The organism is Glycomyces rhizosphaerae, assembly GCF_042647865.1.
Classification (GTDB): Bacteria; Actinomycetota; Actinomycetes; order Mycobacteriales; family Micromonosporaceae; genus Glycomyces; species Glycomyces rhizosphaerae.
The window spans coordinates 952182-1009423 of sequence record NZ_JBHRWO010000021.1 but is presented as its reverse complement, the minus strand read 5'-3'; the positions used below and the strand labels follow the sequence as shown (position 1 = coordinate 1009423).

Here is a 57242-nt window from a genome sequence, read left to right as displayed (position 1 = left end):
TGAGATCCTCCATGGCCTCCTGGTAGGCGTCGCTGTACTTCTCGGGCTCGTAGGTGCCGCTCATGCTGTCGATGAGCGTGTCGGCCATTTCCAGCTCCTGCGCCGCCGCCTCGCCTTCGATGCCGCTGATTTCGGGCTTGCGGACTTCATCGGGCCACAGCATCGTGTGGAGGACGAGCACCCCGTCGTGGGGTCGGATGACGGCGAGGCACTCACGCCGGCGCAGCGCGATCTTCACCACGGCGATGCGACCCGAGTTGATCATCGCCTCGCGCAGCAGCACGTACGCCCGCTCCGCGAACTTGCCCGGTTGCGCGTAATAGGACTTGTCGAAGTGAATCGGGTCGATTTCTTCGGCCTTCACGAATTGCAGGACCTCGACCAGTTTCGAAGTACTCACCGGCAGGTCTTCGAAATCGCTCTCCTCGAGGACGACCACCTTGTCGTCCTCGCTCTCCCATCCTTTGACGAGCTCCTCGGGCGGCACAGGCTCGTCCTCGATCTCGCAGACCTTCTGGAGGTGAATTCTGCCCAGGTCGGGGGCGTGGTAATTGTGCAGGGGGACTTCGTGCGAGCTCGTTGCGACCTGCAGTTGGATCGGGATGTTGACCAACCCGAACGCGATCGCGCCGTTCCAGATGGACCGTGCCATGATCCCAGCATGACACTCAGGGTAACCGTATGCGTGCGATTTGTGATGGCTGCTCATATTTCGCATCGGCGCCCGCCACGCCCGCTGGTCCGTGTTTTGCCTGTTCAGAATGCATATACTGCCGCACGCCGTGCTCGCGCGTCGGTTTGTGGGCGCTGCGGGCCGGGTATCTCCCCCGCATGGCACGGGGCGGCAAGCTAGACGAATACCGGGCGAAACGGGATCTGGTGAAGTCCGGCGAGCCTGCGGGCGGACGCAAGCGGGCCGGAGGCGACCGGTTCGTGTTCCAGCGTCACGAGGCGAGGCAGCTGCACTTCGACTTCCGGCTGCAGGTCGAGGGCGTGCTCGTGTCCTGGGCGGTCCCACGGGGGCCCTCGCTCGACCCTACGGTCCGGCGGCTCGCGGTGCGGACCGAGGACCATCCCCTCGACTACGCCGAGTTCGAGGGCCGAATCCCCAAGGGCGAGTACGGCGCCGGCACCATCATCGTCTGGGACACCGGCACCTACCGCAACCTGACCGAGAAACGCGGTCAACCGGTCGCGATGGCCGACGCCGTCGAGCACGGGCACATCGTGGTGTGGCTGGAGGGCGAGAAGATCAGGGGCGCGTTCGCGCTGTCGCGGATGGGCGAGGGCGGTGACTGGCTGCTGGTCAAGAAGGACGACGAGGGTGCCGACCGGCGCCGCAAGCCCGCCAAGACGCAGCTCGCCTCAGTGCTGTCCGGGCGCACGAACAAGGACTTGGCGCAGGCATGAGCGGCTTTCAAGAGGTCATGCTCGCGACGCTCACCGAGCGTCGGTTCTCGAACGCGGACTGGCTGTTCGAACGGAAGCTCGACGGCATGCGCGCACTGTCGACCCGCGACCGCAAGCGGCCGGAACTCTGGTCCCGCAACAGGAACCGCCTCGACGAGCGCTTCCCCGAGCTCATCGAGGCACTCGCCGACCTCGGCGGCCCCCGCTTCACCGCCGACGGCGAGATCGTCGCCTTCGACGGCAAGCAGACCAGCTTCGCCCGCCTCCAGCCGCGCATCCACCCCACCGGCGACTCGCGTATCGCCGGGACCGGCGTCACCGTCCACTACTACCTGTTCGACCTGTTGTCCTACGACGGGCACGACCTGACTCGGCTGCCGTTGCGCGACCGCAAGCGGCTCTTGAGGGCCGCGTTCGAATTCCGCGACCCGCTGCGGTTCACCACGCATCGCAACACCGAGGGCGAGGCGTTCTACGCGGAGGCGTGCGAGCGGGGCTGGGAAGGGTTGATCGCCAAACGCGCCGCTTCACGCTACCGAGGTGGACGGTCGAAGGACTGGCTCAAGTTCAAGTGCGTGCACGACCAGGAGTTCGTGGTGGGCGGCTTCACCGACCCGCAGGGCTCGCGCGAGGGCTTCGGGGCGCTGCTCGTCGGCTACCACGACGGCCACGGCACCCTGCGGTACGCAGGCAAGGTCGGCACGGGATTCAACGACCGGACGCTGCGGGCGCTGCGCGAACGTATGAACGTGCTGGCCCAGGACCAGAGCCCGTTCGCCGACCCGGTCCACGAGCACGGCGCACACTGGATCCGCCCGGAACTGGTGGCGCAGGTGGGCTTCACCGAATGGACCACCGATGGCAGGCTCCGCCACCCGCGATACCAAGGCGAGCGCACCGACAAGCCGGCCGAAGACGTGGTGAGGGAGACGATCTGACATGGCGCCGCCTACGATCCACGTCGAGGAGCACGACATCAAGGTCTCCAATCTCGACAGGATGCTGTTCCCCGCAGACCATTTCAGCAAGGGCGACATGCTCCTCCACTACGGCCGGGTCGCCCCCGCGATGGTCCCGCACCTTGCCGGGCGCCCGCTGACCCTGCGCCGCTACCCGGAAGGAATCAGTTCCGGGGGGTTCTTCCAGAAGGACGCGTCCGACTACTTTCCCGACTGGATCAACACCGTCGAGGTGGCGCACCGACACTCCGACGGGACCGTCCGCTACGTCGTGTGCGAGGACGCCGCGACACTGCTGTACCTGGCGAACCAGGGCACCATCGAGTTCCACATCTGGACCTCGACCGTCGACCAGCTCGACCACCCCGATCGCCTCGTGATGGACCTCGACCCACCCGCCGGGGTCACCGTGGCCACGATCCGCTCGGTCGCGCGCCGAGCGCGAAAGCTCTTCACCGAGCTCGGTCTGACGCCGTTCCTCCAAGCCACAGGCGGACGCGGATACCACGTGGTCGCGCCACTCGACCGCTCCGCCGACTTCAGGTTCGTGCGCGACCTGGCCGGCGACATCGCCGACCACCTTGCCGCGGGCGATCCCGACCTGCTGACGACCGCGCAACGCAAGCAGAAGCGCGGGAACCGGATCTACTTGGATATGAATCGCAACGGTTCCGGGCAGACGTTCGTCGCCCCGTACTCGCTGCGCGCCCGACCCGGCGCCGCGGTCGCAACCCCGCTGGACTGGGCCGAGCTCGGCGAGTCCACCCCGAACGGCTTCACCGCGGCCTCGATCAGCAGACGCCTCGCACAGAAGACCGACCCATGGGCGGACATGGACGAACACGCCGCCGCCCCGGCCACCGCACGAAAGCGACTGGACGCCCTTGACCGCCGGTCTGCGAAGGCAGACTTACCCCGTCCACTCGTCCTCCGCCGCCAGCCAGCGCGCCCCTCCACCAGCAGCGGGAGAGCTTCCTGGTAGAGAGCTGCGTCTCCCGAAGTACCGGGTCGAAACCCTCCCCGGACTCGAACCCACACGCCTCCGACAACCACGATTCCGAGGAAACCAGTCCCCCTAACTCGGTGATGCTCGCCTTCGACAACCGGTAGGTCAGGTTCACGAGATAGGATGATGACTGGGAACACTGCGTTTGATCTGCGGTAACGCAAGGTTTGCGGCGCGTGTTCAAGCGAATGCGGACGCGATATCACCTTGCATTCCCTGACTGAACAGATAGGACTCCATGTGCTGACTCCGAACGTCATCGTCTGGCCCGGCCTCGGCGACATCGTGCCTTCCCGCGCACGGGTCCTGCGGGACGCGTTCCGCGACCACGGGTACACGCTTTCGCTCTTCTGCATCGCGAGCTGCGACGTGGTCGCCGAGATGACCTCCACCGACACCGGCCAGGTCTCGGTAGCGGTCGGGTCGACTGGTGGCACCAGCGGGTTCGCTGCCGTTGACGCCGAAGTCTTTGCGGCGGAAATGGCGGACTTCATCGAACGAGAACGGGCAGTGGGTAGCGCCCGCTCCTGAATATCCGCTGTCCCAGTTAGACGTACACCGGGCTGACTCCTGCGGCCCGGTGCCTGCCTGCCTGCCTGCCTGTCTTCCGGCGGCGAGAGCTTGTGTCACCAAGCTTCGTCGCAGGCAGGCACCGTCAGCCTCGTCCACCCGGCGCGGCTCGGCACCGACCTCGGTGCGTGGGGCCAGATCCTGGCCGACTACGAACCCGGCCTGACCTTCCCCCTGCCCGGAGGCGGGTTCGTCGTTCTCTCGCTCGACCCTGGCATTTCCGTAGGCAACCCCTCTGAGCTGCCGGAGCAGCAGGTCGTCGGGGTCTGCCTGTCCCACATCGAGGACTACCCGGCGTACGAGCGGCAAGAGCGCTCGCATCCGACCGAGATCGACCCGGTGATCGCCTCCGAGGTCCTCACCGGACTTGCCCGCGTCACCCGGATCGCTTGAGGAGGGTTGCCGCAGTGATATTCCAGAGCCGCTCAGATGCAGTGGCGCGCATCGGCTTCAGTCAATGAGACCAGGCGTGCTGCAGGAAGCGATGCGTTCGAACAGTCGGATGTCGCAGCCGTACGATACCGTCGCGCCAAACGATCGTTTGTATGCATCCCTGCGTACCGGACCCGAAGGAAACCCGTGACCGATCCGACCGCCTCCCGGCATTTCGGCATGCCCGTGCCCACTGAGATCGCCGACCACGCTCCCAGCCTGCTCACCTATTGGATGGGCGAGAGCGACGACTTGGTCGAGGCCCATCTCAGCATCAACTACGCGTACTTCGGAGCCGTCGACAAGTCCTTGAGCGGCTTCGTGGTCGTCGACGATGAGGGCGACGACTACACGCTGGTCGACGTGCGCGGCGGCGGGCAGGTGTGGTGGCAGAGCCACGAGACCCGCGACCTGGAGCTGCAGTTCAATTCGTTCGCGGATTGGAAGGCGTTCAAGCGCGAGGTCGAGGAGGCCGACGAGAACGACGGGCGCGACCAATGGGACATTCGAGAGGCTTGGGGCACGCCAAAAGAGGTCGAGCGTGACGGCACGGCACCGACCTCGGCGGAACTGGCGGACCGCTACCAGTGGCTGGTGTGGTTCCTCGCCCAGCCGCTCATCCATGAGGGAAGGCCCACGCAGAAGGCGGAGGATTTCGCGTCCAGCGGCGCCGGGCACTTCATGCAGCTCTGGCCGAACCCCGAAGCCGAGCGTTCGGCCTTCGAAGCGGAACTGCCGCTGACGGCCCGGGACCCGCAACTCGCCGTCTACTGGTTGCTGCACACCGGGATCCTCGCGCAGGACGAGTACCGCGCGCGGTTGCTCGCGGTGCTCGACGAGCGGGAGCAGCCGGAACTCGTGCAGTCGTTCCGGGCCGTCTTCGGGGAGCTGGCATTGGACGGGGACGTGCCGGTCGTGTCCGACTTCCGGGAGCGGCGGGCCCTCGTACAGCAGTATCGTTGCGCCCCTGAGGACGGCGAGCGGGCACGGGCTGCGCTGCGGGCCATGGTGATCGACCCGGAGCATCTCTCGGTGGGGCGCGCCAGCTGGGTCCTTCACGCGCTCGACAATGAGCTCTTGGACGAGGGCGAGGTCATCACGTCACTCGTCGGCGCGCCGGTCACCGCCGGTACGGCGCTCGTCCGGGCCGACATCGACCGGCGCGCCGGGATGGAGTCCAGCGAACATGCCGCCGCCGCAATGCGGATGGCACTTGCGAGCGAGGACGACTGGCCCGCCCGGTTCTGGGGGTTCGACCACACTTTCAAACTCGTCGTGGATGCGGGCCTGCTCGCCGAGGCCGGTGCGCTGGCGCTCGGCAAGGACCCGTACGTGCGCGTCGGCCTCGACATGGTCGCCCGGGCCCATGAACTCGGGGCGGACGACACGGTGCTGAGCACTATCGAGCTGCTGCGTCGGAGGCCCCTGGCGGAGGCTTCATCCGAGGTCCTCAAGGCGCTCAAGGAATCTCCTGAGGAGAGCCGCGAGATTCTTGGAGCCGTCACCGATCCGGAGGTCGCCGAGGTGCTGGCGCAGCGGCTGCTGTGCCGTGCCGACTTCGACAAGCTCGACGCCGCCGCGATCGAGTGGGCCGTCACCGCCACGCTGGCCGGGAGCCATCCGGACAAGGTCGAGCTCGCCGGGCGAGGTCTGGAGCAGCTGCCGCTCGACGCGCTGGAGGGCGTCGTCAAGGTCCTCGGCGATTCGGTGGATGCCGTGGACAGTCCGCTGGTACCGGTCCTGGCGCGGATCCTGGAGCGGCTGCCCGAGCCCGACGCCGGGGACTTCCTCGCGGGGATTCAGACCGACGACGTCAAGAAGGCCGTGTTCCGCATCCTGTTCCCGTTCGCCCGCGAACCCGTGGTGTTCGACGCGTTCATGAGGCTCGCGGCGGAGCCGGCCACCGAATCCACGGTTGAACAGCTCTGGAACAAGCTCTTCAGCCCGTATGAGGAGAGCACCTACCTGTTGCCGCAGCTCAGCGACGAGCAGGCCGAGCGCGCCTCCCGGGCCATGGTCGGGACCATTCTCGAGCACCCCGGCATCCAGGCCCGGAACTCGGCCGGCCATCAGCTCTACCGGTTCCATCACCTCGGCGCGCAGGACTTCCTGCTCGCCGCGCTCGTCGAATACGGGGACCGCTACGCGAACGCCACGCCCGGCGGCCGCGAGCTGAGCCACGGCCAGACCGAGGAGAGCCAGCTTCAGACAGTCGTCGACAACCTGTATTCGGCGGTCGCGAAGCTGAAGACGCCCGAGTCGCGGGCGGCGCTCATCGAACGACTGTGGACCGAGCGGCGTTCCATGTGGCGCATGGGCAACGCGATCTCCGACATCTACTCCCCCAAGGTCCACGTCGAGGTCATGCGGCGGTTGCGTGAGACCCGCGACCACTTGGCGGCCGCCCACTACGCCTACGCACTCGACGACCACGTCGAGAAGCGCCACCCGAAAGTGAAGCTGCTCGCCGAGATCGCCACCTGGCCGCTCCCGGAGGATTCGGAGGTGCGGCGGCAGTTCAAGTACGCGCTCATCGTCGGCATCGAGGCCGCCTTGGCGGCCAAGGAGTTCGAACTCGTCCGCACTGCATATGCGCTCGCCGAGTCGATGGGTGACGAGGCGATCGAACCCGATGCTCTGGTGCGGCACCACAACTGGACGAATCCGCTCTCCGAGAAGGAGACCGAGCGCGCCCTGAAGCAGGTGCTCTCCGGCGAGGCGGACGTCGTCCGGCGGCAGCTCGTCCAGGCGGGTGAAGCCGCCAGGGCCGCAGAGGAACCGCTCGTCAAGATCACCGACGGGGAGCTTGAGGTCCTCGCCGGGTGCGCCGTCGCGCGCAGGCTGCTCGCCGACAAGGCCACGGGTGAGATCTGGTTCCTCGACACCGAAGGCGAGATGCACGCCTTCGACGGATACGGCCCCACCGGGCTGTCGTTCCGCGTCGAGCCGCTCGGGGCGGAGCTGACCCCGGCGTTCCTGACGGGTGTCGCGGAGCGCACCGAGCACGCGGTCCTGTGGGCCAAGGGCGCGCAGGAAGTCGCCGACCTCGCCCGGTACGGCGAGCGGATCGCCTGCCACTGGGGCGTCAACTCCGGCATGCTCGACGGCCGCGGCCTGGTCTTCGACGGACCCGAAGCGGCGGCCGCCGCGTTCGCGCGGCTCAAGGCCACCGCGGAGGCCGCGAAGTACATCGAGCGCGACCCTTGGTACGTGCCGGGCGCGGGCGCGGTCAAGCGCCGCTTCTACAGGCCTGGCGGCGAGGTCACCGAAACGATGGCGTTCGACCCGGCGACGTTCGCCGTCGACGAGTCGAAGGCCCGCGAGCTGGACCAGTGGGAACTCGCCGTCCAGCGCGACGAGGGCTGTGCGCTCGCGGTGATCGAGACGACCACTTGGGACGGTTACAAGGTGCGCGAGGACCTGACCGTCGAGGAGTGGATCAAAGCCAGGATCCGCCAGGACTCGCAGAGCGCGGCGTGGCACGTGCGGGCGCTGGGCGAGATCGCCGAGTACCTGGGATCGCACGGCTTCACCGAGGGAGGGCTGTCGTCCCTGACGGTCGAGATCGGCTCGGGCGCATCCGAAGCCGAGATCGAGGCGTTCGAGGCGAGCCGCGAGCAGCCCGTCCCCGACGAGCTGCGGACCCTTTGGCGCGAGGTCGGCCACGCGAGCTGGTCGGTACAGGGCTCGACCGTGCGGTTCCTCTCCCCCGGCGAGGCGCTCGCGCGGCGCCACGAGGCGCGGGCCGCGGGCGCGGCACTGCTGGCGAAACTGCCGCCGAACCAGGCGGAACCGCTGATCCCGGTCGTCGCCTCCCTCGACGTCCTCACCGTCGACGCCGATGACAGGCCGCACCTGGCGCTGAGCGCCGTGAAGCGCTTCCCTGACGATGACCGCATGTTCGTGCGGCTCGGCGAAGACCTCTCGACCGCCTGGTGGGAGAGGTCGCTGCCGTGGATGCTCGCGGTGGGGCCCCTTGCGGCGTTCGCGGAGGCCGTCATCGCGGTCGCGCCCGAGACGCGGATGCTGTTCGGCGGGCAGGTGCTCGGCCCAGGGCTGTCGGTGCGGCGGTTCGAGGCCGACTCGAAGAGCGGCCGGAAGTTCTGGGAGGTCGTCACCGATCCCGGACTCGACCTCGCCGCGACCCGCTACGGCAGGCTCGGCTCCGACGGGAAGGTCGACACCAAGCGCTGCGGCGACCCGGCCAAGGCCGCGAAGAAGGCCGCGAAGCTCATCGCCGCCAAGGAGAAGCAGGGCTACCGGGAGATCGCGGCGTGATCCCGGTGCACGTTCCGGCCCGGCTCGGGATCGACTTCGGCACCTCGCATACGGTCGCGGTGGTGGGGAGGCCCGACGGCCGGGTCGAGTCGCTCATGTTCGACTCGTCGCCGCTGCTGCTCGGAGGCGACCACTGAGTACACCGCTCACGCCGACACGGTGTGGGCGCTCGACGCGACGCGGGAGGCCCCGGCCGTGCGGCCGGGGCCTCCCGTTCGTTCACCGTCCGCCTCTCGAACCGGCGTGCGCCTAGAATCCAGGAAGGTTTACTTCTGATCGGCGAGGGGCGGCGGCGCAGTGGCAGGCAAAGCACGCAAGAGGACCGGTCAGGAGCGCGAGCGTCTGCTGCAGCGGAACGCCGAGCGCGGCCCGACGACGACCGGCGCGGCGGGCGCGCTGCTGCCGCCGCGCGCGACGAGCACCGGGACGCTGCGCAAGATCCACGAGGAGGCACTGCTCCAGTTCGGTGCCCGCGGGTACCACGCCGTCTCGATCCGCGACCTCGCCGGAGCGGTGGGCATCCATCCGAGCACGGTCTACTCCCATGTGAAGTCGAAGCAGGAGATCCTGTCGGAGTTGATCCGTATCGGACACGAGGAGCAGGCCCAGCGTCTCACTCAGGCCGTCGCGGATGCCGGGGACGACCCGGTCGATCAGATCACCGCGATGGTCGCCGCGCTGGTGCGGCTCCATGCCGACTATCCGCTGCTCATGCGGGTGTCGAACCGGGAGTTGGAAGCGCTGGCGCCCGAGGAGCGCGAGGCGGCGTACGCCTCGCGCGTGAGGGCCGAGGCCGCGGCGGTCGCGATCATCGAACGCGGCCGGAAGCAGGGCCTGTTCGGCGATTTCGAGCCGCTGCTGGGCATGACCGCGCTGGGTTCCATGGGCATCCGGGTCGCCGAGTGGTGGCGGCCGGAGCTGGGGATCGATGTGGACGAGCTGGCCGAGACGTACGCGAAATTCGCCCGAAAGGTCTTGAGCTGAGCCGAACGAGGGCTTGCCGGTCGATCGCTCAGCCGACGACGGGCTTCCGGCGGCCGGTCATCGGGTCGGTCCTGCGAAGACTGCGGCGTGGTCGGTGATCCAGTCCCGGTAGGTGCGGGCCGGGCGGCCCAGGATCTTCGGCACCTCGTCGCTGAGCTCGGGCGTCTGCCCGCCGAACGCCGCATAGCGCGCCACGAAGGACGCCGCCAGCTCCGACGGCAGGCCCATGGCCGCGATTCGATCGACGAACGCGAGCACGGATTCCTCTTCGTACCGCAGGGGTCTGCCGGTGACCTCAGCGATCACCGCGAGCATCTCGGCCTGTGTAAGGGCCTCGGGTCCGGTGAGGACCGGCTTGCGCCCCAGGAGCTCGTCGTCGACGAGGGCCCGCGCGGCGACTTCTGCGACGTCCCGCGGGTCGATGACGGCCTCGGCGAAACCGGCGTACGGCCAGGAGACCGTGTCCCCGAGCCGCAACTGTCCGGCCCACAGCGGGACCGCCATGCTGGCGTAGACCTGCGGTCGCAAGCTGACCCATTCCAGTCCGCTGTCCTCAACGACCGCTTCGCATTCGCGGTTTCGGTCGCCGATGTGCCGCGAGGGCTGGAGCGCGAAGTCCTGCTCCACGTTGTACGCCGCAAGCGCGACCAGCCGGGTCACGCCGCGCTGCTTCGCGAGGTCGGCGAACTCCACGCAGGAGTCGCGGATCGCCGAGGAGTTGAGGAACACCGCCCGCACTCCCGCCAGGTGCGCTGCGATCGACACTGGCCGCGACGGATCTCCCGCCACGACCTCCACCCCTTCGGGGAACCGGGCCCGCGACGGATCCCGGGTGAGGGCCCGCACCGCCATTCCTCTCGCGTGCAGGGCCGCCACCAGGGGACGGCCGATCGTTCCTGTCGCACCGGTAATGAGGATCATGACGCTCCCGCTTGAGTCGCTTGGTCTTTCGCTTGCGGCCAAGCCTCTCGCTTTGGTCCCCTGCGTACATCGCACCTGTGGCGACCCTTCGGCCTACTACCCCAGGCTCAGCGACCGTGCGCTCTCACCTTTGGGGCGTAGTCCCGGTCATCAGGCTTCCAGGCCGTGCCGGATGAGTCGGACCAGGCGGCGCACTCATTCGAAGTCAAGCCAGTGCTCGGGGCCTCGAGCCGCAATGATGTCGTCGTAGCCTGAGCGGTAGTCGGGGTATCGCAGAGTTCCGAGGAGCGATGCGAGCCGCTCGCCCGAGATGATGTGTCCGCTCGGCTGGGTGGGCAGCGCCGGCGGCGCCGGGATCTGCAGTCGCCGCGCGATGTGATCGGCGACCTCGCCGCGTGTGGCCGGGTGGTTGTCCACCGCGTGCAATGTCCGCGGCGGCTTCGGTGCACGCAGCAGTTCGCGCAGCGCGCTCACCAGGTCGGTCTCATGGATTCGGTTGGTGCGCCGTTGCCGGTCCATGGGGATGCCACGCGCAACCTGACGGATCAGATGTTCTCGGCCCGGCCCGTAGATCCCCGCCGGGCGAATGACGACCGCGTCGAGCAGGCGCCGGGCCTCGGACTCACTGTCCAGGAGGGCTTGTGCGCGCGGACTCGCCGGGCTGGGGATGTCGTCCTCGGTGAGCGTCCGGAGGCCCGGATCACCGTCGAACACGCGGGTCGAGGACACCAGGATGACGCGCCGCGGCCGAGCGGGCAGGGCCACCGCGAGTCGACGCAGCGGGTTCACGAGGTCTGGCGATTCGCGTTCGGCAGCGCCCGGTGTCAGGGTGACGACCATGGAGTCGACCGATGGGAGTTCGGCGGTGAAGGGCCGGCGGTAGTCGAGCGCGATGCCCGTGAACGACCGAGGGAGTACGTCGATGTCGCGTCGCACCGCGAACACCCGATGCCCCGCCTCGATGAGCGCTTCACCGAGTCGGATGCCGACCTTCCCGCAGCCGAACAGGAGCACGGAGGAACTGAGGTTCTCCATCACCCGCCCCTCCTCTTCGACATATCTACGATAGCCGCATGTGCGATCGACGCGGCCGTGCCGCGAAGCCGAAGTGCCGGGCGGCGTTGTCGGAGGTCTCGCAGAGCCCAGTTCCCTCTATTCGAACCCGAGACCCCAGCTAGGCACCCTTCTGAACCGCCTCACGGACGCGGGCCCCAGCACAATCAAGCGGATCCTCGAGGGCAGGTTCCCTTCGAGGCAGGCGATCCGGTCCTGTTCTTCACCGCCGGGTACGACTCGGCGGCGCTGTTCCAGCAGACAGGCCCGGCCTTCCCTTCTTCTGTCCTGATGGTTGAACGATCCTTCGCGGAGCGCTCCGGAGGAAGGTGGTCGGGCTTCCTCCGGAACCGCTTGTCAGCGCTGGGTGAGCGAGATGCGGTTGCCGCTGGGATCGGCGACCACGGATCGGCGGGGCGCGTAGTCGGTCTCGAAGGGCGGCTGGATGAGCGCGGCACCTGAGGCGAGCGCGGCCGCGTGCGCGCCGTCCAGGTCGTCGACATAGAGCCCGAACATCGCGGGACCGAACCGGCCGTCCGTGCCCGCCGATGCATCGAGCGTCAGCAGGAAGAACGAGTCGGTCTCCCACGCGCCGAACTGGAACGAGGAGATGGTCTGGTCGTATTCGAGGCCGAAGGCTTCGGTGTAGAACCTGACGGTCGCTTCGAGGTTCCGGGCCGGAATGGTCACCTGTACCACCCGGTCCTCCTTCACTGTTCTCATGTCAGTCCCTTCTTCGTAGTGCCGGCCGATGGTCTCGGCCAGTCGCGCGATGGCATGAGCCCGCTCCAGGAGCCGCTCGCGGTGCGCGTGGAGCACCGCCGCGGCGTCCGGTCCGCTCTGCTCGGCCAGCAGGGTCCGGATCTGGTCGATGGGCAGGTCCACTGACCGCAGGTGGCGGATCAGCGTCGCCTGCGCGGCTTGGTCGAGTCGGTAGCGCCGGTATCCGGTGCCGGGATCGACCCGGGCCGGCGGCAGCAGATCGACCTCGTCGTAGTGGCGCAGCGCCGGTATCGACAGGCCTGTCTTGACGGAGAACTCGCCGATGCTGAGCAGTTCGCGGTGACTCATGCCGACCACGCTATGGGCTCCGGTTACCTGAGGGTCAAGCCTCGGCCAGCACTCTTCTGGCACCTCGCGGCGATCTGGCAGCCGTCGAGGCAGACCGCGGACCAGTCGATCGCACTCAGCGCGTGGACATCGAAGTGCAACAGGTGATGCAGGGGGCCCGGGTCTACCTCTAGCGGCGCGGCATCCTGGCGGTGATCTCGCAACGGAAGGCCGGGTCGGCCAGCATCCCGGCACCACTGAAGCCGGGCACGGTCAGGTACTGACCATCAAGGTTCACGTCCACCAGCCCGGTCCGGGCCGAGGGTCGCAACCGCGCGTCGACGCCGTCGAGCCGGACCATCGCGGTCCTGCGAACATGTCGCGCACCACCTCGGCACCCGCCTCGGCGCCAGAGAGGTACGGGTTCCCTCCAAGCAAGTCAGCGTGGGGTGAGGGCAGCGTTAGAGGTCTAGCGGCCATCCTTCCGGGCCACTGGCGTGAAGCTGTACAACCTCGTCGCCTGCCTTCACCGCGGCACCGATGACAAGCGCTTCCGGTCCGATCTCGATCTCCGCGTCCCCGTGCACCAACGACAAGGTCATCCCGCCGTCGTTGATGGTGGTCGCTTGTTCTTGCGTGAGGGGTTCAGTGTGGAATTCGGCGCCCTGATGGTCCGGGGTGCCGAGGCGGAAAAGCACTCGCCCGTCGATAGGGTGTTCGCCGTCGACGTGGAGCGTGCCGGCGTCAAGGTGTGCGTAGTCGCTGAGCATGGTGCTGATCGTATGGCGCGGTGAGTGGCGGCGATGCGAAATCGCGGACGAGGAACGAACGGGCCGCGGCGGACCACTCCCACCGATCGATCGTGGTGATCTCGTACCGCACGTCGGGGTTCTCCGCCACGTCGATGGTCGGCTCGCAGGGTCTCGATCCGGTCTGACATGCTGTCGCGCTCGTGCTCCAGGATGCCCAGCGTCTCCGGGGTCGCCCCCAGGATGTGGATGATCCCGGGCTGGGTCGTGGTCGGCGCCCGTGCGCACGCCTTCCCGGCCAGGCGCCCTGGCCTCAAAGGCCCCGGGACGACTCGGGACGCGCCTCAATCCTCATGAGCCTCATGGAGATCCGGGCCTTCGACTGGGCGATGTCTACGCCGAGCGGTGTGCGAGTTTTTCCCGGACTTCAGCGGCGCTCGGGTGTTCGAGGTCCGAGAGGATGTCCAGTGCCTCCTGCCAGGCCTCGCGGGCGGAGTCGGGATCTCCGGAGGAGAGGTGGAGGTCGCCCAAGGACGAGAGCGTCTCACCCTCGGCGAGGCGCTCGCCGAGTTCCCGGTTGCGGTGGAGGGTCTGCCGGTAGTAGCAGCCGGCCCGATCGTGGTTGCCGAGTCGGTGGTGGATGAAGCCGAAGCTGTCCCAGATGGCGGCCTCCAGGTGGCGACGGTGACCGCTTTCGAGCTCCTGGCAGGCATTGAGCGCCTGCTCGCAGAAGTCGAGCGCTTCACTGTACTCGCCGAGTTGCGCGTGGTACCAGCCGAGCGAGTTCAGCCCGCGGGCCACGCCGACGCCGCTTCCCGCGGCCTTGAACAGCTTCAGGAACTGCCGGGTGTGGTCGAGCGCCTCAGCATAGTGCCGCTGCTGGTCGGCGAGGACGGCCAAACTGTGGTACGTCGCCGCCTGTCCTGTCAGGTCACCCACTTCGGCGGACAACTCCAACGCCCGCATCAGATGCGAGCGGCTGTCCTCGAACCGGCCGAGCCGGGTATCGCTCCAGGCCAGGCCGCGGTGGTTGTGCGCTTGCGCGACCGGTTCGCCGAGCCGCTCCGCCGCGCCCAGAGCGGCGTGCTGGAGGGCGCTCTGGGCGCGCAGACGGCCCCGCACGGAGAAGAACCCGAAGAGCGCCCAAGCCGCCTGCCAGACCTGGACGTCGAACTCACCGGCTTCCTGATTGAGCGCGGTGGCGGTCATGCCCGGATGCTCCGCTTCGAACCAGGCCAGCGCCGTCTCCCGCTCGGTGAAAGTCTCGGGGACGCTGCCGCGGCACGGTTCAGCGAGCGGAAGGGCGAGCTCGTGCGTGCTCGGCTGCAGCAGGAGGGCCGCCGGATACGCGGTGTGGACGTAATGGTCGAGCAGCCGACGCATCGCGTCTCGGCGCTCGGCCGTGGAGTCGGTGCGGCCCGCCAGCGCCGCGGCATGGTCGCGTAGGAGGTCATGGAAGGAGAAGCGGCCCCGGGCGTCCTCGGTGAGCAGGTTCGCCCGCGTCAGCTCCCTCAGCGCGGTCCGGGTGTCGCCGACGCCCAGTCCGGTGAGGCTGGTCGCCAGGGCAGCGGTGGCATCCGCACCGGGGTTCAGGCCGAGCAGCCGGTAAGCCCGCTGGGCCGTGGCGGTGAGATGGCGGTAGGACCGGTCCATGGCCGCGGCGACCGAAGTGGACGGGTCGGTCGGTCCCACGTTCAAGTGGCCGAGCCGGTCTCCGGCCAGGGTTCGGGCGTAGTCGCCGATCGAGGCCGAGCGCGAGTGGTGGGTGAGGTAGTTGGCCGCCGCGATGTGGATCGCCAGGGGCAGGTGTCCGCAGGCGGCGGCGAAAGCGGCGATCTCCTCTTCCTCGGCGCCCTTGATGGTCAGCCGCCCCAGCAGGTTCCGAAGCAGCGAGGCGGCCTCGGTCGAGGCGAGGGTGTCCAGCGCCAGGTTCGTGATGCCGGAGTGGGTGGCGTGCAGTCCGTCGAGCCGGTTGCGGCTGGTGATGACCACCAGGCAGTCCGCCTCGGTGGGCAGGAGGGGGCGGACCTGGGGCTCGCTGTGGGCGTTGTCGAGCACGATCATCAGGCGCCTGCCCTGCAGCGCCTCTCGGTACTGCGCGGCGATCGCGTCGGGATCGTCGGGCACGGCCTGGGGTTCGACGCCGAGCTGCTCCAGCAGCTTGGTCAGCGCCTGCTCGGGGCTGGTCGGCGGTACGTCGGCGTAGCCGTTCAGATTGAGGTACAGGCACCCGTCGGTGAACCTCGCCCTGACGGCTCGGCTGCGGGCCCAGTGGACGGCGAGCGCGGTCTTGCCGACGCCGCCGATGCCGGTGAGGGCGGAGATGACCACCGCCCGGCCGCGTCGGTGCTCGCGCAGGAGCCGGTCGAGGCGCCGCAGCTCCTCGTTCCGGCCGGTGAAGGCCCGGTCGTCGGCGGGCAGGCCGCGGGCCGGCCAGTCGGCGGCCGGCGGGGCCGCGTTCAGGGAGGTGCCGGTCAGGCGGCGCCGGACCTCGTCGAGCTGCACGCGCTGGCGCAGGCTCAGGCCCAGGCGGGGATTGCTCAGGAGCAGGTCGAACCGGTCGGGCTCGTCCCCGGCCGGGGGTCGCGGGAGGTGCTCGCCCCTGATCCAGTAGTAGATCGTCCCCCGGCTCACATCCTCAGTGGACTCTGCGATCTGCCTGACGGTGCAACCGGAGTCGGCGATGCGGGCACGGAGCCAGCCGCCGAGCTTGGCGGGGGTGTCGAGGTGCGCGAACTCGCCGCGCTCGTCCTCGATGCGACGTCCGGCGAGCCAGGAGCGGACGGTCTCCTCCCCCACGCCAAGGTCGCGGGCGACCTCGGCGACGGACCGGCCGGTGTCCGAGAGGTGGGCGGCCAGCCATGAGGAGAGCCGGGCGACGATGTCGGGGCCGGGCGGGAGTGGACTCGCAGTCACGGAAGTGCCTCCGCTGGGGGTGGGACCGATGCGCCGAGGACCGGTTCAACGTAGTTCAACGGCCTCTTCTCGTCAACGCCCACAGGGGATTCAATGGCGCAGTCCGCCCCGGCCGATGGGCCCTGTGCGGGACGTGGACCATCCAAAGGAGCGGTATGGCAGCGCAGACGGCCCGGTTCCGCGACGTGTTCGCCGTCGGCGAGTTCCGGGTGCTCTGGATCGCCCAGACGCAGTCGCGCATCGGCGACCAGTTCGCCAGGGTGGCGCTGGCGCTGCTGGTGTTCGAGCGGACGTCGTCGGCGGCCCTCACCGCGCTCGTGTACGCCTCGACGTACCTGCCGCCCTTGCTCGTCGCTCCGCTGTTGGCCGGTCTGGCCGACCGGTACCCACGGCGGACGGTGATGTGGACCGTCGAGGTGCTGCGGGCGGTGCTCATCGGGGTCATGGCGATCCCGGCCGTGCCGCTCCCGGTGCTCGCCGTCCTCGTGGTGGCGGTGTCCTGCCCCGACCCCCTGTTCTCGGCCGCCCGCATCGCCACGCTCCCCAGGGTGCTGCCGGACGGCCGCTATCAAGTCGGCATGAGCATCAGCAGCTCCACCGACGGCATCGCGCAGATCGCCGGCTTCGCCCTGGGCGGGGTCATCGTGGCGGCCACCGGCAGTCCGCACCTGGTGCTGGCGCTCGACGCGGTCTCGTTCCTGGTCTCGGCCGCGCTCCTGCGCTGGGGGCTGCGCCCCCATCTTCCCGAGCCCGATTCAGCCGGGAGCTCCTCGCGCGCAAGCGGATTCGCTCTCGCCGGGATCAGGCTGGTGGCGGGGAACCGGAACCTGATGGGCCTGGCCTCGCTGGTCTGGATGTTCGGGTTCTTCGTCGTCCCCGAGGCCATGGCCGCGCCGTACGCCGCTGAGCTCGGCGAAGGCGAGGCCGCCGTCGGCCTGCTCATGGCGGCCGACGTCGTCGGCATGGTGGTCGGCGCGCTGCTGGTGGCCCGGCTCCGAACGGGCCTGCGGCGGCGATTGACGGTGCCGCTCGCGTTCGCCGCTGGACTTCCGTTGGTCGCCACGCTGGTCGCGCCGGGCCTCCCGGGCACGGTCGCCCTGTGGGCGCTGTCCGGTCTGCTGTCGAGCTACCTCGTCCTCGCACAGGTCAGGTTCGTGCAGCTGGTGCCGGACGGGATGCGCGCCCGCGCCGTCGGATTCGCCGCCGCGGGCCTCCAGACCGCCCAGGGCCTGGGAATGGTGATCGCCGGCGGCCTCGCCGAGGCGATGTCACCGTCCGCGGCGATCGCGGTGTGCGGCGCCGCCGGTTCACTCGGCGCGGTCGTGATCGGCCTCGTCTTCGGGCTCGCCACACCGGACGAGCCGCAAGCTCCCGAGCGGTCCCAGGCGCTCGCCGAGGACCGAACGGAACCGAGTCGAGCGTGAGAGAGGAGGAGTCATGACGAACAACAACCACGTCCAGAAGGACAGCACCTGGCGCTAGCACCCGCTCACCGCACAGTGAGGGGCCGATGCACGTTCGGGCTCCGCGCCCCAGGAGCGCGAAGGTCCCCTGCCGATTTCGACAGGGGGCCTTCGCCATACGACGCGGGTCCAGTCCGGACGACGCTCAGTAGAAGAGCTCTCCGGTCCAGGTGTACGACGGGTCGCCAAGCCAGGACGTAGAGCACTCCGATTCGGAGTAGCCGGCACTCTGGCATTCCTGGAGGTACGCCTCTTTCTGGGCCTCGTACTCGGTCGAATCGCCCGAGTCGCCGTCGTCGCCGTAGAGTTCCCCGGTCCAGAGGTATCCGGAGTCGGCGTACCAGGACGTATCGCACTGCGACTCGGTGTAGCCGTCGTATTGACACTCTTCGACGTACACCTCGTACTGACTCGACTCGTCGGATTCGGTGGTCTCATAGTCGGTCGGCTCGCCGGTATACGCCTCGTCGCCGTAGAGATAACCGGTCCATGTGGATGAGCTGTCGTTGCCCCAGGACACCGAGCATGCCGATGCGGAGTAGCCGTCGTCCTGGCATTCCTGCACGTACTCCTCTTGCATGGTCCCGGTGTTGTCTTCTGGGGCTTCGTCGTTTTCGTTTGCCTTGTCCCACAGGAAGATCGCGGCGACGATGGCGACGAAGACCAGCACGGCCACTGCGCCGGCATTCGATTCGGAGCTGCCGGGGGACTTTTCCTGAGGCGTGGTCGGCCGGTTCGGCGGTGGTGCAGAGGGTTGTTTCGGAGGCGGCGAGGATGACCGCTTGGCGTCGGTCGTGACTCGGGGCGGCGAGACCGGCTCGTCGACCGGCGGCTCGGACTTCGCCGCTGACGGCGGCTCGACCCACGTGCGCTGGCTCGGGTCGGTGTTCAGGGTCGGGCCGTTGTCGATGAGGGTGGGGTCCTCGCCTGCGTGGTCGAGGAGGCGCTCCAGTTCGCGGTGTTGTTCGGCCGCGAGGGCGGACACGGCGTCGGGCCAGGGGTTGGAGGTCGGTGGGATCGGCCCGAGGAGTTCCAGGAGCTCGGTCGGTGTGGGGCGGTCGGCCGGATCGAGCGCCAGGCAACGGGAGACGACGGCGCGGACCCGTTCGGGCAAGCCGGACAGGTCGGCCTCGGCACGAACCACGTTGTTCAAGGTGCGCAAGGTGGACGAGGTCGCGAACGGACTGTTTCCGTTGCAGGCCATGACGAGCACCGACCCGAGCGAGAACATGTCCGAGGCGGCGGTGATCGGTTCCGACAAGGCCTGTTCGGGCGACATGAACCCTGGGGTGCCGATGACGGCACCGGTTCGGGTGAGTTCGGAGCTGCCGCCGTCGGCGGCGCGGGCGATGCCGAAGTCGATGACCCGGGGGCCGTCCGCTTCCAGGATGACGTTGCCCGGCTTGAGGTCGCGATGGATCACGTCTGCCTCGTGGATGGAGTCGAGGGCGGAGGCGAGCCCGGCGGCCAGGCGGAGGACCGCGTCTTCAGGGAGGGGGCCGGTGGCCTCGATGGCGACGCCGAGGGTCGGGCCGCGGAGGAATTCGGAGGCGAGCCAGGGGACGGGATCGTCGGGCCCGGCCTTGACCAGTGCCGCGGTGTACTGACCGGAGATCTTGCGGGACTTGCTGACCTCTTCGCGGAACCGGGCCCGGAACTCCTCCTCTTCGGCGAGCCATTCGCGGATCACCTTGACGGCGACCGGTCGGCCGTCCGGCCCGGCGCCGAGCAGGACCCGCCCCATCGCTCCGCGGCCCAGCTCGGCGAAGACCCGGTAGGGACCGATTCGGGTGGGGTCGTTGGGGGACAGCGGCTGCATGGGCATGGGACCTCCGAGCGCGAGGAGTGTGGGTGCGGCAGGTGTTGCGTTGCGATGGGGCAACGCTGACGACCCCAGGGTCCCGCCACCGAATCGGAAAACGTCATGAATTCGTCATGGCGAACTCGAACAGGTTGGTGCGCAAGGTGTCTGACGAGCGACGGAGGTGACGCCCGATGTCTGCACCATTCGTGGAATTCGACGAGGCGGTGGCCCGGGCCGGAGTCACTGCCGCGCTCGTCGAGTCCCGCCCGACTCAGACTGAGCGTGCGGGGCCGGCTACGTCACCGCCCTGGGGCGCGGAAGCGGAGATAGGACAGACCCGAAGTGCTGAGCCACAGGTCAGTCGGGCTCTGCACGACCTGCAGATTCACCTGTTGGCATCGGGCGCAGCGGGCCACGGCGCCGGGGGCGTCGGTGTAGACGTGGAGGCCCGCCACCGGGCCGACCATGCCGCAGCCGGCGCAGCGGGCTTGGGCAGCGGTGATGTCGGGGCGAAAGACCTGCCAGAGCGCTCCGGCGAGCATGTTGCCGTCGACGTGGTCGTTCATCGTGTCCTCCTGGTCAGCCGAAGCGTTCGGTCTTGATCCGGTGCGAGTCGTGGCCGAGGGCGATGAGGATCTTGGCGGCGGTCTCGACGAAACCGGCCGGCCCGCAGACGAAGCACGCGGGCTCGAACTCGGGCGGCCAGCCGTGCGCGGTGATGTCGGCGACGCCGATGCGGCCGGTCCCACGCCGGGTGTTCGTCGGCGCCTCCCGGGTGTAGAGCAGGGTCGTCTCGACCCCGTCGTCACCGCGCGGCGGGCGGGCCAGCTCATCGGCGTAGATGACCTCCGCCGGTGTGCGCACCGAGTACAGCAGCCGGAACGGGACGCGCGAGGCCACGGCGCGACGCCGGCGGATCATCGACTGGAGCGGGACGATGCCCGATCCGCCCGCGATGAGCAGGACCGGTCGCGTGTCGGCCTCCCGCCAGACGAACCAGCCGCCGACCGGTCCTCTGATCTCGGCGTAGGCGCCCTCGGGCAGGTCGTCGCAGAGGTACCCGGAGACCTCGCCGCCGTGTACGCGCTGAATCGTGAACTCGACCCGGCCGTCCTCGGCCGGCGCGGCGAGCGAATAGGAGCGGACGGCCTGGTATCCGTCGTCGGCCGTCAAGCGAATGTCCGCGTGCTGCCCGGCCAGGTGCCCGTCCCACTGCTCAGGTTCGAACACCAGCGTTGTCGCCGAAGCGGTCTCCACCCTGCGCCCGACCAGGCGGGCTTTCTGCCACATCGCGGTCACCAGCCCGACTGGTAGCGCTGTTCGAGCCAGGGATCGCCGTAATCGTGGTAGCCGGCCCGCTCCCAGAACCCCGGATTGTCCTCGTCATGCAGCGTGATCCCCGAAACCCATTTCGCGGACTTCCAGAAGTACAGGTGCGGCAGCAGGAACCGGGCGGGCCCGCCGTGTTCGGCCGCGAGCGGCTCGCCCTCGTACTCGGTGACCACCCACGCCTGGCCGTCGATGATGTCGTCCAGCGGCACGTTGGTCGTGTACCCGTCGAAGGAATGGACGACGGCGAAGTCCGCGGCGGTCTCGACCTCGGCGAGCAGCGTGTCGACGGATACGCCCCGCCAAGTGGTGTCGAGTTTGGACCATCTGGTGACGCAATGGATGTCGACGGTGCGCGTCTCCTGGGCGAGCGCGGCGAACTGGTCCCAGTCCCACGCGTGCCGCTCCCCGGTCTCGGCGACGACGGTGAAGGTCCACTCGGCGATGTCGATCGATGGCGTCGGCCCCGCGCTGAGCACCGGAAAGTCCTCTGTCAGGTACTGCCCCGGCGGCACCCGGTCGCTCTCGATCCTCCGACGACCCTGAAACCCCGGTGTCAGTCCACTCATGCCCGCCTCCCGCGGCCATCATAAGCCCGCGTTGAGCCACCAGGCGTTTCACTCGCCGCATGTCCTCCTCGACTGGAAACCGGATTCGTGGACTCGGCCCAGTGGAGCTCAGAAACCCGCCAGGACCGCCAAGGTGGTGATTTCGGCGAGGATGGCTGCAGCGCCTAGGATGTCTCCGGCCTGGCCTAGTCGGCGGTTCCAGTAGCGAGCGGTCGTGTGAACCACTGCCATCGCGATTGCTATGGCCGCCAGGGTGATCGGCCAGGTTTCGGGAGTGGTTGCGGCTGTTGCCAGAGCCGCGGCAACGGTCACGATCGCCGCAATCGCGAGGGCTCCGCCAGTGGCGGCTTTGGCCGGGCTCTTTGCCAGGGAGTCTCTTCTCGGCCTGGCGGTCCTCAGTAGGCTGACGAGCGCTAGGCGACCCGCGACCGGGGCCAGGGCGATGGCGGGCCAGGTATCCGGGGCCCCTATGAGCGCCGCCAGCAGGGCGAAGCGGAGTATCAGGGTGGTTATCAGTGCGGCCGCGCCTACCGCGCCGATTCTCGGGTCCTTCATGACCTCGCCTACCCGGTCAGGTGGACGGTGACTGGCCAGGCCGTCCGCGGTGTCGGCGACGGCGTCGAGGTGCAGGCCGCCCGTGATCGCGAAGTCGACCGCGAGCACCAGCGCGGCGGCCGCCAGTGGTCCTCCGATATGGAGCCCGAGGAAGGCCGCCGCCGCCCAGGCCGAGCCGATGACCATTCCCGCCAACGGGAACGCCGCCACCGCCGCGCGACCCAGGGGCCATCTTCCGCGGACCGGGAGGACCGTCAGGAAGCCGAGGGCGTCGCGCAGCGGGGCACCGGTCAGGGCTCGGAGCGCCTTCATCACGTGCCGAGTTCGTCCAAACCCGCCACTTCACGCAGGACCGCGGCGGCGCTGCGGATGATCGGGACGGCCAAGAGCGCGCCCGTGCCTTCCCCGAGGCGCAGCTCCAGGTCGAGGATCGGTTCGAGGCCAAGGTGAGCCAGGCCCGCCGACGCCCCGGGCTCCACCGACCGGTGGCCCGCGATCAGGTGTCCGAGGACGTCGGGGCACAGCGCGGCCGCCGCGAGGGCGGCGGCCACCGTGTTGACCCCGTCCAGCAGGACCGGGACGCGCCGGGCCGCGGCGGCGAGCGCGACTCCGGCGAGTGCGGCGTGTTCGAGGCCGCCGATGGAGGCCAGGGTCCGCAGCGGGTCCCGGTCCTCGCCGTGCCGGGCCAGCGCGTCGGCGACCACGGTCTTCTTCAGGTCTAGCGTGCGGTCGTCGATGCCCGTGCCGCGGCCCGTCACCAGCTCAGGGCTCTGTCCGGTGAACGCCGCGATGAGGGCCGCCGACGGGGTCGTGTTCGCGATGCCCATGTCCCCCAGGGCGATCAGGTCCGCTCCGGTGTCGATCATGTGGTCGGCGAGGGACGCTCCGGCCAGGATCGCGGCAGTGCATTCGTCCACGGTCATCGCCGGTTCGATCCGCAGGTCGCGGGTGCCGTTCATGATGGCGGCCGAGCGGATCACCGGGTGGTCGGCCGGCGGCTTGGCGATCCCGGCGTCGAGCACTGCGACGCGGATGCCGCAGGCGGCGGCGATGGCGTTCGCGCTGGCGCGACCGGCGCAGAAGCTCTCGACCATGAGCGTCGTGATCTCCTGCGGCCACGGGCTCACCCCTTGGGCGTGGACGCCGTGGTCGCCGGCGGCGATGATGAGGCCGGGGTTGTCGACGGCGGGCGGCGGGCAGACCCGGGCGATGGCGGCCAGCTGGGCGGCGAGGGTTTCGAGGCGGCCCAGGCTCCCTTGGGGTTTGGCGAGGCCGTGGTGGCGCTGGACGGCCATGAGGGCGAATCGGTCTTCGATGGGTTCAACGGCTTCGACGAGGGTGGCGAGGTCGTTCATGTCGCGCCTTTCACGTTGCGGATGATCGCTGCTCGGAGTCGTTCTGTGGTGGGTTCGTCCCGAACGGCGATGCGGAGGTGGTGGGGATCGAGTCCAGGGAAGGTGTCGCCGCGGCGCAGGGCCAGGCCGTCGGCGAGCAGCCTTTCGCGCAGGTCGGGCAGCTCGGTGCGGATGAGCACGAAGTTGGCCGACGCGGGCCAGGTTCGCAGGCCGGGGATGTCGGCCAGGGCGGCCAGGAGCGCTTCGCGTTCGCGGGCGACGCGGCGGGCGCGTTCGAGGCGTTCGTTCTCGGCCGCGACGCAGGCTTCGATCGCCTCGAGGGCAAGGGAACTGACCGGCCAGGGTTGGCGGGCGGCGTCGAGGCGGGCGACGGTGGTCGCATCGGTCAGGAGATAGCCGACTCGCAGACCCGCGATGCCCCAGAGCTTGGTCAGGCTGCGGACGACCACGAGGCCGGGCAGGTCGGCTCGGGCGGCCAGGTCGCCGCCGTCCGGGAGAAAGTCCGCGAAGGCCTCGTCGATGACGGTGATTCTGCCTGGGCGGCAGAGCTGTTCGATCACGGCCACGGGATCGAGCGCGCCGGTGGGGTTGTCGGGGCGGGTGATGAGGACGAAGTCGGCCTCGTCCGGGACGTCGGCCGGGTCGAGTCGCCAGTGCTCGGGTTCGCGGAAGACTCGATGGACGTGGACGCCGGCCGCGCGCAGGGCCGCTTCGCCTTCGGTGAAGGTCGGGTGCACGATGGCGGCGAGGCGGGGCTTCAGGACCTGGGCGAGCAGCCAGAACGCCTCGGCCGCGCCGTTGAGCAGAAGGCATTCGGCGGCGTCGCGGCCGTGCCGGGCCGCTGCGGCTTCGCGGGCGGCGCGCTGGTCGGGGTAGGCGGCGAGGTCGGCGGCGGCCCGGGTCAGGCGGTCGGCCAGCCATGTCGGGGGTCCTTCGAGGACGTTGACCGCCAGGTCGATCGCGCCTGCGGGGACCTGTGTGTCGCCGTGGTCGCGCAGCCAGGGTTCGCCTGCCGCTGGGATCTCATGGCGCCCTTCGGAAGCGGAGCCGAGGCCTTCTTCCTGGACGCAGGGTTCGTCGATGAGAGGGATCGCGGGAACCGGTCCGTCCGGGGTCGGCAGCGGGATCGCGCGGCCCGCGACGACGAGTTCGCATTGACCGGCGTGCGAGCTGAGGGTCTGCACCACTTCGCCGTGCAGGTCCAGCCAGCGCCGAGTCGAGGCGTGCGGCGGGATCAGGCCGAGGTTGCTCTGGCCGGCGGCGACGATCACCGGGGCCGGGCGGGCCGCAGCGAGGTCGCGCCAGACTCGGGCGTCGGCCAGGACCCGGTCCCAGGCGGCACGTCCGGCTTCACCGAGTCCGGCCACCTCGTCCTCGGTCCACAGCCCCGTCCGGCCCATCTGCTCGGTGACCCAGCCGTCGAGGTCGTCAACCAGGACGCAGTGTTCCGGGGGCAGTTCCCTTAGCGTCGTGGGGAGGTCGGTGGTCTCGAGCGTCTGCCAGTCGGCGGGGCGGCGGCTGCGGTGGCGGCGGACCCGCTCGGTCATCTCGGGGTCGTCGGCCTTGCCGGTCGCGACGTAGGCGACGGGGCCGCCGCTCGCGGCGGCAAGTTGCTCGGCGCGGGCGCTCTTGCCCGAGCGGGTGCCGCCGAGGACGAGGTGGAGGGTCATTGAGCGCGCTCCGCGTGGTGCTGATTGTGGTGGTCGTGGGTGTGGTCGCCGTGGTGGTGGGCGTGGGTGCCCGGGTCGTCCGGGTGGTAGTGGAGCGTCTGGGGTGCGCCGACGCGGTGTTCGAAGCCCGGCAGGGCGACCCGGTACTGGCAGGTGTCGCAGTTGACGCGGACCTGCCCGGACTCGGTTTCGTCCGCGCGGGCCAGCAGGGCTTCGGCGACGGCCCGGTCGGGGCCGAGGTAGGGCGCGTCGATGACGGCGACGTCGGGGTTGGCGGCGGCCCATTCGTGGGTCTGCTCACGGATGCGCCGCTCCAGGACGCCGGTGAACAGGAAGTACGGCAGCAGTGCGATCCGCTTGGCGCCCAAGGCGCGGCAGCGTTCGAGCGACTCGGGCACCGAGGGCTGGGCGAGGCTGACGAAGCCGGCCTCGACGATCGGCCAGGGGCGGCCCTCCCAGAGCAGGCGGGCGGCCTTGAACAGGTCGCCGTTGGCGTCGGGGTCGGAGGTGCCGCGTCCGATGAGGATGACGGCGGTCTCCTCGCGTTCGGATTCGGGGACGGCCTCGCGCAGACGCCGATCGGTCAGCTCCAGGATCTCGGGCCGGATGCCCAGCGGCGCGCCGTAAGTGAAGGTGACGTGCGGGTGCCGGTCGCGCTCGGCGGCGATGGCGGCCGGGACGTCGCCCTTGGCGTGGCCCGCACCGAGCAGGACCAGGGGCTGGATGGTCATGCGGTCGACCCCGTCGGCGACGGCCGCCGCGACGGCCTCGCTGATGGGCGGCGGGCACAGCTCCAGAAAGGACAGGTCGGCGCGGAGGTTCGGGCGCAGGGCGCGGACCTCCTCCAGCAGCTCGAACGACTCGGCCTGGCCGGCCGGGTCGGTGGTGCCGTGGGCGACGATCATCAACTGGTGGCTCATGGGCGCTCCTCAAGGTAGGTAGGTGTGGAAGGTTGAGGGGCGATCACCGGCGGGCTCGAACCCGATCCCAGGGAGGCGGTGTAGAGCAGGGCGTTCACGGCCGCGGCGGCCACGGCCGAACCGCCGAGTTCGGAGCGGTTCGAGACCGCCGGCAGTCCGGAGTCGCGCAGGTGCGACTTGGACTCGACAGCGCCGACGAAGCCCACCGGCAGGCCGACGACGAGCGCCGGGTCGGGGGCGCGGGCGATGACCGCCTCGAGCGCGGTGGGCGCGTTGCCGACCACCCAGATCGTGCCGGGACCGAAACGCTCGCAGGCGGACTCGATCGCGGCGGCGCTGCGGGTGGTGCCGGACGCGCGGGCGCGCTCGGCCACGCCGTCCCAGGTCAGCGGCACCTCGACCGCGACGCTGGTGATCCCGGCGGCGACCATGCGGCTGTCGGCGACGATCGGGGCGCCGTCGCGCAAGGCAGTCCAGGCACGTTCGAGCGCGGCCTCGTCGAGCACCAGGTCCTCGGCGTAGCGAATGTCCGCCGCGGAGTGGATGACGCGCTCGGTCACGGCCCGACTCAACGGCTTCAAGTGTGAGAGGTCCACTCGGGAGGCGAGGATGCGCATGCTCTCGGCCTCGATCGGGTGCACGCGGTCGCGTCCCATGCGCCTCACCGGATCACCTCCGCGAGCGGCCGGATCGCCTCGGCCGGACACACCTCGGCGCACTCGCCGCAGCCGGTGCAGCGGTCGGCGAGCACCAGCAGCGGGGTCCGGCCACCTGGTGTGGGACGCAGGCAGCGCTCGGGGCAGGTGCGCAGGCACGCCCCGCAGGCGGTGCACGCGGTCGTCACGACGAAGGGCCCGTCCATCACGCGACCTCGCTCTTGTAGCCGCGGGGCGTGACCATGCGGCCGGCCGCCATGCGGGTCCGGCTGGTGCCCACCAGGACCAGGGTGGTCATCTGGACCGCCGCGACGTCCAGGTCGCCGAGGGTCGTCACGGTGACCGACTGGCCGGGCCGCTCCGCGTCGCGGACGATGCCCACCGGGGTCTGCGGGTCGCGGTGGCGCAGCAGGATCTCGCGGGCCCGGGCCAGCTGCCAGTCGCGGCCGGCGCTGCGCGGGTTGTAGAAGGCGATCGCCAGGTCGGCGCGCGCGGCGGCCTCGACCCGCTCCTCGATCAGCTCCCACGGGGTCATCAAGTCCGACAGGGAGATCGAGCAGTGGTCGTGGCCGAAGGGGGCGCCGAGGATCGCGCTGGCGGCGAGCGCGGCGGTCACGCCGGGCACGACGACCACGTCGATGTCGGACCCCGCGTGTTCAATGGTCGGGGAGGCCATCGCGTACACGCCGACATCGCCCGAGCCGACCAAGGCGACGGCGCGCCCCTCTCGGGCGAGTTCGACGGCGCGTACGGCGCGTTCGACCTCCTGGCCGAGACCGAAGGTTTCGAGGACGGCGCCGCGGGTGGTCCAGCGGGCGGCCTGGTCGACGTAGGGGCCGTAGCCGATGACGACCTCGGCGGCGGCGAGTTCCGCGGCGGCGCGCGGCGCGGTGAGGTCGGGGGCCCCGGGCCCGAGCGAGACGAGGGCCAGTCGTCCTCGGGCGGGCCTGCGGGCGACGGCGACGGTGGCCATGGGGCTGCGGCGCTTGGCGACCACGAGTTCCCCGCCGAGGTGGAGGGCGGCGGCTTCGGCCACGGAGGGGGTGCCGACGGCGGCCAGAACGACCTCGGACGGGTTCGGAACCTCGATGGCGGCGAGCGTTTCAGAAGGAAGGTGCACGACGGGCCAGCCGCGGGCGGCGACGGCCTCGTTGATCCCGTCCTCATCGGCCTTGAGGTCGACCGTGGCGGCGGTGTGGACGGCGAGTGGGGAGAGCCCGGCGTCGGCGAGGGCCTGATCGATGAGGTCGCCGACCTCGGCGGCGGTGACGCCGCGGGAGGAGCCGATGCCGATGACGAGCGAGGGAGGCCGATAGAAGACGGTGGGGACCTGAACGGCCGCAATACGGTCGCTGACGCGCAGGAGCGGCGCGGTCGGATCGGAGGTGACCGGGGCCGGGACGGGTCCGAGCGGCCAGGGAAGGTCGCGCTCGACCCGGACGGGGCCACCGGCCAGGACGTGGCCGCCGACGGCGGCGAGGTCGCCCTCGGCCCGGACGCCGAAGCGCTCGCCGAGCGATCCGAGACTGGGCAGCCCTGCGGCCTCTGAAGCGGTCGTGACGACCGGAGTCGCGTTGAGGTGGGCGGCGACGCGGTCGGCCAGGGCGTTCGCACCGCCTTCGTGGCCGCCGCAGAGGCTGACGGCGAAACGGCCGGCGTCGTCGACGCAGACGACGGCGGGGTCGGTTCGCTTGTCGGACAAGTGCGGGGCGATGAGCCTGACCGCCGCGCCGGTGGCCATGACGAGGACGAGCGCCTCGGCTTCGCCCCAGACCTCGGCGAGAAGGTCACGTGGGCGTCCGGTGCGGTGCTCGCCGCCGAGGTGGGCGGCGAGGTCGGCGCCGAGGCGGCGGCCGGTCTCGGTGGCCGCGAGCACGACTGTTCGAGTTCGGGTGGTCGGCCCGGCTGCGGGCACCGCTTTCGAGGCGTGCGCCTTGGGCGCCTTCGCCGCGGGCGCGGCCTCCGACTCGATCGCGGGCGGTGCGCTCTCACGCGCTTCTCGCGGTGGGGTCACGGGTGTACTCCTTGGACGAGCAGGACGGGATTGCGCGGGGCGAGGCGGTGGCCGCCGCCGAGGGGCACGAGGTCGGCGACTTCGATGAGCTGGCCGCTCGCGGCCCAACCGGCTGCTCCGAGCCGGTTCATGACCGGCCCGACGCGTTCGATCGTGGCCAGCGCGATGACGATCCGGTCGCGGCAGCGGGCCGTCGCGACGTCGATGATCGTTTCGAGGTCGGCCCCTCCCCCGCCGATGAACACGGCGTCGGGGTCGGGCAGCGACGCGAGCGCGGCCGGGGCGCGGCCGTGCACGACTCCGAGCCGGACATCGTGGGCCGCGGCGTTGGCGCGGGTCCGTTCCACTTGGGCCGCATCGTCGTCGATGGCGATGACTCCCGCAGCGAGGGTGGCGGCTTCGACGGCGACGCTTCCGGATCCGCAGCCGATGTCCCAGAGCAGGCGTCCGGGTCCCGGACCGAGCGCGGCGAGTGCGGCGGCGCGCACGGCGGGCTTGGTGATCTGCCCGTCGCGGTGCTCGAAGTCCTCGACCGGACGGCCCCAGCGGGTGGCGGTTCGGCTGTGGGCCAGGAGTGTCGGTCCGGCGGTGTCGGCGTGGTCGAGGATCAGCATGACGTTCGGGTCGGCGAATTCGCGGCCCGCGGCTTCGGCGACATCACAGTGGACGATGGTCTCGTCTTCGTGGCCGAGTCGGGCGGCGACGACGACCATTCTTGGGCCGCAGCCGGAGTCGAGGAGCGCTTGGGCGAAGGCGGTGGGGGTGCTCTCGGTGTCGGTCAGGATCGCGACCTTGGCTCCGGCGAGGGCCGTGGCGAGGGCGGGACGCGGGTCGCGGCCGTGGGCCGAGACGACGTGGGCGTCCTCCCAGGTCATGCCGATTCTGGCGAAGGCTCCGGCGACCGAGGAGGCGGCCGGGTGCACTTCGAGCGGCCGGTCGAGTTCGGCGAGGCGGCGGAGGATGCCGAACCAGCCGGGGTCGCCCGAGGCGAGGACGGCGACCGGGCCGGGAACGGCGGCGATGCGCTCGAGTACCGCGTCGAGATCGCCGGCGATCGGGATGGTCGGCACGGTGCCGGGTGCGTGGGCGGCGAGGTGCCGCTTGCCGCCCGCGACGGCTTGGGCTTCTTGGGGAATCGGGCGGGCCAGGCGGCCGTCGGGGCCGACGCCGATCAGGATCACCGGGGCGGTCATGGCCGCCTCCACAGGTCCGGATCGGTTCCGGTCGCGGCGAGGCGTTCAGGGGCCCGGGTGCTCCAGGCGACGGGGTTCAGGTCGTCGAAATCGACCATGACCGCGTCGACTTCGAGTTCGCCGCCGCAATGCCGAGCCCAGACGGCCAGGTTGACGGAGACATCGTCGCAGAGGGTGTCCCCGGCAGCCGCCAACAGGCCATCCTGCGACCACAGTTCGTAGGCGTGGCGACCGGTGTTGGCCTTGCCGACCGCTGCCACCAGGGAGGCGTCGCCGCCCGCCCGCGCCGTCACCTCGGCCAGGTAGCCGGTGTCCACTCGCGACTTGGTGTAGTGGGTCATCATGACCCCGGCGCCGAGCTTGGCCAGCTTGCCGGCCATGCCGACGAAGACGAGGCGTCGCAGACCGGCCTCGACGCAGCGTTCGACGGCGGCACCGGTGAAGTCGCCGACCTCGGTGAAGCAGACCTCGTCCAGGCCCGGCATGAGGCCGATCGCGGCCCGCTCGGTCCGACCGCCCGTGGTGAGCACGCAGGTGTCCAGGTTCGAGGCGGCCATGACGTCGACCGCTTGGAGCACCGAGGCCCGCCATGCGGCAGTCGAGAAGGGACGGACGATGCCCGTGGTGCCGAGTATCGAGATGCCGCCGAGGATGCCCAAGCGCGCGTTGGTGGTCCGCTTGGCCATCCGCTCGCCCTCCGGCACCGAGACCACCACGTCGACGCCGCGGTCGCGATACGGGTCGCAGACCTCCTCGACGGTGATGCGGATCATCTGCCTGGGCGTGCCGTTGATCGCCGGCCCGCCGACCTCCAGGCCCAGGCCGGGCCGGGTCACGACACCGACGCCGTCGCCGCCGTAGAGGTGGACGCCGGGCTCATCGCTCCAGGCGACCGTGGCGGTCAGATGCGCGCCGTTGGTGACGTCCGGATCGTCCCCGGCATCCTTGACCACTACCGCCTCGGCGGCGTCGCCGAACGTCTCGCAGCGGTCCACCGCGAACTCGACGCGGCGGCCGACCGGCAGCCACACGTCCACTGTGCTACTGCGTTTCCCGGTGGCGAGCAGCAGGATCGCGGCCTTGGCCGCGGCGGTCGCGCACGCGCCCGTGGTGAAGCCGGTGCGCAAGGCCTTGCCGTCGCGGACCTTCGCGGTGCGTGGCAAGTCGGGTTCGACCAGGTCCCGCGGCGCGGACGGGGGCGGGGAGGCGCGGTCGACGTGTACCGGCCCGGCCTTGGCGCGCTTGGGAAGCCGGGACGGGAAGGAACGCTCGGGGCCTTCGCTCACGCCGTCCTCGCTGGACGGTGGGTATGGGCGAAGCCCGGCGAGTACAGGTGGCTGCGGGTGCCCTGGGCGCCGAGCGCGGGGCCGACGAGAACCAGGGTGTGCATGGTGACCTTCATGGCCCGGATCGTCGCGGCCAGTTCGTCGAGCCGGCAGGTCTCGATGCGCTCCTCCGGCCAGGTCACGCGGTAGCCGACCACACACGGCGTCTCGGGCGCGTACCCGCCGGCCAGCAGTTCGGCCTGGAGCCGCTTGGGCCGCGACGCCGACAGGAACAGCGCGAGCGTGGTCCCGTGGCGGGCGAACGAGGCCAGGTCCTCCCCTTCGGGCATGGGCGTGCGGGTGGCCATGCGGGTCATCACGACCGATTGGGCCACTTCGGGAATGGTGAGCTCGCGCGCGACCGCGGCTGCGGTCGCGGCCACCGAGGTCACCCCCGGGACCACCTCGATGTCCGCGTCCAGCGCGCCGACGGCCTCCAACTGCTCCTGCATCGCACCGTAGATGGACGGGTCGCCCGAATGCAGGCGGACCACGGTCAGGCCCTCGGTCGCGGCTCTGCGGTAGACGTCGAGCACGTCTTCGAGCGTCATCGTCTTCGAGTCCAGGACCTCGGCGCCGGGGCGCACGTAGTCGAGGACGTCCTCGTGGACCAGGCTGGAGGCCCACACGACGATGTTCGCCTCGCCGATGACCTTCGCGGCCCGCACGGTCAGCAGGTCGGCCGCGCCGGGGCCGGCGCCCACGAACCAGATCTTCGCGCCGCTCACGTTCGCTCCTGTCGTTCGGGGGTGACGATGACGGTCGAGAGGTAAGGGGCGGGATCGTGCGGCACCTCGGAGCGGACGTCCTCATCGGCATGGCCCAGGTGGGCGCCGAACACGGCGCGGTCCAGCGCCCCGGCCTCCTCCAGCACGGCCCTGATCTCCGGGAGCCTCCTGCCGCCCTTGTAGAGGACGACCGTGCCGCCGCCTGCGACGGCCTCGCGGATGCGACCGGTCCCGGCGGTCATCGGCATGAGCTGGAGCGGCTCGTCGTGCTCGCACAGCACCGTGCCGGTGCGCGAGGCCAGGTCCTGCATGGCCGTGATGCCCGGGATCGTCCGCACGGCGGCGTCGGGGACGAGGCGGCGGACCTCGCGGGCCAGATAGGCGAAGGTGGAGTAGACGTTCGGGTCGCCGATGGTCGCGAACGCGGCGGTGCCTCCGGCGGCGACCACGTCGGCCACCTTGTCGGCCGCCCTGGCCCAGGCGATGTCCCGGTGGTCCTTGTCGAGTTCGAACACCAGGCGGTGGATCGGCTTGTCATGCGGCACATGGTGGGCGACCACGCGCTCGGCGTAGCCGGGCTCGTCCGGGGACGAGGAGGCCGCGACCGGCACGAAGATGCGGTCGGCTCGCAGCAGGCCGTCGCGGCCCTTGACGGTGATGAGGTCGGGGTCGCCGGGTCCGGTGCCGATGCCGATGAGAGTGCCGCTCATGCCAGTTCCTCCTCGCGGTGCGCGTATGACAGTAGAAACCGTGCCATCTCCGGCGCCGCGGCCCAGGCCGTATGGAGATAACTGGCATGGACGCCGCCGCTGTTGAAACCCTCCAGCCCGTGGTCCCCGAGGTCCCAGGCCGGGCGGCTCCCCGCGCGCGGCCGCACGACGGTGCGATGGAACTCGTGGCCGCGCACCTCGAACTCCTCCGGCCCGAGCGGCCCTGACGAGGCGGCACGGGCGGTGCGGTACCCGAGGGCCAGATGATCGGTGAACTCGGCGTCAGCGGGCACCAGGCCGACCATCTTCTCGCCGTCGAGGCTGCGGCACAGGTACAGCAGGCCGCCGCACTCGGCCACGATCGGACCGCCTGACGCCGACAGCGCGCGCAGATCGTCGGCGAGACCGGTGTTGGCGGCCAGTTCCGACGCGTAGGCCTCGGGGAAACCGCCGCCGAGATAGGCCGCGACGGTCCCTTCGGGCAGGGTCTCGTCGTGCAGCGGATCGAAATCGGCGACCTCGGCCCCGGCCGCTTCGAGCAGTTCGCGGTGTTCGGTGTAGACGAAGGTGAAGGCCGGGCCGCCCGCGACGGCGACGACGGGGCGAGTCACGTCGGCAACGCCGGCGGGAGGCCGCCAGCGTTCGGCGTCGAGCGCGGGTGCGCTGCGGGCGAGGCGCAGCACCGCCTCAAGGTCGATGCCCTCATTCACCTTGTGCCCGAGCGTGTCCACGAGTTCGAGGGCTTCGGTTCGTCGTTCGGCCGCCGGAACGAGCCCCAGGTGCCGCGAAGGCGTCGCGACGCGTTCGCTGCGCCGCAGCACCCCGACCACCGGGATTCCCGACGGTGCCAGCGCCTCCCGCAGCATGGCCTCGTGCCGGTCGGACGCCACCTTGTTGAGCACCACACCGGCGATGCGGATCGACGGGTCGAAGCCGGCGAAGCCGTGGACCTCGGCGGCGACCGAACGCGACTGCGAGGCGGCGTCGACGACCAGCAGCACGGGAGCGTCGAGCAGCCTCGCGATGTGAGCGGTGGAGGCCTCGTCGGTTCCGGCCCGGCCGTCGAACAGGCCCATGACACCCTCGATCACGGCCACGTCCGCGCCCGCCGCGCCGTGCGCGAACAGGGGCGCGATCAGGTCGGGTCCGTGCATGAATGAGTCCAGGTTGCGCGGGGGCCGGCCGCTGGCCAGCGCGTGGTAGCCGGGGTCGATGAAGTCGGGGCCGACCTTGTGTCCGGAGACGCGCAGGCCCAGGCCGCGCAGGGCGGCCATGAGACCGGTGGCCACAGTGGTCTTGCCGGAGCCCGAACGGGTCCCGGCGACCACGAGGCGCGGCACGGTCACCATTCGATGCCCTTCTGGCCGCGCCAGCCCTGGTCGAGCGGGTGCTTGACCTTGGTCATCTCGGTGACGAGATCAGCGGCCTCGACGAGTTCGGCGGGAGCGTCGCGGCCGGTGATCATGACGTACTGCCAGCCGGTGCGGTTACGAAGGACCTCAACGACTTCGGCGGTGTCGACCCAGCCCCACTTCATGGGGTAGGTGAACTCGTCGAGGAGGTAGAAGCGGTAGCGTTCCTCGGCCAGGCAGCGCTTGACCTCTTCCCAGCCTTCGCGGGCGAGGTCGGCGGATTCGGCGGGGTCGCGGCTGGTCCAGGACCAGCCGTCGCCCATCTTGAACCAGTCGATGCCGCCGAGTTTCTCGGCGGCGGCCTGCTCGCCGACGCGCCACTTGCCGGACTTGACGAACTGGAAGACCGCGATGGGCCAGTCCTGGCTCCACGCGCGCATCATCATCCCGAACGCGGCGGTGGACTTCCCCTTGCCGGTGCCGGTGTGCACCATCAGGAGCGGGGTCTCGCGCTTGCGCCGCCGCGGCTGGGTGTCGGCGGTGGCGTCGGCGGTGGCGCCGTCGTATTGGCTGCGTTCGTCGGTCATCGTTTCCTTCTCAGCGTCCGGTGGCGAGGCGGATGGTGCGGGCGAGTTCGCCGGAGGCGAACCGTTCGAGTTCGACGCAGGGCGCGGCGAGGTGGCGGGCCAGTTCGGCGGCCAGGCCGGTGCGGACGAACCCGGATTCGGTGTCGACGACGAGGGCCGGGACGTCCTTGGCCGCCAGGTGGGCGGCGGCCTGTCGGGACTCGGCGACGGCGTCGGCGGTGGCGTTGGCTCGCCCGTCGGTGACGGCGACCAGGAGCGGGCGGCGGTCGGGGTCGCGGCGGGCGTGGCGTTCGATGACGTCGCACGCGTGGAGGAGCCCGGCGGCGAGCGGGGTGCGACCGCCGGTCGGGAGCACGGCCAGGCGGCGATCGGCGAGCTCGACGCCGGCGGTCGGCGGCAGCACGGTCTCGGCGTCCTTGCCGCGGAAGGTCACGAGGGAGACCAGGTCGCGTCGTTGGTAGGCGTCGAACAGGAGGGCGCGGACGGCGCCCTTGACGGCGCCCATGCGGCGGCGCGCGCCCATCGAGCCGGAGGCGTCGACGCACAGGACGATGAGGTGGCCCTGCTTGCCGGAGCGTTCGTAGTGGCGGAGGTCGGAGCGGCGGATCGTCGTCGCGCCGATCGCCGACGAGGGTCCTCTGACGCCGAACCGGACCCGATCGCGCGGTGTCGCCTCGGTCCCGGCCGCCCTCGCGCCCGGCGACATTGCGCGGCGGCCGGTCGCAGCCGCGATAAGGGTTGCCGAAACCGCCAAGTCGGCGGCGCGCGCGGTCTCACCCGACAGCAGCGGGCGGGTCCTCACCGCCGCGCCCCGGCGCGAGCGCCCTCGGCTGCGGCGCCCCGAGGCCCCGAACCGCCGCTGCGGGGCGGCCAGCAACGTCGGGGCGGCTGCGGTCTCGGCTGCGGCTTCAACCCGGCCGGACGGCGCCGGCGACCGATCGTCGGCTGGTGTCGACGGCGCCTCCCCGGCAGGCGGCCGTTCGGCGTCGTCGGACCGGGCCGGTCCGTCAGATGCCGGCGGTTGCTGTTCCGGACCGTGCGGCGGCTCAGCGGATCGGTCTCCCGGGCCGGACCCGTTCGGATCGCCATCGCCGTCATCGGGGCCCTCGTCCGGTCCGTCATCCGGGTCGTCCTGGGGCGGTTCAGGTTCGTCGTCGCCGAGGAGGCGGTCGAGTTCGTCCTCGTCGATGCCCGGGTCGTCGAACGGGCCGCGGCGCCGCCGGTGCGGCAGCGCCAGCAGGCAGGCCGCGCGCACGTCGGCGCGGGTGACCTCGGTGCGGCCGTCCCAGGCCGCCAGCGCGGCGGCGGTCCGGGCGGTGACGATGTCGGCGCGCATGCCGTCGACTCCGAAGGCCGCGCAGACCTCGGCGATCTTCAGCAGCCAGAAGTCGGCGAGCGCTACCTTCTCGAGCAGGTCGCGGGCGGCGACCAGCCGTTCGGCGAGGCGCTTCCCGTCTGCCGCGAAGCGGTCGGCGAAGGGCTCGGGGGCGGCGTCGTAGGCGAGGCGGCGGCGCACCACCTCGGCGCGCTGGTGGGCATCGAGCGGGGCGGTGACCTCGACGGTGAGGCCGAAGCGGTCGAGCAGCTGGGGTCGCAGTTCGCCCTCTTCGGGGTTCATGGTGCCCACCAGTTGGAAGCGGGCCGGGTGGCGGGCCGAGACGCCTTCGCGCTCAACGTGGTTGACGCCCATGGCGGCGGCGTCGAGGAGCGCGTCCACGAGGTGGTCGTCCAGCAGATTGACCTCGTCCACATAGAGCAGTCCGCGGTGGGCGCGGGCGAGCAGGCCGGGTTGGAAGCTGCGGACGCCGTCGCTCAGGGCCCGTTCGAGGTCGATCGATCCGATGAGCCGGTCCTCGGAGGCGCCGACCGGGAGTTCGACCAGCGGGGTCGGCCGGTGATGGACGGGCGCGTCCTCGCAGGTCGGGCACAGGTCGGCGGGCCGGTCCGGCGGGCAGTTGTAGGCGCAGCCGGCGCGGGTGGCGATGTCGGGCAGCAGGGCGGCGAGGCCGCGCACGGCGGTCGACTTGGCCGACCCCTTGGAGCCGCGGACGAGGACGCCGCCGATGCGGGGGTCGACCGCGCCGAGCAGCAGCGCGGTGGTCAGCTGCTCGGAGCCGACGAGGGCGGTGAACGGGTACGTCATTCGGGGTCTCCTCCGCGGTCCTCAACGGCGCCTTCGGCTTCCAGGTGGGCTTCGCGCAGCTGGCCGAGCAGGTCCGGATCGGGTTCGGCCCACAGTCCCCGCTGGGCGGCTTCGAGGAGCCGTTCGGTGATCCCGTGCAGGGCCCAGGGGTTGGACTCGGAGACCCATTCGCGGACCTCGTCGTCGAGGACGTAGGACTGGGCGACCTTGGCGTACTGCCAGTCCTTGACGACGTTCGCGGTGGCGTCGTAGCCGAACATGTAGTCCACTGTGGCCGCGAGTTCGAAGGCGCCCTTGTAGCCGTGGCGCTGCATGCTGGCGATCCAGCGCGGGTTGACCACGCGGGAGCGGAAGACGCGGTCGACCTCCTGGTCGAGGGTGCGGGCGACCGGGCGGGAGGGGTCGGAGGAGTCGCCGATGAAGGCCTCGGGGGCGGCCCCGGTGAGGTGGCGGATCGCGGCGATCATGCCGCCGTGCTCCTGGAAGTAGTCGTCGGAGTCGAGGATGTCGTGCTCGCGGGTGTCGGTGTTCTTGACTGCGACCTGGACGCGCTTGAGATTGGCGTGCAGGTCGGCGTGGGCCTCGACCCCGTCGAGGCCGCGGCCGTAGGCGTGGCCGGACCAGACGGTGAAGACCTCGGCGAGGTCGGCGGTGTCGCGCCAGTTGCGGGCGTCGATGAGCGGCAGCAGGCCGGCCCCGTATGCGCCCGGCTTGGCGCCGAAGACGCGCGCGGTCGAGCGCCGCCGGGCCGCGGCCTCGGGGACGCCTTCGGCCTGCAGCCGCATCTGATCGGCGAGGGCGTGGGCGCGCACGAAGTTCTGGTCGAGTGGTTCCTCCAGGGCCGCGACGGTCTCGACGGCGCGGTCGACGAGGGCGACGAGGTGCGGGAAGGCGTCGCGGAAGAACCCGGAGATGCGGACGGTGACGTCGATGCGGGGTCGGCCGAGGTCGGCGAGGTCGATGACCTCGAGGTCGACCACGCGGCGGGTCTCCTCGTGCCAGACCGGGCGGACGCCGAGCAGGGACAGGATCTCGGCGATGTCGTCGCCGTGGGTGCGCATGTTCGCGGTGCCCCACACGACGATGCCGACGGTCTCGGGCAGGACCCCGCGCCGCTCCTCATGGGTCGCGAGGAGGGCGTCGGCGAGCTTGACGCCGACTTCCCAGGACAGGCGGCTGGGCAGGCTCTTGGGGTCGACCGAGTAGAAGTTCTTGCCGGTCGGGAGCACGTCGAGGCGTCCGCGGGTGGGCGAGCCGGAGGGCCCGGCGGGCAGGTACTCGCCGTCCAGGGCCTCCAGGAGCCGGTCGATTTCGGCCGCTGAGGCGCGCACGCGTGGCACGACCTCGGTGCAGGCGAAGCGGAGGACGTCGGCCACGGACGGGGCGGGGCGGCCGAGTCGCTTCTCGACGATCCGATCGGCGGTCTCGGGGGCCCAGTCGGTCGCGGCCAGGTCCTCGACCATGGCGCCGGTGAGGTGGTCGATCCGGTCGAGCACGTCGCCTCGGGTCGCTGCAGGGCCTGGGGCCAGGCGGCTGAGATCGGCCGTGTCGGCTTCGACGCGGGCGCCACCGCCCTGGGTCAGCTCGGCCTCGTCGAAGCCGAACTCGGCGGCGACGGTGGAGCGAAGGCCGGGCGTGTCGCCTTGGGGCAGGCGCAGAATGGCCCTGACCAGGCCTCGCAGCTGCTCGCCCTCCGGTGGCGCGCCGAGGATGTGGAGCCCGTCGCGGATCTGGAGGTCCTTGATCTCGCACAGGTGGCCGTCGACGTGGGTGATGAGGTCGCCGAAGTCCTCCTCGCCGGGCATGGCCTCGACGTCGAGTTCGCGGGCGATCTCGGCTTCGACCAGCAGCTGCCAGATCTGGTCGCGGATCGCCGGGAGCTTGGTCGGGTCGAGCAGTTCGAGTTCGGCGTGCTCGTCGAGCAGCTGCTCCAGTTGCGTGAGCTCGTCGTAGGTCTCGGCGCGCATCATCGGCGGGACGAGGTGGTCGACGATGACGGCGTGGGCGCGGCGCTTGGCCTGGGTGCCCTCGCCGGGATCGTTGACGACGAACGGGTAGAACAGCGGCACGTCGGTCAGGGCCGCGTCGGTGGCGCAGGAGGCGGAGAGTCCGACACCCTTGCCGGGCAGCCATTCGAGGGTGCCGTGCTTGCCGACGTGGACGATCGCGTCCGAGCCGAAGGCGCGGGTCAGCCACCAGTAGGCGCCCAGGTATTGATGGGTCGGCGGCAGGTCGGGGCTGTGGTAGATCGCCACGGGGTCGTCGCCGAAGCCGCGCGGGGGCTGGATCGCGAGGACCACGTTGCCCATGCGGAGCGTGGCGGTCACGAGGTTGCGGCCGTCGGGGGTGAGCAGCACCTCGCCGGGCGGCGGACCCCATTGGGCCTCAACGGATTCGCGCAGGTCGTCGGGGAGGCGCTTGAACCAGGCCGCGTAGTCCTCGACGGGGAGCTTGGCGTCGGCGGCGGCCAGCTGGGCGTCGGTGAGCAGGTCGGCGTCGAAGCCGCCCCGGTCGATCAGGGCGTGGATGAGCGCGTCGGAGTCCTCCAGCAGGTGGGGGTCGACGTCGCCGAGGTCGTAGCCGGTCGCCTTCATGCGCCGCAGCAGCGCCGCGCACGAGGCTGGAGTGTCGAGGCCGACGCCGTTGCCGATGCGGCTGTGCTTGGTCGGGTAGTTCGACAGGACCAGCGCGACCCGCTTGTCCGAGCGGGGAACCCGGCGCAGGCGGGCGTGGCCGATCGCGATGCCGGCGACCCGTTCGGTGCGTTCGGGGTCGGCGGTGTAGCGGACGACCGGGCCGCCGATGCGGTCGTCGTCCTCGGTGAGTTCCTTGAAGGAGAAGGGAACGCCGATGATGCGGCCGTCGAACTCGGGCAGCGCGATCTGCATCGCCGTGTCCATTGGGGACAGACCGGCGATGCTGTCGGCCCAGGTCTCGCGGGAGCCGGTGGAGGCGAGGGCTTGGATGACCGGGACGCCGAGGCGTTGCAGTGCTTCGGCCTTCCAGGTGGGGGTGTCGGCGGCGGTGGCGCCGCCCATGGCGAGGACGGTCACGACCAGCGCGTCGGGCCGGACCCCGGCCTCGTCCATCATGGACAGCAGGCCGACGTTGCCGTCCGCGTCGGGGCGCAGCGAATAGCAGTGCAGGCCGATCGCCTGGGCCCCTTGGCCTTCGATGGCGTCGATGAGGGCGTCCACGAAGCCGGTGTTGCCGCTAATCAGGTGCGAGCGGTAGAAGACCACGCCGATGAGCGGTCGTTCGGGATCGACGGCGGCGAGCGGGTCGGTGTGGCGCGGATGGTAGGCGCCGTGGTCGGGCAGCTCCAGGGGCGGCTCGAAGCCGAGGCCGGTGAGCAGCAGCGTGTCCGAGAGGAACCGCAGGAGCTGCTCGGTGTTGTCGACGCCGCCGAGTCGCAGGTACTCGAAGGCCTGGGCGAGCGCGGCGGTCGGGGCCGTCGACAAAGCCGTGAGCTCGGCGTCCGGCGAGCCTTCCCCGGAGAGGGCCAGCAGCGGGATCCCGGCGGCGACGCATCGCTCGCGCAGCTCGTCGAAGAGGTCGGGGAAGGCCGCGCGGCCGCCCAGGAGCCGGGCGACGACGACCTCGACGTCGGCCAGCGCCGCGTCGAGCCAGTCCTCGTCGCCTCCCGCTCGGGCGGGATTGAGCGCGCGGAGCTTCGGGGCGTCTTCGGGGAGGCGGTCGACCGCGCCCGCCGCCGCGAGGATCTCGGTGTCGGCGGTGGTCAGGAACAGGATGGTGCTCAACGGTTCTCCCCAGTCCAGGCGCGCGGCGCGGGTGCGCCGCCCGGCGGTGCGACCGGCAGGTCGGCGGGTGGGCCGTCGGCCAGCAGCGTTTCGAGCGCGTTCACGTCGAGGTGGTCGGCGATCAGGTCGCCGAGTCGGTCAAGGCGCTGTTCCCGGACGGCGGCGAAGGGCCCGTCCCCGGGTTTCCAGTCGAGCCCCGCGGCGTCGGCCACGGTGGACAGGAAGGCGCGGCGGGCCTCGTCGTGTTCGAGGACGCCGTGCCAGCTGGTGCCCCACACCGGGCCGACCGCGCAGCCTTCGTCGGCGCCGTCGGCTTCGCGCAGCCAGGCCTTGCCGCCGTCCACTGTAGGCCTGCCGTGGCGGATGGAGTAGCCGCCGGCGGGCATGTCGCCGAGGCCTGGGGCGGAACCGCTGTGGATCTTGAGGGTCTTGTCCTCATGGAAGACGGTGGCGACCGGGAGCAGGCCGAGGCCGGTCGCGTTCCCTTCGCGGCTTTCGATGCCGTCGATTATGGTGCGGCCGAGCATCTGGTAGCCGCCGCACACGCCGAGGATCGGGCCGCCCACGGCGGCGCGGTCCGAGATCGCCTGGGCCAGGCCGGTTTCGCGCAGCCAGGCGAGGTCGCCGACGGTGTTCTTGGTGCCGGGCAGGATCACGAGGTCGGCGCGGCGTACGTCGGCGGTCGAGGTGGTGAACCGGACGTCGACCCCGGGTTCGGCGGCGAGGGCGTCGACGTCGGTGAAGTTGGAGATTCTCGGCAGCCGCACCACTGACACCTCCAGACTGTCGGACCCCAGCGGTGCGATGGACGGCAGGGGCCGGTCGAGGGCGAGGGAGTCCTCGGCGTCGAAGTCGAGTCCGTTCAGGTGCGGAAGGACACCGAGGCACGGACGGCCCGTGAGCTGGCGCAGCTGCTCCAGACCCGGCTCGAGGACGGCCGGGTCGCCGCGGAAGCGGTTGATGACGAAGCCCGCCACGAGAGCCTGGTCGTCCGGCTCCAGCAGGGCCAGGGTTCCGTAGAGAGAAGCGAGCGCGCCGCCCCGGTCGATGTCCGCGATGAGCACGACCGGCATGTTCGCGGCACGGGCGAGACCCATGTTGGCCAGGTCGTGCGGGCGCAGGTTGATCTCGGCCGCGCTGCCGGCGCCTTCGCAGACGACCGCGTCGAAGCGTCCCTTGAGACCGTTGAGGGCGTCGAGGACGGCCGGGAGCAGGGCGGTGCGGCGCCGGTGGTAGTCGCGGGCGCCCGCGTCGAAGGCGGGGCGGCCCATGACGACGACCTGGCTGCGGTGGTCGCCGGTGGGCTTGATGAGGATCGGGTTCATGGCGGTCTCGGGCGGGATGCCGCAGGCGGCCGCCTGGGCGGCCTGGGCGCGGCCGATCTCGCCGCCGTCGATCGTGACGGCCGCATTGAGGGCCATGTTCTGGGCCTTGAACGGGGCGACCGAGACGCCCTGGCGCTTAAGGAAGCGGCAGACGCCCGCGGTCAGGACGCTCTTGCCGACATCGGAGGCGGTGCCCGCCAACAGGATCGCGCCGCTCATGAACACCTCCGAGAGACAGTGCCGGGGGCGGCAGTGGTGCGCCCCTTCGCGCGGCGAGTGGCAGCGGCGATCGCGGTGTGCCGCGTCGAACGTCGCCCGCCCACGGCGGGTCGTCGCCACGCGATGCATGCCGCGCCGATGGCCGCCGCTGCGGAGACGGCCGCCGCGAGGCGGTTCGCACGGCGCAGGTCGGCGACCGTGGGGGCCGGGCCGTCGCCCATCGCGGGCCGGGTGTCGGTGTGGCCGGGGTAGCGGTTCTGGCCGCCGCCGAGGGTGCAGCCAAGAGCGCCGGCGAAGGCGGCCTCGACCTGGCCGGCATTGGGGCTCGGGTGCGCGTCGCCGTCGCGCCACCAGATCCGCGCGGCCTCGCGCGGGGAACCGCCGACGATCGGGGCGAGGGCGACCGCCAGCGCGGCCGCCAAGCGGGCGGGGATCCAGTTGGCGGCGTCGTCGAACCTGGCTGCGGCCCAGCCGAAGCGACGGTAGCGAGGCGACTTGTGGCCAATCATCGCGTCGAGGGTGTTGGCGGCGCGGTAGCCGGCGAGTCCGGCGGGCCCGGCCAGCGCGCCCCACCACAGCGGCGCGACGACGGCGTCGGACGTGTTCTCGGCGACCGATTCAAGGGCGGCGCGCACGAGTTCGGCCTCGTCCAGGCCCGAGGGGTCGCGGCCGCACAGTGCGGGCAGGCGGCGGCGGGCGTCGTCGAGGTCGCCGCGTTCGACGGCGGCGGCGATCCCGGCGGCCTCGCGGCGCAGCGATCGGCCGCCGATGACGGCCCAGGTCAGCGCGGCGGTCAAGGCGGCCCGGGCCCAAGGTCGTGCGGTGGCGCGGTCGGCGCCCGCTGCGAGGGCGGCGGTCCCGGCGACGAGAGCTCCGGTGTGGAGGGCTCCGGCCGGGCGGGAGTCGCGCCAGGTGCGCTGTTCGGCTTTGTCGGCGAGCTGCCCGAATCCGGCCACGGGGTGGCCGCGTTTCGGGTCGCCGAAGACGAGGTCTGCGGCGTACCCGGCGAGTATGCCGATCGCCCAGGCGCTCATCGCGGTCCTCCGGCTGCGGCGTTGAGGCGGCGGACGGTCCACACACCGCTGCGGCAGTGCAGGACGGTGACCGAGCAGGGCGCGACGTCGAGTCGCCAGAACGCCGCGTCGGGCGCGTCGAGGACGTTCGCAATGGCGGCCTTGATCGGGCCGCCGCTGGTGAACACCACCCGGTGCTCCCCCGCTTCCCCGATCGACGCCATCGCCTCCCGGACGCGCTTTCGCAGACCGCCCAGGTTCTCGCCGCCGGGCGGTGGCGACGCAGGGTCATCCAGCCAGGCTTGCAGGCGTTCAGGGTCGCGTTCGCCGATCTCGGTCAGGGTCGCGCCGGCCCAGGCGCCGAAGTCGAGTTCGGACCAGCGCGGGTCGGTCCCGTGAGCTTCGAACCCGGCCAGGTCGGCGGTGCGGCGGCACCGCGCGACCGGAGCGCTGAGCGCCTCGACAGCCGGCAGTCTGCCGTGCAGGGTCGCCGCCTCGGCCTCGCCTGCCGTGTCGAGCGGCTCGTCGAGCGGGAAGGCGTGGCGGCGCGTCGCCGCAGTCGGGGCATGGCGCACCAGCGTCAGCCGGACCACTTCGCTCACGCCGTCGCCTTCCGTGCGGCGCGGTGCCACAGCCAGGCGAAGCCGACGGCCAGTCCGAGCCACAGGATCGTCTGCGTCCCAATGGAGGCCAAGCGGAAGTCCCACAGCAGATCCGCTGGCACCTCGACCGAGTCGCCGTTGGCGGGCAGGGCGAAGAACAGCGCCGTGTAGAGCACGACCGCCGCCGCGCCGACCGCAAGCTGTCGCGGCACGTCGTCCATGCCGCGGGCCCGCAGCTTGCGCGAAGCCAGGGTCAGCAGCAGCGCCAGGCCGATCGAAACGGCCAGCGCGCCTAGGAACCACGCGGTCCGGGCGTTGACCGTGGCCGGGTCGCCGACGCCTGGCGGGTTGGGCGGGTACTTCAGGGCCGGGAACAGGCCGACGGCGGCCCAGGCGGCGAGGCCGAAGCCCAGGCCTGCGCGCCATCGGTCGCGGGAGCCCTTGGCGAGCAGGGCGAAGGCGAGCCCGAACAGGCCGCCGTAGGCGGCGCCGACCAGGGCGGTGCCGACCGGCAGCAGCGCCTGCTGCACTGGGCGGTCGACGGTGAACTCGTCGTCATGCTGATGGGCCGCGTCGGCCGATTCGTGGGCAGCGGCGTTCGCCTGCTCTTCGAGTGCGATGGCCTCCCCGAGGGGGACCTCGCCGACGAGCAGTGCGAACACTCCGGCCACGAGACCGGCCAGCAGCCCCGCCGCGAGTCCACGGCGAAGACTGTCGGTCAGCATCAGTGGCAGGGGAATCCGAGCAGGTGCCGGGCGTCGTGGAAGGCCTCGTGGAGGACCGGGAGGCCCCCGGTCAGCGTGCCCTGTTCGAACGCGACCAGGACCACCGTGGCGGTAAGGGCGAACGCCAGCAGGGCGATGCGGCCCCGTCTCAGCGCCGTTTCGGGCATAGCGGTAGTAATGGCAGTCATGTCTCGACCTCCGCGGGGATCCGCGTCCCCTCAGTCGTGACGGAAGGCTCCAGTGTTCTGGCTCCTCGGATCAACGCCGTCCGCCCGGCCTTCCCGGGTCCGAAGACCCAGTGGCCGCACTCCGTCCGGCCAGAGCCTTCGGCTCTGGGGCGGGCGACTCCCCGAATACAGTGGCGGGACCGCCGCAGAATCACACTGCGTTCCTGATTGCCTCCGTCGAATGGAATCCGAACGTACCGCACGCCTCAGGCGGTGTCCACCCCCAACCGCCACGTGAGAATCCGCCCACTGGCGATGGTGGGGTCCGCTGGGCCTCCTAGAGCGGATCTCTGGTCCAGTCAGTTTGACGCCGTGCAGTGCACTCCTCTCCGGCGAAAGCGATGACGGACAGGTGATGCCCGCAGCGCCGGTGCGCTGCGAGCCCCCGGGGCCGAGAAATCCTGGAGGCCCGCCTGATGCCCTATGTGGCCGAAGGCCCGTCGCTCGCGCAGCTCGTCCGCGTCGCGTCGGCGCGTGGGCGCGGGGACCCTGAGGGATCGTTCGCGCCTTTACATTGGCAATCTGAAGACCCCGATGTTGAAGGAGCGACTCGTGAGCAGCACCGCCACGCCGACCGACCGCCGGTTCAAGACCGCGAGCGCGGCACTGTGGATCGCGGCCGTCGCGCTCGCCGTCGCGGCGGTCGGCAAAATCGCTCTCTACGGGCAGTTCACGCGGTCGGCCGCCGACGCCTGTGACGCCGCCGTCGACTTGGAACCGATAGGCGGCTGGCAGGACTCGTCCTTCCCGTGCGAGCAGTTCGCGCCGATGATCTGGTTCCTGCCGTACTGGCTCACCATCGCGGTCTACGCGGTGTTCACAGTGCTTTTCGTGGTGGCTGCCGTCAAGGCCGCCAAGGCGAGTCCGGGGGTGCGGCGCGTGCTGGTGTTCAGCCGCAGTTGCAATTGCAGGTCTCGCAGCCACTGCCACATCCAGTGCAGCAGTCCCCACAGCCCCGATCACATCCTGTGCAGCAGACGTCGCAGTCTTTACAGCACCTGTCGCAGGTCTGGGAGCAGCAGTCGTCGCACGAGCAGTCGCAATTGCAGTCGCCGTCGCAGCGGCAGCAGTCGCGGAGGCAGCCCTCACGGTTCTGGCCGCTCCAGGAGTCCACGTATTGCTTGGCGCAGCAGATCTGGCAGGTGCAGCACACGACCATGAAACCGCACAGACCGCCCCAGAAGCCCCGGCCGGGCGTCCAACCCTTCTTGGGCGGCTGATGACCGGAGTATTCCTGTCCGGGGGGCAGGTTCTGGGGGCCGTACGGCCGCCCCGGCTCGGCGCCGGGCTGCTGATGCGAGGTGGACGCGCACACCGAACCGAAGGTCTTGGCGACCGCATGGCCGGCGTAGCGGTCCAGAAGCAGGCGGACCATGGTCGTGTCGACCAGAGAGGCGGCCTCCAAGGCCGTCTTCATATCAGTGAGCAGGCGTCGGGCAGTGCGGTGTGCTTGTTCGCGGCTGGTGCCGGTCGCGCGCAGGGGGTTCCAGGCGCCGCGTTGCGCGTCCACTTCGTAGTCCTCGGCGGCGTCGAGCAGGTGGGCGAGAGCGCCGAAGGCCTTTCCAGCCGCGCGAAAGGGATCGGCGTTGCCGGGCTGTTGGGCCAGGACCGCGGCGTGGGCGAAGAGCTCGCCGGTGGCCTCGGCGGTGGGCGCCGTGACCGCCTCCAAGGGGGTGCCGCGGACAACCTGATCCTCGACGGTCTGCTGGCGTTCGATCGCGGCGGCGATGCGGTCGACCGGCAGTCCGATCGAGCCGCCGATCAAGGTTGCCTTCGCCCGATAGCGGTCGGCGGTGCGGGCGGCCAGGCCTGCCACCCCGGGACGGGCGACCATGCCGTCACCGTCGGCGATGTGGTCGCTGAGCTTCGCCGAGGCCAGCAGCAGGGAGGCGGTTGCGGCCAGGCGAGGGCCGTCCCCGGTGGGGATGCGCTGGCGGCGCATCCCGCGCAGCGCGCACGGGCCCGCGGTGCGGCTGTCAGCGCCCGCCGTGTCTTGGGCCTCGACGAGCACCGACAGGGCGAGCGCGTCGTAGTTGGTGGTCAGGCGTGCTGCCTGTCCGGCGTCGTCGCGAAGTTCAAGGCACAGGCCGCAGAAGTGGCCCATCCAGCGGGGCAGGAGCGCTTCGGGTGTGCGGGCGGGACAAGGGGCGAGCATGCCGAACAACATGGTCTCCAAGGGGCTGGGGACGGCTGACCGGTATCCTAGTGGCCCAGCGCAACAGGGGTTTTGTGAAGTTCCTAGACTTGCTTCTAACCCGCTTGGTATGCACTGCAGGGGTTTCGGGACTAAAGCCTGTCCCGCTCAAGGTTTGGGAACGTCTGCTCCCGCTGCTGGTTGCCCTGAGATGGGCGTAGGGGCGGCGGCGTTCCCGCTGTTATGATCCCGTCGCGCCTGGCAGGAGTGGGTGCGGTGGGACGCCTGGATCTACACCATTACTACGAACGTGACCTGGGCCCGTTCCAGAACCTGTCCGACCTGCCGCAGCCCCAGCCCCAGCCCCAGCCCCAGCCCCAGCCCCAGCCCCAGCCCCAGCCCCAGCCCCAGCCCCAGCCCCAGCCCCAGCCCCAGCCGAAATCCCAGCACATCAACTGAGCCCGTTTCAAGCTGAGTGGTGTTCGTAGTTGTTGAGGACCTGGACGGCCTTGGCGATCTGGATGACCTGGTGTGGGTCACAGCGGACCTGGTCGAGGATTGACCAGGTTTTGAGCTGGGCGAACATGCGCTCGCCGGGTCCGCGGAGCCGGGCGTGGAGGCGGTTGTGGGCATCCTGCCATTCGGGCTTGTCGCGGCCTTTGATCGGCGTTGCCACCTCATGGCCGAGCCCTTCGTAGCCTTTGTCGCCCAGCGAGAACAGGCCCTGCTCGGCTAGCAGGCGCGGAATCTGCCAGATCCGGGCGGCGGCCGTGTCGTGGATCGAGCCGCGGATCGCCCCGGAGACCCACAGCAGGTTCCCGTTTGCGTCGGCGATGGCCTGCAAGGCCGCCACGCGGTTCAGGGTCAAGGTGGACAGCGGTAGCGCGGCAGGGTAGAACAACATGAGAGTTCCTGGTGGAGAGGACGGTCGAGGTAGCAATCGCCGTTCTAGCAGGAGCTCCTCCGTTGCGGAAACGCAGGACATGCCGGGATTTTGAGGCCTTCGTGATCGATAAGCTTGATGCGGCGGGAGCGCCGCCCCCTAGGACTTCTTGGCTGCGGGCGGTGTTCTCCAGAGCGGTGCTGCGGAACCTCGGGAAATGGACACTTGTCGAGTTCGCCATTGTGCCTCTGCCTTTGACAGTATTGGGTCTCTGGCCAGTTGATGGTGAGGTCGATTCGCGCAGCTTCCGGCTTCTCGCCTACGTCGCCGGTATGGGTTTCATCTATGCACTCGGGATCATTGTTATACCCAGTGCGGTCGTAGCCGTTTTGTGCTTCAGGAGCAGTTATCCGGGGATAATGCATTTCGTCCCTTATTTCGCGACGATCGCATGGTCGCTTCCGGTAATGCTGACCGTTGGAATCCTATTTGGGACGCTCCTGGTTCCTCAAGTGGTGGCAACGGTAGTGATTCATGCGCTGATGGCTCGCCACTATAAGAGGAACATTGATGATCAAATGACATTATTGGTCCTTTTCGGGCAGTGCGCCAAGTGCTTTTGACGGGGAGGAGGCTCCTGAGGCCAGGTCCTGCCAGGTCAATCCGACATCTGTTGCCCCACAATAGGACTCAAGTAGATTGAAGCAGGCTCACTAAACACGCCAAAAATCAAGGCTAAGGGCTGTCCCGGAAGTGCTCTTGGTGGGAGGTGAAGGATCAGCGAGTCGCTGAGCGTGCGGTTGGATGGGCAGGTTCAGGCGTCGGTGTGTGACCGTGCATTCTTGTCTGCCAAGACGACGGCGCAGACGTTCCACGTCATGCCTATGAGGAAGGCGACGAGCGGGACGCCTTCCAGGTACCCGAAACCGCAGAGCCCCAGTGAGCCGAGTGCGGCCACCGGCGCTAGAGCGTACAGAGCGACGGTTCGCAGGTGGAGGGCACGAGCCAGCACCGCGCCGATGATCATTGCAGTCACAGGGGCTACGAGCAATCCGACGAGCGCGGGCTCGTATCCCTCCCAGATGCTCTCGGGCTTGGAAGAGGATCCGGACGCGTTCCAGAAGGGCAGGAACACCAGGGCGATAGTCAGCGCTTGTGCTACCCAGATCCCGAGCGCGGCGCCGAACGCTGCCTTGCCGGTCCGTGTAGGGCGTTGTTCGTCTTCTGCCACAACAGAACACTACCGCGGTCAGCCGATGCCAACCGGCTCGCAGCGAGCTGCGACGGGTGTCCAGGCCTTGGTGGCGCGCGTGGGATCATGCCTGCGTGGTGGGTGTGATCAGCGCGGCGGACGAGACGATGGTGCACCTGTTCAGTGGGTTGAGTCCGCGCCTGTTCGCCAAGCTCGTCCGACAGTTTCGCCGTGTGGTCGCTGTCCGGCGCGCTGTCCGTCGGTGAGTTGCTCCTCCACGAGCTGTCGGTGCGGCCCATCGTCTACGCGGCCCTGAGCCTGACCGTGATCAGGATGGCGTCCGTGGCGATCGCGATGACCGGTACTCGCCTCCGGCCGTCGACGCTGGCGTTCATGGGCTGATTCGGCCCGCGAGGGCTCGCCTCGGTCGTCTTCATTCTGCTCGCGCTGGTAGATCTCGCGGACGGCGGCGGCAGGCTGCTCCTGGAGACCGCGACCTGGACCATCCTGCTCTCCGTGTCGCTGCACGGCCTCAGGGCGACACCGGTGGCCGCCAGGTACGGAGCGGCGCACGCCAAGGTGGGCGACGTTCCGGAGCAGGGGCCGAGCGCCGAGCCGCGAAATCGGATCTCGGTTAGCCAGACCCGCACATGACGGCCCGGCGCGGGTTCCAATGGACGGAAGCACCTGTGTCGAGGAGGACGGGCGATGACCGGAACGGACCGCAGATTCGTGTTCGCGTTTAACGAGGGCGACAAGGACCAGAGGGAACTGCTGGGAGGCAAGGGTGCCGGCCTCGCCGAGATGACCAATCTCGGCCTGCCCGTGCCGCCGGGATTCACCGTCTCGACCGAGGCGTGCCGCTACTACCTGTCCCAAGGCGAGCTGCCGCCGTCGCTGGCAGCGGAGATCGACGCGCACCTGAAACGGCTGGAGGCCGAGCGCGGCAAGCGCCTCGGCGCGGCCGAGGACCCGATGCTCGTCTCGGTGCGGTCGGGCGCGAAGTTCTCCATGCCCGGGATGATGGAGACCGTCCTCGACATCGGCCTCAACGACGCGTCGGTGGTCGGGCTCGCGAAGGCGACCGGCAGCGAGCGGTTCGCCTGGGACTCCTACCGGCGGCTGATCCAGATGTTCGGATCCACGGTGCTCGGTATCGACGCCGCCCGGTTCGGCGCCGTGCTGGATGACGCCGAGCGGGCGAACGGCGCGGCGGGCGACCTCGACCTGGATACGGACGCGCTCCGCGGTGTCGTCAAGGCGTACAAGGGGATCGTGCGCGACACGACCGGCCGCGACTTCCCACAGGAACCCCGCGAACAGCTCGACATGGCGGTCCGGGCCGTCTTCCGGTCTTGGAACACCGAGCGCGCCCGCATCTACCGCCGCCAGGAACGCATCCCCCACGACCTGGGCACCGCCGTCAACGTGATGGCGATGGTCTACGGCAACCTCGGCCCCGACTCGGGCACCGGCGTCGCGTTCACCCGCGACCCCGCCACCGGCGCGCCCGGCGTCTACGGGGACTACCTCTCCGAGGCCCAAGGCGAGGACGTCGTCGCCGGCATCCGGAGCCCCGTCCCACTCGAAGACCTCGAACAGCTCGACCCCGCCTCCTTCACGGAGCTCAGGCGCATCATGGCCATGCTGGAGGGCCATTACCGGGACCTGTGCGACATTGAGTTCACGATCGAACGCGGGAAGCTGTGGATGCTCCAGACCCGGGTCGGCAAGCGCACCGCCGCAGCCGCCTTCCGTATGGCGATCCAGTTCCTCGACGACGGTCTCATCGACGTCGGCGAGGCCCTGGCCCGGGTGACCGGCGACCAACTCGCGCAGCTGATGTTCCCGCAGTTCGATCCCGGTTTCGAAGCCAAGCCGATCGCCACGGGCGTGCCGGCCTCGCCGGGCGCGGCCGTCGGCACCGCCGTCTTCGACTCCGCCACCGCCGCGCAGACCGGAGGGAAGGTGATCCTGGTGCGGCGCGAGACCAGCCCGGACGACCTCCCCGGCATCATCGCCGCCGAAGGCATCCTCACCAGCCGCGGCGGCAAGACCTCGCACGCCGCGGTCGTCGCCCGCGGGATGGGCAAGACCTGCGTGGTCGGCGCGGACGACCTGGAGATCGACACCGATCAGCGGCGGCTCACCACCGCCGACGGTGTCGTGGTGCGCGAAGGCGACACGATCTCCATCGACGGGACCAGCGGCTGCGTCTACGCGGGAACGATCGACGTCGTGCCCTCTCCGGTCGTCGAGTACTTCGAAGGCCGCCTCGACGTCGACGAGCACCGCCGCGACCCCGTGGTCCAGGCGGTCTCCCGCATGATGATCTACGCCGACGAGCATCGGCGCCTCGGCGTCCACGCCAACGCCGACACGGCGGATGACGCGAAACGGGCCCGCCGGTTCGGGGCGGACGGCATCGGCCTGTGCCGCACCGAGCACATGTTCCTCGGAGAACGCCGCCACCACGTTGAAGCGCTCATCCTCGCCGAGACCGCGGCGGAGCGGGACAAGGTGCTCGCCGAGCTCCTGCCGATGCAGCTCGGCGACTTCGTCGGCATCTTCACCGAGATGGACGGCCTGCCGGTCACAATCCGGCTCATCGACCCGCCGCTCCACGAGTTCCTGCCCGACCTCACCGAACTGTCGGTGAAGGTTGCGCTGGCAGAAGCCCGCGGCGAGGTCGATGAGGGCGACGTCCGGCTGCTTCGGGCGGTCAAGCGCCTGCACGAGCAGAACCCGATGCTGGGACTGCGCGGAGTACGGCTCGGCCTCGTCGTACCGGGTCTGGTGGCCATGCAGGTGCGCGCGATCGCCGAGGCTGCCGCGGCGCGGATCCGGGCCGGCGACGACCCGCGCCCGGAGATCATGGTGCCGCTCATAGGCGGCACCGAGGAGTTCGAACTGATGCGCGAAGAGATCGAACGCGTCCTCCACGACGTCGCGGAGGCGACCGGGATCGAGGTCCGCGCCAAGATCGGCACGATGATCGAACTGCCGAGGGCCGCGCTCACCGCCGGGCGCATCTCCCGGCACGCCGAGTTCTTCTCGTTCGGCACCAACGACCTGACTCAGACCACCTGGGGCTTCTCGCGCGACGACGTCGAAGGCTCGTTCTTCCCGGCATACCTCGAGAAGGGCATCTTCGTGACCTCGCCGTTCGAATCCCTCGACGAGGAGGGCGTCGGGCGACTGGTGTCGATCGCGGTCGAGGAGGGCCGCGCCGCTCGCGAGAACCTCCTGATCGGGGTGTGCGGTGAACACGGCGGCGACCCGTCATCGGTCCACTTCTTCGACCGGATCGGGCTCGACTACGTGTCGTGCTCCCCGTTCCGGGTCCCGATCGCGAGGCTCGAGGCCGGCCGGGCCGCGGTCCTGACGACGTCGGACGACGGCGACTCGCGCTGACCGGCCCGACCGTTGCCCGCGGCGCGAGCCGCGGGGCTCCAGCCGCGTCATTGCAGGTAGCACCAGCGACTCAAGAGGCTCCTCAGAGAGCCCCTGGGTGAGTTCCGTTGCGCGGCAATGAAGAAGCTCCTGGTACAACGACAGTCGCCAAACACATTGGCTCCCAGGAGCTTCCATGCTGCTGTACCAGGTGGCCCTGCCGTTGTCGAGCTCGGTCCACGACACCAAAGCGGCCCGGATCTGGCAACTGCCGTGGCTACTTCGCGAGCACGGCCTGTTCGCTCTGGGCGACAAGGCCTACCAGGGCCTGGATCACGAACTGGTGGTCACGCCCTACAAGGGCCGGAACAAACCGGAGCACCAGAAGGACTACAACCGCCTCCTCGCCCGCCTTCGCGGGGCCCGGCGAGCGCGTCTTCGCGGAACCAAGAACGTGGCGGGCGCTGCGAAAACAGCGCTGCGACCCCGACCGAGCCGCCCAGATCGTGCGAGCGGTCGCTGCGCTGAGCCACCAAGAGCACCAATCAGGTCGAGAAAGACTCCCCCACCCGGCTCAGTGCTCCCGAAGACATCAGCCAGGAAGGCAGAAGGTGATCGGCCACCTCCCGCTGCGTGAGTAGACCGCGCTCGAGCCGGATCACGTCTCGAACGAGTCGTGAAAGGGTTCGCTTTCAGATCGTGTAAGAGCCCGGGCGCCGCAGCGCCCGGGCTCTCATTTCAGGGGTGGTCAGGACTCGACGAGTGCGTCGAGCGCGTCGGCGAGCGCGTCGGCGGCGGTGTCCACCTCCTCCTGGGTGGCGCCCTTGTCGTCGGAGACGGTTCGGGCGTTGTCGCGGGCGGTGGTGAATACGGCCCAGGAGTCGGCCGTCCAGTCGGCCGGGTTCAGCGCCTCGGTCTCTGACAGGTAGAGGTCGAGGCCGGTCTTGTCGATTGCGTGTACCAGGAACTGGATTTCGGCGAAGTTGGTGAAGCCGTCGGCCCCGCTGACGCGCAGCGCCTCGTACCGCACCGCCTCGGCCAGGTTCACCGTGTTCCAGCCCGCAACGGCGGTGCCGGTGCTGGCGAAGGTCGTCCAGGTCGCGCCGCCGTCGTTGGAACCCTGGAGGTCAACGTTGTCGGCGCGGACGGTCAGCCCCGAACGCGGGTAGTACTTGACGGCCTCGACCGTGAAGGCGGTGCCGTCGGTCGGGATGACCGAGACCCAGCCGTCCTTCGTCTTGGTGTCGGTGAACGTGCTGGTGTTCCCGTCGAACATGGCCCAGCCGTTGGCGGCCGCGTCCCGCTTGCCGTCCCAGGACACCGAACTGGCCGTCACCCAAGACGGGTCGAGGGTCGCGGCGATCCGGGTCGCCGACGGTTCGAGCAGGTCCCAGGCGTCCAGGAGCCGCAGCGCGAGCACCGTCTCGTCCGCACCGTCCTCGGCCGCGGCGGCTTTGACGGCCTCAAGCTCACGGGTGAACAGGATCGCCGAAGCACGCGAGTAAGCGGTCAGGTCGACCGCCTCGGCGCGGTCGATGACCGGGTCGAGGTCGAGGTGAAGGTCGCCGAAGATGCGCAACTCGGCGATGTCGATGTAGGTGCTGTTGCTGACGCGCAGGTAGCGGTAGTTTCCGGTGTCGGTCGCATCCAGGTTCTGCCACGACATGGTCTTGAACGGCTGCTCGGCGATGGTCGTCCAGTGATCAAGGTCGTCAGAGCCCTGGAAGACCAGATCGGGCATGCGGACCATGCCGTTGTTGTTCTGCGCGGCAAGGTAGTCGATCCGGTCCAGAGCGACGCTCGAGCCGGCCCCGAAGTCCCAGATCAGGTGGAACTGCCCGTCCACTGCGGGCACACTGCTCTGTGTGGAGGCGCTGCCGTCCAGCATGAGCGAGGCCTGAGCGGACTTCGCCGTATCGGCCTCACCGGAGGCCCCTACGACCTGGAAATGGGCGAAGTCGATCAGGTTCGACTCATCGGCCCCGTAGACGTGAGTGCCGTCGGTGGTTCCGTGGATCGTCTCGGCAATCTGGCCCTTCGTGGTGGTGTGATCGATCGCGATGTCGAGCGGTCCTCCGCCATCGAGCGCGCCGAGCGCTCCGGTCGCAGTCCATGACAGGCCGTCTTCACTGGTCGCCGGCAGCGTCTGGCCGCCCACGGTCACTTCGACGTCCGAGATCGCGGTGGGGCTGGAGAAGGCGACCGTGACGTCGTCGCCCTCGGTGACGCGGCTCGCGAGCGCGTCCGGGGAGGACACCGACACGGTGTCGATGTCGCCCTTGACCTCGGAGCGGACGCCGTCGATGCGGAAACGCTGGAAGCACCACAGGCCCGGATAGGCCGGGTCGGTCGCGATGCCAGGGTTGTCGACCTGGAGCTTCAGGTAGCGGTATTGCTCTCCCTGGTGCTCCTCGACGACGCCGATGGTGTCCCACTCGTTGGTGTTCTCGGTGTCGCGCTCGGTCAGGAGGTCCCAGGTGATGCCGTCCTTCGAGCCGTACACATTGGTGCCCTCCATCCGGTTCCCGAACGTGAAGTTGGCCAGAAAACCGAAGGAGTCGGCGGCGACCCGGTACTGGGGTCCGAAGTCGAGCACGAACGAGGCCACGAGCAGGTTCGGAATGCCTCCGTCGCTGCCCTCGCTGGCAAGGAGGTTCACCGCTGCGGGCGAGATCACGGTCGGAGTGACCACACCGTCGCTGAAGTCGAGCGTGCCGTCCTCCAAGTGCGGGTTGAGCAGCCGCAGCGCCTTGACTGCGGCGAGCAGCTCGGTGAGCGCCGCCTCGAACGCTTCCTGGGGGGCGTCCTTGGGCACGTTCTTGGCCTCGCGGAGCGCCGCGAGGAACGGCTCGTGCGTGACCGTCGTGTACACCGCGAAGCTCTGAGTGCCGTCCGCGAGGACCGCTTCGATGGTCTTCTCGCGGTTCTTGGAGGCCACCAGTTCGAAGGTGCGGGCGGCCACGGTCTGGCCGTCGTCGGCGATGACCTGGACCTCGTAGCGGCCGGTCTGGCCGTCATCGGGTTTCCAGTTCAGTTCGCCGGTCGCGGCGTCGAGCGATGCTCCTTCGGGCAGCCCGGCGGCACTGTAGGCGACGTTCCCGCCGGTGTCGACGGCGGAGAGGTCGATTGACTTCTCGTTCCGCTCGGTGAAATAGAACCGGTCGTCGGCCTGCTCGAACTGCGGTGCGGTCAGGTCCTTCGCTCCGGTGAGGATCACGCTGTGCAGGTCGACGGTGGTGCCATCGGCGCCCTTGAGGCGATAGAACTGGACGTTCTGACCGCCGGCCGGGTAGGCCGCGTAACGCCATTCGCCGCCCGTGTCCGGCAGCTCCATCGATGGCACGATCGGGTCGAAGTCGTACTCGTCCGGGTTGATCCCCGAGGGGTCCTCCTTCTGGAGGACTTCGAGACTCGCGGGCCCGTCACTGCGGTACTTCAGACCCAGCAAGGTCTGCCCGCCCCACATCACGCGGCTGATGACGCTGGTCGTGCCGGTCTCGGAGAGCGAGGCGCGCGCGAACGTGGCGCCGTCCTCGGTCACCATCTCGGTGCCGTCGTCGAGCAGCAGTCCGGCCTTCTCGAAGGTCAGCGCCGCGTTCTCGGGCAGCGGCTTCGGGGCGGTCCCGGCCAGCTCCTCAGGGAACGCGACCCAGTACTCGGGGTTCTTGTCGCCGGCGGCCCAGAAGTTCGCGACGCCGGTCCCGGAATAGAAGTAGGGGCCGTCCATACGGGACGAGAGCTCGGCAACCCACGGGGCCTCAGACTCCACATCCACGCCGCGCTCGTACTGGTACTCGTAGTACAGCTCGTTGACGGGGTTGAACATGCGGCCCCGGTAAGCCTCGGAGACGCTGCCGTTCCAGCCCTCGCCGCGCTCGTCCACCCAGGGGATCCGCGATCCCAGCATGAACCCGAAGAACTGGTTCGCGCCGTCGAGGAGGCGCTGGTCCAGGAAGTCATAGGCGCTCACCGCATCCGAAGCGGTCGAGACGGTCCCGGCGTCGGGGTCGACTTCGGTGCCTTGAACTTCGAGCATGCGGGCCAGGCCGGCGAAGTTGTCGATGTTGCACTCGCCGTGAGCCTGGTCCCGGCCCATCTCCCTGACCTGCACGAAGTCGTACCCGTAGGGGTTCGCCGGGTCGTCGGCCTCGATGTAGGGCATCTGCGGCGCCATCGCGCCGTTGTCGTAGCCGTCGTAGGTCGAGTTCACGGTCGTCCACTCGACGCCCTTGGCGTAGCCCTCGGCATCGTCGGCGTAGATCGCCGTCGCGATGCGACCGAACAGGCCGAAGTTGTGCTGGTTCATCCACTTCCGGTTGGAGAAGTTGAAGACTTCGACGATCGGGTTCGCATAGTTGTTCAGCAGGTTCGCATCGTCCTGGTCGCTCCACACCACGTCGTACCCGTTGTAGGTCCCGGGGGTGTCGTCGGCCAGCGGTTCGGTCGCACGGATGATCTCGGCGGCCATCAAGTGCTGATACAGCGGATGCCCGGTGTGGATGTGCGCGTCAGGGAAGTACGCGTACCCGTCCGGGTTCATGTCGGCCCACGCGCGCAGCGACTGCACCGCGTTGCGCCGGTACACCTCGTTGCCGGTCATGACCCACATCAGCGACTGGGTCAGCGAACCGAAGGAGTCGTTGCGCTGGCGGGTGCGCATGCCGCCATGCACATAGGTGTCGGTGAGCGCCTGATCCGGCGCGGCGGCCGACTTCGAGTTCGAGGCCCGGTACCCGGTGCCGGCAAAACCGGTGTCCGCCATGGCCTCGAAGTAGGAGGCCCACGGTTCCTGACCGGAGCGGACCATCTCCTGCGCGGTGCGCAGGTCGTCGGCCGACAGGCCCACGCCGGGGTGGACGAACCCGGCGTCGGAGACGGTCTCGTTGATCACCACGACGTTGCCGGTGATGAGGTCCTCGTAGTTCGCGGCCTGGGCGACCTGGGGAGGCGCGGCGAGCATCGCCACACCTGTGGCGACCACTGCGATCAGCGCCCCAAGGCGTCTCGGTCGCGGTATCGCGACACTGTCTTTCAAGGGAAGTTCCTTTCGGTGAAGGGCGGGCGGTC

Annotated in this window: 48 protein-coding genes and 1 riboswitch (1 of these 49 only partly in view); of the genes, 12 read left to right on the top strand and 36 right to left on the bottom strand. The window is 70.1% G+C overall.

The genetic code is table 11. The annotated features are described in order from the left end of the window. On the bottom strand, positions 1-709 hold the 5' portion of the coding sequence (ku, locus tag ACFO8M_RS24880) for a non-homologous end joining protein Ku (RefSeq protein ID WP_387980521.1). 230 nt of this gene lie to the left of the window's left edge; only the first 709 of its 939 coding nucleotides appear in the window; its start codon is at positions 707-709; its stop codon lies beyond the left edge, outside the window. Positions 710-831: 122 nt separating this feature from the next. Between ku and ACFO8M_RS24875 the strand changes: the two genes are divergently transcribed. The 8 genes from ACFO8M_RS24875 (at position 832) to ACFO8M_RS24840 (ending at position 9639) form a co-directional block, all read left to right on the top strand. Beyond that, complete coding sequence (locus ACFO8M_RS24875; protein ID WP_387980519.1) at positions 832-1410, top strand: DNA polymerase ligase N-terminal domain-containing protein; 579 nt, start codon at positions 832-834, stop codon at positions 1408-1410. Continuing rightward, positions 1407-2348 carry a non-homologous end-joining DNA ligase gene (gene ligD / locus ACFO8M_RS24870; RefSeq protein ID WP_387980518.1) on the top strand — a complete coding sequence of 314 codons (942 nt, stop codon included), beginning with the start codon at positions 1407-1409 and terminating at the stop codon, positions 2346-2348. Before ACFO8M_RS24875 ends, ligD (ACFO8M_RS24870) begins: the two co-directional genes overlap by 4 nt. Position 2349: 1 nt before the next feature. Further along, complete coding sequence (gene ligD, locus ACFO8M_RS24865) at positions 2350-3351, top strand: non-homologous end-joining DNA ligase (protein WP_387980516.1); 1002 nt, start codon at positions 2350-2352, stop codon at positions 3349-3351. Positions 3352-3615: 264 nt separating this feature from the next. After that, positions 3616-3906 (top strand): hypothetical protein, encoded by a 291-nt coding sequence (locus tag ACFO8M_RS24860; protein WP_387980514.1) that lies wholly within the window; start codon positions 3616-3618, stop codon positions 3904-3906. 90 nt (positions 3907-3996) lie between these two features. Continuing rightward, positions 3997-4338: a hypothetical protein gene (locus tag ACFO8M_RS24855; RefSeq protein ID WP_387980512.1), complete on the top strand. Its 342-nt coding sequence runs from the start codon at positions 3997-3999 to the stop codon at positions 4336-4338. A 186-nt stretch (positions 4339-4524) separates the two neighbouring features. Continuing rightward, positions 4525-8655: a WGR domain-containing protein gene (locus ACFO8M_RS24850; RefSeq protein WP_387980511.1), complete on the top strand. Its 4131-nt coding sequence runs from the start codon at positions 4525-4527 to the stop codon at positions 8653-8655. After that, positions 8652-8792, top strand: coding sequence for a hypothetical protein (locus ACFO8M_RS24845; RefSeq protein ID WP_387980510.1), 141 nt, complete (start codon positions 8652-8654; stop codon positions 8790-8792). Before ACFO8M_RS24850 ends, ACFO8M_RS24845 begins: the two co-directional genes overlap by 4 nt. Positions 8793-8952: 160 nt before the next feature. Then, positions 8953-9639: a TetR/AcrR family transcriptional regulator gene (locus ACFO8M_RS24840; protein WP_387980508.1), complete on the top strand. Its 687-nt coding sequence runs from the start codon at positions 8953-8955 to the stop codon at positions 9637-9639. 57 nt (positions 9640-9696) lie between these two features. On the opposite strand, the gene ACFO8M_RS24835 is transcribed toward ACFO8M_RS24840, so the two are convergent. From ACFO8M_RS24835 to ACFO8M_RS24810, 6 genes are all read right to left on the bottom strand, one after another. Continuing rightward, complete coding sequence (locus ACFO8M_RS24835) at positions 9697-10560, bottom strand: NAD(P)H-binding protein (RefSeq protein ID WP_387980506.1); 864 nt, start codon at positions 10558-10560, stop codon at positions 9697-9699. A 195-nt stretch (positions 10561-10755) separates the two neighbouring features. Continuing rightward, positions 10756-11595 carry a sugar nucleotide-binding protein gene (locus tag ACFO8M_RS24830; protein WP_387980504.1) on the bottom strand — a complete coding sequence of 280 codons (840 nt, stop codon included), beginning with the start codon at positions 11593-11595 and terminating at the stop codon, positions 10756-10758. Positions 11596-11970: 375 nt separating this feature from the next. After that, positions 11971-12684: a MerR family transcriptional regulator gene (locus ACFO8M_RS24825; protein ID WP_387980502.1), complete on the bottom strand. Its 714-nt coding sequence runs from the start codon at positions 12682-12684 to the stop codon at positions 11971-11973. Between the two features lie 169 nt (positions 12685-12853). Further along, positions 12854-13024 (bottom strand): hypothetical protein, encoded by a 171-nt coding sequence (locus ACFO8M_RS24820; protein WP_387980500.1) that lies wholly within the window; start codon positions 13022-13024, stop codon positions 12854-12856. A gap of 100 nt (positions 13025-13124) precedes the next feature. Continuing rightward, positions 13125-13433, bottom strand: a complete 309-nt coding sequence (locus ACFO8M_RS24815) for a hypothetical protein (protein ID WP_387980499.1) — start codon at positions 13431-13433, stop codon at positions 13125-13127. 372 nt (positions 13434-13805) lie between these two features. Next, positions 13806-16328 carry a tetratricopeptide repeat protein gene (locus ACFO8M_RS24810; protein WP_387980497.1) on the bottom strand — a complete coding sequence of 841 codons (2523 nt, stop codon included), beginning with the start codon at positions 16326-16328 and terminating at the stop codon, positions 13806-13808. Between the two features lie 155 nt (positions 16329-16483). Here ACFO8M_RS24810 and ACFO8M_RS24805 point away from each other — a divergent pair, with 155 nt between their 5' ends. Next, positions 16484-17752 carry an MFS transporter gene (locus tag ACFO8M_RS24805; RefSeq protein WP_387980495.1) on the top strand — a complete coding sequence of 423 codons (1269 nt, stop codon included), beginning with the start codon at positions 16484-16486 and terminating at the stop codon, positions 17750-17752. Between the two features lie 184 nt (positions 17753-17936). On the opposite strand, the gene ACFO8M_RS24800 is transcribed toward ACFO8M_RS24805, so the two are convergent. The 27 genes from ACFO8M_RS24800 to ACFO8M_RS24670 form a co-directional block, all read right to left on the bottom strand. Then, positions 17937-19616, bottom strand: a complete 1680-nt coding sequence (locus ACFO8M_RS24800) for a serine/threonine-protein kinase (RefSeq protein WP_387980493.1) — start codon at positions 19614-19616, stop codon at positions 17937-17939. A 278-nt stretch (positions 19617-19894) separates the two neighbouring features. Next, on the bottom strand, positions 19895-20161 hold the full coding sequence (locus tag ACFO8M_RS24795; RefSeq protein ID WP_387980491.1) for a DUF6510 family protein: 267 nt from the start codon (positions 20159-20161) through the stop codon (positions 19895-19897). 13 nt (positions 20162-20174) lie between these two features. Then, a complete protein-coding gene (locus ACFO8M_RS24790; RefSeq protein ID WP_387980809.1) occupies positions 20175-20924 on the bottom strand; it encodes a ferredoxin reductase in 750 nt (249 codons plus the stop codon). Then, positions 20891-21493: a sulfite oxidase-like oxidoreductase gene (locus tag ACFO8M_RS24785; RefSeq protein ID WP_387980489.1), complete on the bottom strand. Its 603-nt coding sequence runs from the start codon at positions 21491-21493 to the stop codon at positions 20891-20893. The genes ACFO8M_RS24790 and ACFO8M_RS24785 overlap by 34 nt, the downstream gene beginning before the upstream one ends. Positions 21494-21601: 108 nt before the next feature. Further along, the gene (gene cobS, locus ACFO8M_RS24780; protein WP_387980808.1) at positions 21602-22360 is read right to left on the bottom strand and encodes an adenosylcobinamide-GDP ribazoletransferase; all 759 of its coding nucleotides are present in this window, start codon (positions 22358-22360) and stop codon (positions 21602-21604) included. After that, positions 22360-23403, bottom strand: a complete 1044-nt coding sequence (gene cobT, locus ACFO8M_RS24775) for a nicotinate-nucleotide--dimethylbenzimidazole phosphoribosyltransferase (RefSeq protein ID WP_387980487.1) — start codon at positions 23401-23403, stop codon at positions 22360-22362. Before cobT ends, cobS begins: the two co-directional genes overlap by 1 nt. Further along, positions 23400-25073: an Rv2231c family pyridoxal phosphate-dependent protein CobC gene (gene cobC / locus ACFO8M_RS24770; RefSeq protein WP_387980485.1), complete on the bottom strand. Its 1674-nt coding sequence runs from the start codon at positions 25071-25073 to the stop codon at positions 23400-23402. Before cobC ends, cobT begins: the two co-directional genes overlap by 4 nt. Beyond that, positions 25070-25993, bottom strand: a complete 924-nt coding sequence (locus ACFO8M_RS24765) for a sirohydrochlorin chelatase (protein WP_387980483.1) — start codon at positions 25991-25993, stop codon at positions 25070-25072. The genes cobC and ACFO8M_RS24765 overlap by 4 nt, the downstream gene beginning before the upstream one ends. Beyond that, entirely contained in the window at positions 25990-26649 is a 660-nt protein-coding gene (locus ACFO8M_RS24760; RefSeq protein WP_387980481.1) for a precorrin-8X methylmutase, read from the bottom strand. Before ACFO8M_RS24760 ends, ACFO8M_RS24765 begins: the two co-directional genes overlap by 4 nt. Before the next feature lie 5 nt (positions 26650-26654). Continuing rightward, positions 26655-26855 (bottom strand): 4Fe-4S dicluster domain-containing protein, encoded by a 201-nt coding sequence (locus ACFO8M_RS24755; protein ID WP_387980479.1) that lies wholly within the window; start codon positions 26853-26855, stop codon positions 26655-26657. After that, complete coding sequence (cobJ, locus tag ACFO8M_RS24750) at positions 26855-28663, bottom strand: precorrin-3B C(17)-methyltransferase (RefSeq protein ID WP_387980477.1); 1809 nt, start codon at positions 28661-28663, stop codon at positions 26855-26857. Before cobJ ends, ACFO8M_RS24755 begins: the two co-directional genes overlap by 1 nt. After that, a complete protein-coding gene (gene cbiE / locus ACFO8M_RS24745) occupies positions 28660-29856 on the bottom strand; it encodes a precorrin-6y C5,15-methyltransferase (decarboxylating) subunit CbiE (RefSeq protein ID WP_387980475.1) in 1197 nt (398 codons plus the stop codon). The genes cobJ and cbiE overlap by 4 nt, the downstream gene beginning before the upstream one ends. Next, entirely contained in the window at positions 29853-31034 is a 1182-nt protein-coding gene (locus ACFO8M_RS24740; protein WP_387980807.1) for a cobalt-precorrin-5B (C(1))-methyltransferase, read from the bottom strand. The genes cbiE and ACFO8M_RS24740 overlap by 4 nt, the downstream gene beginning before the upstream one ends. Positions 31035-31138: 104 nt before the next feature. After that, on the bottom strand, positions 31139-31909 hold the full coding sequence (cobM, locus tag ACFO8M_RS24735; protein WP_387980473.1) for a precorrin-4 C(11)-methyltransferase: 771 nt from the start codon (positions 31907-31909) through the stop codon (positions 31139-31141). Further along, positions 31906-32619: a precorrin-2 C(20)-methyltransferase gene (gene cobI, locus ACFO8M_RS24730; protein WP_387980471.1), complete on the bottom strand. Its 714-nt coding sequence runs from the start codon at positions 32617-32619 to the stop codon at positions 31906-31908. Before cobI ends, cobM begins: the two co-directional genes overlap by 4 nt. Then, complete coding sequence (locus ACFO8M_RS24725; protein ID WP_387980470.1) at positions 32616-33968, bottom strand: cobyrinate a,c-diamide synthase; 1353 nt, start codon at positions 33966-33968, stop codon at positions 32616-32618. Before ACFO8M_RS24725 ends, cobI begins: the two co-directional genes overlap by 4 nt. Continuing rightward, positions 33962-34558, bottom strand: a complete 597-nt coding sequence (gene cobO, locus ACFO8M_RS24720) for a cob(I)yrinic acid a,c-diamide adenosyltransferase (RefSeq protein ID WP_387980468.1) — start codon at positions 34556-34558, stop codon at positions 33962-33964. Before cobO ends, ACFO8M_RS24725 begins: the two co-directional genes overlap by 7 nt. Positions 34559-34568: 10 nt before the next feature. Beyond that, on the bottom strand, positions 34569-36701 hold the full coding sequence (locus ACFO8M_RS24715) for a magnesium chelatase subunit D family protein (RefSeq protein ID WP_387980466.1): 2133 nt from the start codon (positions 36699-36701) through the stop codon (positions 34569-34571). After that, positions 36698-40462, bottom strand: a complete 3765-nt coding sequence (gene cobN, locus ACFO8M_RS24710) for a cobaltochelatase subunit CobN (RefSeq protein ID WP_387980464.1) — start codon at positions 40460-40462, stop codon at positions 36698-36700. The genes ACFO8M_RS24715 and cobN overlap by 4 nt, the downstream gene beginning before the upstream one ends. After that, positions 40459-42006, bottom strand: coding sequence for a cobyric acid synthase (locus tag ACFO8M_RS24705; RefSeq protein WP_387980462.1), 1548 nt, complete (start codon positions 42004-42006; stop codon positions 40459-40461). Before ACFO8M_RS24705 ends, cobN begins: the two co-directional genes overlap by 4 nt. Next, entirely contained in the window at positions 42003-43040 is a 1038-nt protein-coding gene (locus tag ACFO8M_RS24700) for a cobalamin biosynthesis protein (protein ID WP_387980460.1), read from the bottom strand. The genes ACFO8M_RS24705 and ACFO8M_RS24700 overlap by 4 nt, the downstream gene beginning before the upstream one ends. Next, on the bottom strand, positions 43037-43621 hold the full coding sequence (locus ACFO8M_RS24695; protein ID WP_387980459.1) for a histidine phosphatase family protein: 585 nt from the start codon (positions 43619-43621) through the stop codon (positions 43037-43039). Before ACFO8M_RS24695 ends, ACFO8M_RS24700 begins: the two co-directional genes overlap by 4 nt. Next, the gene (locus tag ACFO8M_RS24690) at positions 43618-44346 is read right to left on the bottom strand and encodes a CbtA family protein (RefSeq protein ID WP_387980457.1); all 729 of its coding nucleotides are present in this window, start codon (positions 44344-44346) and stop codon (positions 43618-43620) included. The genes ACFO8M_RS24695 and ACFO8M_RS24690 overlap by 4 nt, the downstream gene beginning before the upstream one ends. Next, positions 44346-44534 carry a CbtB domain-containing protein gene (locus tag ACFO8M_RS24685; RefSeq protein ID WP_387980456.1) on the bottom strand — a complete coding sequence of 63 codons (189 nt, stop codon included), beginning with the start codon at positions 44532-44534 and terminating at the stop codon, positions 44346-44348. Before ACFO8M_RS24685 ends, ACFO8M_RS24690 begins: the two co-directional genes overlap by 1 nt. Positions 44535-44566: 32 nt before the next feature. Beyond that, positions 44567-44782: riboswitch (cobalamin riboswitch) on the bottom strand. 680 nt (positions 44783-45462) lie between these two features. Continuing rightward, on the bottom strand, positions 45463-46728 hold the full coding sequence (locus ACFO8M_RS24680) for a DUF5685 family protein (protein ID WP_387980455.1): 1266 nt from the start codon (positions 46726-46728) through the stop codon (positions 45463-45465). 281 nt (positions 46729-47009) lie between these two features. Continuing rightward, positions 47010-47177 (bottom strand): hypothetical protein, encoded by a 168-nt coding sequence (locus ACFO8M_RS24675; protein ID WP_387980453.1) that lies wholly within the window; start codon positions 47175-47177, stop codon positions 47010-47012. Next, positions 47174-47611 (bottom strand): transposase family protein, encoded by a 438-nt coding sequence (locus ACFO8M_RS24670; RefSeq protein ID WP_387980451.1) that lies wholly within the window; start codon positions 47609-47611, stop codon positions 47174-47176. Before ACFO8M_RS24670 ends, ACFO8M_RS24675 begins: the two co-directional genes overlap by 4 nt. A 101-nt stretch (positions 47612-47712) precedes the next feature. Here ACFO8M_RS24670 and ACFO8M_RS24665 point away from each other — a divergent pair, with 101 nt between their 5' ends. Then, positions 47713-48213: a hypothetical protein gene (locus tag ACFO8M_RS24665; protein WP_387980450.1), complete on the top strand. Its 501-nt coding sequence runs from the start codon at positions 47713-47715 to the stop codon at positions 48211-48213. Positions 48214-48404: 191 nt separating this feature from the next. On the opposite strand, the gene ACFO8M_RS24660 is transcribed toward ACFO8M_RS24665, so the two are convergent. Then, positions 48405-48821, bottom strand: coding sequence for a hypothetical protein (locus ACFO8M_RS24660; protein WP_387980448.1), 417 nt, complete (start codon positions 48819-48821; stop codon positions 48405-48407). A gap of 192 nt (positions 48822-49013) precedes the next feature. Between ACFO8M_RS24660 and ACFO8M_RS24655 the strand changes: the two genes are divergently transcribed. Both ACFO8M_RS24655 and ppdK read left to right on the top strand, forming a co-directional pair. Beyond that, positions 49014-49184, top strand: coding sequence for a hypothetical protein (locus ACFO8M_RS24655; protein ID WP_387980446.1), 171 nt, complete (start codon positions 49014-49016; stop codon positions 49182-49184). 306 nt (positions 49185-49490) lie between these two features. Then, positions 49491-52196 (top strand): pyruvate, phosphate dikinase, encoded by a 2706-nt coding sequence (gene ppdK, locus ACFO8M_RS24650; protein ID WP_387980445.1) that lies wholly within the window; start codon positions 49491-49493, stop codon positions 52194-52196. 727 nt (positions 52197-52923) lie between these two features. On the opposite strand, the gene ACFO8M_RS24645 is transcribed toward ppdK, so the two are convergent. Beyond that, positions 52924-57210 (bottom strand): Ig domain-containing protein, encoded by a 4287-nt coding sequence (locus ACFO8M_RS24645; RefSeq protein ID WP_387980443.1) that lies wholly within the window; start codon positions 57208-57210, stop codon positions 52924-52926. Between the last annotated feature and the right edge of the window lie 32 nt (positions 57211-57242).

Bases quoted from the DNA above. Each gene is read 5' to 3' on its own strand.
- ACFO8M_RS24875 (WP_387980519.1), top strand. From the start codon at position 832: ATGGCACGGGGCGGCAAGCTAGACGAATACCGGGCGAAACGGGATCTG.
- ligD (WP_387980518.1), top strand. From the start codon at position 1,407: ATGAGCGGCTTTCAAGAGGTCATGCTCGCGACGCTCACCGAGCGTCGG.
- ligD (WP_387980516.1), top strand. From the start codon at position 2,350: ATGGCGCCGCCTACGATCCACGTCGAGGAGCACGACATCAAGGTCTCC.
- ACFO8M_RS24835 (WP_387980506.1), bottom strand. From the start codon at position 10,560: ATGATCCTCATTACCGGTGCGACAGGAACGATCGGCCGTCCCCTGGTG.
- ACFO8M_RS24830 (WP_387980504.1), bottom strand. From the start codon at position 11,595: ATGGAGAACCTCAGTTCCTCCGTGCTCCTGTTCGGCTGCGGGAAGGTC.
- ACFO8M_RS24825 (WP_387980502.1), bottom strand. From the start codon at position 12,684: ATGAGTCACCGCGAACTGCTCAGCATCGGCGAGTTCTCCGTCAAGACA.
- ACFO8M_RS24820 (WP_387980500.1), bottom strand. From the start codon at position 13,024: ATGGTCCGGCTCGACGGCGTCGACGCGCGGTTGCGACCCTCGGCCCGG.
- ACFO8M_RS24815 (WP_387980499.1), bottom strand. From the start codon at position 13,433: ATGCTCAGCGACTACGCACACCTTGACGCCGGCACGCTCCACGTCGAC.
- ACFO8M_RS24805 (WP_387980495.1), top strand. From the start codon at position 16,484: ATGGCAGCGCAGACGGCCCGGTTCCGCGACGTGTTCGCCGTCGGCGAG.
- ACFO8M_RS24800 (WP_387980493.1), bottom strand. From the start codon at position 19,616: ATGCCCATGCAGCCGCTGTCCCCCAACGACCCCACCCGAATCGGTCCC.
- ACFO8M_RS24795 (WP_387980491.1), bottom strand. From the start codon at position 20,161: ATGAACGACCACGTCGACGGCAACATGCTCGCCGGAGCGCTCTGGCAG.
- ACFO8M_RS24785 (WP_387980489.1), bottom strand. From the start codon at position 21,493: ATGAGTGGACTGACACCGGGGTTTCAGGGTCGTCGGAGGATCGAGAGC.
- cobS (WP_387980808.1), bottom strand. From the start codon at position 22,360: ATGAAGGCGCTCCGAGCCCTGACCGGTGCCCCGCTGCGCGACGCCCTC.
- cobT (WP_387980487.1), bottom strand. From the start codon at position 23,403: ATGAACGACCTCGCCACCCTCGTCGAAGCCGTTGAACCCATCGAAGAC.
- cobC (WP_387980485.1), bottom strand. From the start codon at position 25,073: ATGACCCTCCACCTCGTCCTCGGCGGCACCCGCTCGGGCAAGAGCGCC.
- ACFO8M_RS24765 (WP_387980483.1), bottom strand. From the start codon at position 25,993: ATGAGCCACCAGTTGATGATCGTCGCCCACGGCACCACCGACCCGGCC.
- ACFO8M_RS24760 (WP_387980481.1), bottom strand. From the start codon at position 26,649: ATGGGACGCGACCGCGTGCACCCGATCGAGGCCGAGAGCATGCGCATC.
- ACFO8M_RS24755 (WP_387980479.1), bottom strand. From the start codon at position 26,855: ATGGACGGGCCCTTCGTCGTGACGACCGCGTGCACCGCCTGCGGGGCG.
- cbiE (WP_387980475.1), bottom strand. From the start codon at position 29,856: ATGACCGCCCCGGTGATCCTGATCGGCGTCGGCCCCGACGGCCGCCTG.
- cobI (WP_387980471.1), bottom strand. From the start codon at position 32,619: ATGAGCGGCACTCTCATCGGCATCGGCACCGGACCCGGCGACCCCGAC.
- ACFO8M_RS24725 (WP_387980470.1), bottom strand. From the start codon at position 33,968: ATGGTGACCGTGCCGCGCCTCGTGGTCGCCGGGACCCGTTCGGGCTCC.
- cobO (WP_387980468.1), bottom strand. From the start codon at position 34,558: ATGACCGACGAACGCAGCCAATACGACGGCGCCACCGCCGACGCCACC.
- ACFO8M_RS24715 (WP_387980466.1), bottom strand. From the start codon at position 36,701: ATGACGTACCCGTTCACCGCCCTCGTCGGCTCCGAGCAGCTGACCACC.
- ACFO8M_RS24705 (WP_387980462.1), bottom strand. From the start codon at position 42,006: ATGAGCGGCGCGATCCTGTTGGCGGGCACCGCCTCCGATGTCGGCAAG.
- ACFO8M_RS24700 (WP_387980460.1), bottom strand. From the start codon at position 43,040: ATGAGCGCCTGGGCGATCGGCATACTCGCCGGGTACGCCGCAGACCTC.
- ACFO8M_RS24690 (WP_387980457.1), bottom strand. From the start codon at position 44,346: ATGCTGACCGACAGTCTTCGCCGTGGACTCGCGGCGGGGCTGCTGGCC.
- ACFO8M_RS24685 (WP_387980456.1), bottom strand. From the start codon at position 44,534: ATGACTGCCATTACTACCGCTATGCCCGAAACGGCGCTGAGACGGGGC.
- ACFO8M_RS24680 (WP_387980455.1), bottom strand. From the start codon at position 46,728: ATGCTCGCCCCTTGTCCCGCCCGCACACCCGAAGCGCTCCTGCCCCGC.
- ACFO8M_RS24670 (WP_387980451.1), bottom strand. From the start codon at position 47,611: ATGTTGTTCTACCCTGCCGCGCTACCGCTGTCCACCTTGACCCTGAAC.
- ppdK (WP_387980445.1), top strand. From the start codon at position 49,491: ATGACCGGAACGGACCGCAGATTCGTGTTCGCGTTTAACGAGGGCGAC.